The sequence below is a fragment of the Nonomuraea bangladeshensis genome (assembly GCF_039529455.1).
Taxonomy (GTDB): domain Bacteria; phylum Actinomycetota; class Actinomycetes; order Streptosporangiales; family Streptosporangiaceae; genus Nonomuraea; species Nonomuraea bangladeshensis.
This window is the reverse complement of record NZ_BAAAMV010000001.1, coordinates 460,265-516,925: the sequence shown is the minus strand read 5'-3', so window position 1 is coordinate 516,925 and position 56,661 is coordinate 460,265. Positions and strand designations below refer to the sequence as shown.

51 protein-coding genes (2 of these 51 only partly in view) are annotated in these 56,661 nt (G+C 72.3%); 24 read left to right on the top strand and 27 right to left on the bottom strand.

Annotated elements, in window-relative coordinates:
• The 3 genes from ABD292_RS02175 to ABD292_RS02165 form a co-directional block, all read right to left on the bottom strand.
• Window positions 1–1,085: the 5' portion of a glycoside hydrolase family 16 protein gene (locus ABD292_RS02175; RefSeq protein WP_344204792.1), read on the bottom strand. 328 nt of this gene lie to the left of the window's left edge; the window shows 1,085 of its 1,413 coding nt (coding positions 1–1,085); the start codon lies at window positions 1,083–1,085; the stop codon falls past the left edge of the window.
• 182 nt (window positions 1,086–1,267) lie between these two features.
• Window positions 1,268–1,987: a DUF5941 domain-containing protein gene (locus ABD292_RS02170; RefSeq protein WP_329582716.1), complete on the bottom strand. Its 720-nt coding sequence runs from the start codon at window positions 1,985–1,987 to the stop codon at window positions 1,268–1,270.
• Window positions 1,984–3,516, bottom strand: a complete 1,533-nt coding sequence (locus ABD292_RS02165) for a CDP-alcohol phosphatidyltransferase family protein (protein ID WP_344204790.1) — start codon at window positions 3,514–3,516, stop codon at window positions 1,984–1,986. Before ABD292_RS02165 ends, ABD292_RS02170 begins: the two co-directional genes overlap by 4 nt.
• A 151-nt stretch (window positions 3,517–3,667) precedes the next feature.
• Here ABD292_RS02165 and recO point away from each other — a divergent pair, with 151 nt between their 5' ends.
• Window positions 3,668–4,402: a DNA repair protein RecO gene (recO, locus tag ABD292_RS02160; protein WP_344204789.1), complete on the top strand. Its 735-nt coding sequence runs from the start codon at window positions 3,668–3,670 to the stop codon at window positions 4,400–4,402.
• A complete protein-coding gene (locus ABD292_RS02155) occupies window positions 4,399–5,172 on the top strand; it encodes an isoprenyl transferase (protein ID WP_371251097.1) in 774 nt (257 codons plus the stop codon). The genes recO and ABD292_RS02155 overlap by 4 nt, the downstream gene beginning before the upstream one ends.
• 44 nt (window positions 5,173–5,216) lie before the next feature.
• Here ABD292_RS02155 and ABD292_RS02150 read toward each other — a convergent pair whose 3' ends face one another.
• The 3 genes from ABD292_RS02150 to ABD292_RS48865 form a co-directional block, all read right to left on the bottom strand.
• Window positions 5,217–5,456, bottom strand: a complete 240-nt coding sequence (locus tag ABD292_RS02150; RefSeq protein ID WP_344204786.1) for a helix-turn-helix domain-containing protein — start codon at window positions 5,454–5,456, stop codon at window positions 5,217–5,219.
• Window positions 5,456–6,157 (bottom strand): DUF2975 domain-containing protein, encoded by a 702-nt coding sequence (locus ABD292_RS02145; RefSeq protein WP_344204785.1) that lies wholly within the window; start codon window positions 6,155–6,157, stop codon window positions 5,456–5,458. The genes ABD292_RS02150 and ABD292_RS02145 overlap by 1 nt, the downstream gene beginning before the upstream one ends.
• Window positions 6,158–6,270: 113 nt before the next feature.
• On the bottom strand, window positions 6,271–6,465 hold the full coding sequence (locus ABD292_RS48865; RefSeq protein WP_425564964.1) for a response regulator: 195 nt from the start codon (window positions 6,463–6,465) through the stop codon (window positions 6,271–6,273).
• A 71-nt stretch (window positions 6,466–6,536) separates the two neighbouring features.
• Here ABD292_RS48865 and ABD292_RS02135 point away from each other — a divergent pair, with 71 nt between their 5' ends.
• Window positions 6,537–7,049 carry a hypothetical protein gene (locus tag ABD292_RS02135; RefSeq protein ID WP_344204784.1) on the top strand — a complete coding sequence of 171 codons (513 nt, stop codon included), beginning with the start codon at window positions 6,537–6,539 and terminating at the stop codon, window positions 7,047–7,049.
• A 20-nt stretch (window positions 7,050–7,069) separates the two neighbouring features.
• Here ABD292_RS02135 and ABD292_RS02130 read toward each other — a convergent pair whose 3' ends face one another.
• Window positions 7,070–7,618, bottom strand: a complete 549-nt coding sequence (locus tag ABD292_RS02130) for a CGNR zinc finger domain-containing protein (RefSeq protein ID WP_344204782.1) — start codon at window positions 7,616–7,618, stop codon at window positions 7,070–7,072.
• A gap of 91 nt (window positions 7,619–7,709) precedes the next feature.
• Between ABD292_RS02130 and ABD292_RS02125 the strand changes: the two genes are divergently transcribed.
• Window positions 7,710–8,612 (top strand): DMT family transporter, encoded by a 903-nt coding sequence (locus tag ABD292_RS02125; protein ID WP_344204781.1) that lies wholly within the window; start codon window positions 7,710–7,712, stop codon window positions 8,610–8,612.
• Here the strand turns inward: ABD292_RS02125 and ABD292_RS02120 are convergent.
• The 9 genes from ABD292_RS02120 to ABD292_RS02080 form a co-directional block, all read right to left on the bottom strand.
• Window positions 8,549–8,941 (bottom strand): Fur family transcriptional regulator, encoded by a 393-nt coding sequence (locus ABD292_RS02120; RefSeq protein ID WP_344204779.1) that lies wholly within the window; start codon window positions 8,939–8,941, stop codon window positions 8,549–8,551. The genes ABD292_RS02125 and ABD292_RS02120 overlap by 64 nt on opposite strands.
• Window positions 8,938–9,807 (bottom strand): metal ABC transporter permease, encoded by an 870-nt coding sequence (locus tag ABD292_RS02115; protein WP_344205292.1) that lies wholly within the window; start codon window positions 9,805–9,807, stop codon window positions 8,938–8,940. Before ABD292_RS02115 ends, ABD292_RS02120 begins: the two co-directional genes overlap by 4 nt.
• Window positions 9,807–10,586 carry a metal ABC transporter ATP-binding protein gene (locus ABD292_RS02110; RefSeq protein WP_344204778.1) on the bottom strand — a complete coding sequence of 260 codons (780 nt, stop codon included), beginning with the start codon at window positions 10,584–10,586 and terminating at the stop codon, window positions 9,807–9,809. The genes ABD292_RS02115 and ABD292_RS02110 overlap by 1 nt, the downstream gene beginning before the upstream one ends.
• Entirely contained in the window at window positions 10,583–11,524 is a 942-nt protein-coding gene (locus ABD292_RS02105) for a metal ABC transporter substrate-binding protein (protein ID WP_344204777.1), read from the bottom strand. Before ABD292_RS02105 ends, ABD292_RS02110 begins: the two co-directional genes overlap by 4 nt.
• A 379-nt stretch (window positions 11,525–11,903) precedes the next feature.
• Window positions 11,904–12,713 carry a formate dehydrogenase accessory sulfurtransferase FdhD gene (gene fdhD, locus ABD292_RS02100; RefSeq protein ID WP_344204776.1) on the bottom strand — a complete coding sequence of 270 codons (810 nt, stop codon included), beginning with the start codon at window positions 12,711–12,713 and terminating at the stop codon, window positions 11,904–11,906.
• 11 nt (window positions 12,714–12,724) lie between these two features.
• The gene (locus tag ABD292_RS02095) at window positions 12,725–13,567 is read right to left on the bottom strand and encodes a 2Fe-2S iron-sulfur cluster-binding protein (RefSeq protein WP_344204775.1); all 843 of its coding nucleotides are present in this window, start codon (window positions 13,565–13,567) and stop codon (window positions 12,725–12,727) included.
• Complete coding sequence (locus ABD292_RS02090; RefSeq protein ID WP_344204774.1) at window positions 13,564–15,381, bottom strand: NAD(P)H-dependent oxidoreductase subunit E; 1,818 nt, start codon at window positions 15,379–15,381, stop codon at window positions 13,564–13,566. Before ABD292_RS02090 ends, ABD292_RS02095 begins: the two co-directional genes overlap by 4 nt.
• 3 nt (window positions 15,382–15,384) lie before the next feature.
• Window positions 15,385–17,286, bottom strand: a complete 1,902-nt coding sequence (locus tag ABD292_RS02085; protein WP_344204772.1) for a molybdopterin oxidoreductase family protein — start codon at window positions 17,284–17,286, stop codon at window positions 15,385–15,387.
• A gap of 38 nt (window positions 17,287–17,324) precedes the next feature.
• The gene (locus tag ABD292_RS02080) at window positions 17,325–18,302 is read right to left on the bottom strand and encodes a 2-dehydropantoate 2-reductase (RefSeq protein ID WP_344205290.1); all 978 of its coding nucleotides are present in this window, start codon (window positions 18,300–18,302) and stop codon (window positions 17,325–17,327) included.
• A gap of 75 nt (window positions 18,303–18,377) precedes the next feature.
• Here ABD292_RS02080 and ABD292_RS02075 point away from each other — a divergent pair, with 75 nt between their 5' ends.
• From ABD292_RS02075 to ABD292_RS02045, 7 genes are all read left to right on the top strand, one after another.
• On the top strand, window positions 18,378–19,559 hold the full coding sequence (locus tag ABD292_RS02075) for a molybdopterin molybdotransferase MoeA (RefSeq protein ID WP_344204770.1): 1,182 nt from the start codon (window positions 18,378–18,380) through the stop codon (window positions 19,557–19,559).
• A gap of 92 nt (window positions 19,560–19,651) precedes the next feature.
• Window positions 19,652–21,322 (top strand): thiamine pyrophosphate-binding protein, encoded by a 1,671-nt coding sequence (locus ABD292_RS02070; protein WP_344204768.1) that lies wholly within the window; start codon window positions 19,652–19,654, stop codon window positions 21,320–21,322.
• 42 nt (window positions 21,323–21,364) lie between these two features.
• A complete protein-coding gene (gene frc / locus ABD292_RS02065) occupies window positions 21,365–22,588 on the top strand; it encodes a formyl-CoA transferase (RefSeq protein ID WP_344204767.1) in 1,224 nt (407 codons plus the stop codon).
• Window positions 22,589–24,703 carry an acetate--CoA ligase family protein gene (locus ABD292_RS02060; RefSeq protein ID WP_344204766.1) on the top strand — a complete coding sequence of 705 codons (2,115 nt, stop codon included), beginning with the start codon at window positions 22,589–22,591 and terminating at the stop codon, window positions 24,701–24,703.
• Between the two features lie 80 nt (window positions 24,704–24,783).
• On the top strand, window positions 24,784–26,274 hold the full coding sequence (locus ABD292_RS02055) for an Nramp family divalent metal transporter (RefSeq protein WP_245774958.1): 1,491 nt from the start codon (window positions 24,784–24,786) through the stop codon (window positions 26,272–26,274).
• Window positions 26,274–26,765, top strand: a complete 492-nt coding sequence (locus ABD292_RS02050) for a hypothetical protein (protein ID WP_344204763.1) — start codon at window positions 26,274–26,276, stop codon at window positions 26,763–26,765. Before ABD292_RS02055 ends, ABD292_RS02050 begins: the two co-directional genes overlap by 1 nt.
• Window positions 26,762–27,757, top strand: coding sequence for a TerC family protein (locus tag ABD292_RS02045; RefSeq protein WP_344204762.1), 996 nt, complete (start codon window positions 26,762–26,764; stop codon window positions 27,755–27,757). The genes ABD292_RS02050 and ABD292_RS02045 overlap by 4 nt, the downstream gene beginning before the upstream one ends.
• A 42-nt stretch (window positions 27,758–27,799) precedes the next feature.
• Here the strand turns inward: ABD292_RS02045 and ABD292_RS02040 are convergent, their stop codons facing one another.
• The 3 genes from ABD292_RS02040 to ABD292_RS02030 all read right to left on the bottom strand — a co-directional run bounded on the left by ABD292_RS02040 (window position 27,800) and on the right by ABD292_RS02030 (window position 30,201).
• Window positions 27,800–27,991 carry a hypothetical protein gene (locus tag ABD292_RS02040; RefSeq protein WP_344204760.1) on the bottom strand — a complete coding sequence of 64 codons (192 nt, stop codon included), beginning with the start codon at window positions 27,989–27,991 and terminating at the stop codon, window positions 27,800–27,802.
• A gap of 90 nt (window positions 27,992–28,081) precedes the next feature.
• Window positions 28,082–28,816, bottom strand: a complete 735-nt coding sequence (locus tag ABD292_RS02035) for a GntR family transcriptional regulator (RefSeq protein WP_344205289.1) — start codon at window positions 28,814–28,816, stop codon at window positions 28,082–28,084.
• A 140-nt stretch (window positions 28,817–28,956) separates the two neighbouring features.
• A complete protein-coding gene (locus tag ABD292_RS02030; protein ID WP_344204759.1) occupies window positions 28,957–30,201 on the bottom strand; it encodes an MFS transporter in 1,245 nt (414 codons plus the stop codon).
• 89 nt (window positions 30,202–30,290) lie between these two features.
• On the opposite strand from ABD292_RS02030, the gene sucC reads away from it, so the two are divergent.
• The 6 genes from sucC to ABD292_RS02000 are packed head-to-tail and all read left to right on the top strand — an operon-like array spanning window position 30,291 to window position 37,191.
• Window positions 30,291–31,421, top strand: a complete 1,131-nt coding sequence (gene sucC / locus ABD292_RS02025; protein ID WP_344204758.1) for an ADP-forming succinate--CoA ligase subunit beta — start codon at window positions 30,291–30,293, stop codon at window positions 31,419–31,421.
• 3 nt (window positions 31,422–31,424) lie between these two features.
• On the top strand, window positions 31,425–32,306 hold the full coding sequence (sucD, locus tag ABD292_RS02020; protein WP_344204757.1) for a succinate--CoA ligase subunit alpha: 882 nt from the start codon (window positions 31,425–31,427) through the stop codon (window positions 32,304–32,306).
• Complete coding sequence (locus ABD292_RS02015) at window positions 32,303–33,067, top strand: hydroxypyruvate isomerase family protein (RefSeq protein ID WP_344204755.1); 765 nt, start codon at window positions 32,303–32,305, stop codon at window positions 33,065–33,067. Before sucD ends, ABD292_RS02015 begins: the two co-directional genes overlap by 4 nt.
• Window positions 33,064–33,924 (top strand): 2-hydroxy-3-oxopropionate reductase, encoded by an 861-nt coding sequence (locus tag ABD292_RS02010; protein WP_344204754.1) that lies wholly within the window; start codon window positions 33,064–33,066, stop codon window positions 33,922–33,924. The genes ABD292_RS02015 and ABD292_RS02010 overlap by 4 nt, the downstream gene beginning before the upstream one ends.
• Entirely contained in the window at window positions 33,921–35,642 is a 1,722-nt protein-coding gene (gene gcl, locus ABD292_RS02005) for a glyoxylate carboligase (protein WP_344204753.1), read from the top strand. The genes ABD292_RS02010 and gcl overlap by 4 nt, the downstream gene beginning before the upstream one ends.
• Window positions 35,643–35,655: 13 nt before the next feature.
• A complete protein-coding gene (locus ABD292_RS02000; RefSeq protein WP_344204751.1) occupies window positions 35,656–37,191 on the top strand; it encodes an aldehyde dehydrogenase family protein in 1,536 nt (511 codons plus the stop codon).
• Here the strand turns inward: ABD292_RS02000 and ABD292_RS01995 are convergent.
• A complete protein-coding gene (locus tag ABD292_RS01995; protein ID WP_344204749.1) occupies window positions 37,188–37,538 on the bottom strand; it encodes a DUF6703 family protein in 351 nt (116 codons plus the stop codon). The two genes, ABD292_RS02000 and ABD292_RS01995, sit on opposite strands and share 4 nt — an antisense overlap.
• A gap of 54 nt (window positions 37,539–37,592) precedes the next feature.
• On the opposite strand from ABD292_RS01995, the gene ABD292_RS01990 reads away from it, so the two are divergent.
• The 3 genes from ABD292_RS01990 to ppdK all read left to right on the top strand — a co-directional run bounded on the left by ABD292_RS01990 (window position 37,593) and on the right by ppdK (window position 43,569).
• Window positions 37,593–37,871, top strand: coding sequence for an antibiotic biosynthesis monooxygenase family protein (locus ABD292_RS01990; RefSeq protein ID WP_344204747.1), 279 nt, complete (start codon window positions 37,593–37,595; stop codon window positions 37,869–37,871).
• Window positions 37,872–37,965: 94 nt separating this feature from the next.
• Window positions 37,966–39,351, top strand: a complete 1,386-nt coding sequence (locus ABD292_RS01985; RefSeq protein WP_344204745.1) for a glycine--tRNA ligase — start codon at window positions 37,966–37,968, stop codon at window positions 39,349–39,351.
• Window positions 39,352–40,932: 1,581 nt separating this feature from the next.
• Window positions 40,933–43,569, top strand: a complete 2,637-nt coding sequence (gene ppdK, locus ABD292_RS01980; RefSeq protein WP_344204743.1) for a pyruvate, phosphate dikinase — start codon at window positions 40,933–40,935, stop codon at window positions 43,567–43,569.
• Window positions 43,570–43,612: 43 nt separating this feature from the next.
• Here the strand turns inward: ppdK and ABD292_RS01975 are convergent, their stop codons facing one another.
• Window positions 43,613–45,169, bottom strand: a complete 1,557-nt coding sequence (locus ABD292_RS01975; RefSeq protein WP_344204742.1) for a M48 family metallopeptidase — start codon at window positions 45,167–45,169, stop codon at window positions 43,613–43,615.
• Between the two features lie 80 nt (window positions 45,170–45,249).
• On the opposite strand from ABD292_RS01975, the gene ABD292_RS01970 reads away from it, so the two are divergent.
• Window positions 45,250–46,470 carry a deoxyguanosinetriphosphate triphosphohydrolase gene (locus tag ABD292_RS01970; protein ID WP_344204741.1) on the top strand — a complete coding sequence of 407 codons (1,221 nt, stop codon included), beginning with the start codon at window positions 45,250–45,252 and terminating at the stop codon, window positions 46,468–46,470.
• Window positions 46,471–46,515: 45 nt separating this feature from the next.
• Window positions 46,516–47,673 (top strand): NAD(P)/FAD-dependent oxidoreductase, encoded by a 1,158-nt coding sequence (locus ABD292_RS01965; protein ID WP_344204740.1) that lies wholly within the window; start codon window positions 46,516–46,518, stop codon window positions 47,671–47,673.
• On the opposite strand, the gene ABD292_RS01960 is transcribed toward ABD292_RS01965, so the two are convergent.
• Complete coding sequence (locus tag ABD292_RS01960) at window positions 47,651–48,571, bottom strand: M23 family metallopeptidase (RefSeq protein WP_344204739.1); 921 nt, start codon at window positions 48,569–48,571, stop codon at window positions 47,651–47,653. The genes ABD292_RS01965 and ABD292_RS01960 overlap by 23 nt on opposite strands.
• A gap of 124 nt (window positions 48,572–48,695) precedes the next feature.
• Between ABD292_RS01960 and dnaG the strand changes: the two genes are divergently transcribed.
• Both dnaG and rpoD read left to right on the top strand, forming a co-directional pair.
• Window positions 48,696–50,537, top strand: a complete 1,842-nt coding sequence (gene dnaG, locus ABD292_RS01955) for a DNA primase (protein WP_344204738.1) — start codon at window positions 48,696–48,698, stop codon at window positions 50,535–50,537.
• A gap of 389 nt (window positions 50,538–50,926) precedes the next feature.
• Window positions 50,927–52,030, top strand: coding sequence for an RNA polymerase sigma factor RpoD (gene rpoD, locus ABD292_RS01950; RefSeq protein WP_245774956.1), 1,104 nt, complete (start codon window positions 50,927–50,929; stop codon window positions 52,028–52,030).
• Between the two features lie 70 nt (window positions 52,031–52,100).
• Here the strand turns inward: rpoD and ABD292_RS01945 are convergent, their stop codons facing one another.
• The 5 genes in view from ABD292_RS01945 to ABD292_RS01925 are tightly spaced (at most 2 nt apart) and all read right to left on the bottom strand, a layout consistent with a single transcriptional unit that may run on beyond the window.
• The gene (locus tag ABD292_RS01945; protein ID WP_344204737.1) at window positions 52,101–52,910 is read right to left on the bottom strand and encodes a transporter substrate-binding domain-containing protein; all 810 of its coding nucleotides are present in this window, start codon (window positions 52,908–52,910) and stop codon (window positions 52,101–52,103) included.
• On the bottom strand, window positions 52,907–54,289 hold the full coding sequence (locus ABD292_RS01940; protein ID WP_344205287.1) for a hypothetical protein: 1,383 nt from the start codon (window positions 54,287–54,289) through the stop codon (window positions 52,907–52,909). The genes ABD292_RS01945 and ABD292_RS01940 overlap by 4 nt, the downstream gene beginning before the upstream one ends.
• A gap of 2 nt (window positions 54,290–54,291) precedes the next feature.
• Window positions 54,292–54,924 carry an FHA domain-containing protein gene (locus ABD292_RS01935; protein WP_344205285.1) on the bottom strand — a complete coding sequence of 211 codons (633 nt, stop codon included), beginning with the start codon at window positions 54,922–54,924 and terminating at the stop codon, window positions 54,292–54,294.
• Window positions 54,924–56,213, bottom strand: coding sequence for a vWA domain-containing protein (locus ABD292_RS01930; protein ID WP_344204735.1), 1,290 nt, complete (start codon window positions 56,211–56,213; stop codon window positions 54,924–54,926). Before ABD292_RS01930 ends, ABD292_RS01935 begins: the two co-directional genes overlap by 1 nt.
• Window positions 56,210–56,661, bottom strand: partial view of a PP2C family protein-serine/threonine phosphatase gene (locus ABD292_RS01925; protein ID WP_344204734.1) — the final stretch only. Its footprint extends 529 nt past the window's final position; only the last 452 of its 981 coding nucleotides appear in the window; its start codon lies beyond the right edge, outside the window; it ends in the stop codon at window positions 56,210–56,212. Before ABD292_RS01925 ends, ABD292_RS01930 begins: the two co-directional genes overlap by 4 nt.

Below are 56,661 nucleotides of genomic sequence, written 5' to 3'. Positions count from 1 at the left end.
CCGCCGCCGCTGTCGGTGGTGGTCTCGACGATCGTGCCCGACTGGGCCTGGTAGCGCTCGGCCTGGATGGTGGAGCGGGCGTCCACGCCGCCCGGTGAGGTCGGGGTGATGGTCGGGTCCGGTGTGCTGCCGGTGCCGCTCTGCCACACGGCCACGTAGTCCACGACCATGGGACGGCCGGGCACGGTCGCCGCGGTCGGGGTCTGGCCGCCGAGTGCGTTCGGGAACGCGCCGCCCATGGCCACGTTCAGCAGCAGGAAGTAGCCGGCGTGGCCGGTCATGTTGGCCCAGGTCGTGGCGTCGAACTGGGACTGGTTGACGCCGTGGAACTGCTGGCCGTCCACGTACCAGCGCAGCTGGTTGGGGCTCACGCTGCGGTCCCACTCGAAGCGGAAGGTGTGGAAGGCCGACTGGCAGGTGGAGCCGGGGCAGGCGCGGCTGGCGCCGAGGCCGGTGGTCTCGTTGCACGGCCCGCCCGGGTTGACGCCGCAGTGCAGGACGCCCCAGACGGAGTTGATGCCGTTGACGTTCTCCATGATGTCGAACTCGCCGATGGCCGGCCAGTTCCAGTAGTTGCCCCGGTAGGGCGCGCCGAGCGCCCAGAACGCCGGCCAGTAGCCGAGGGCGGCGTCGCCGGTGACGTTCGGCATCTGGAGGCGGGACTCGATGCGCAGGATGCGGCCGTCGGCGGGCTTGAAGTCGGCGCGCCGGGTCTCGATGCGGGCCGAGGTCCACTCGCCCGAGCTGCTGCGAAGGGGCGTGATGCGCAGGTTGCCCGAGCCGTCGAGGCTGAGGTTGGAGGTGCTGGAGGTGTAGTTCTGGATCTCGCCGGTGCCCCAGTTGGCCGGGCCGCCGGGGTAGGCGTGGCCGGTGTCGATGATCCAGTTGCTGGAGGACGGGAGGGTGCCCGCGGAGCCGTTGAAGTCGTCGGACCAGACGAGCGACCAGCCGGAGGGGGTGGCCGGGACGGCGGCGGAGGCGCTGACCGCGGCGTTGACCAGGAGACCGGTGAGCGCGACCAGCGCGGTGAGCACCGTGGCCAGGGGCGCCAGGCGGCGGCGTGGCCTGCTTGCTGTGGTTGTCATGGCGCGTCTCTCCTAGGGGGTGCGGGGAGGCGGGAAAGCCAGAGAGCGCTCTCTGGGATGATCTGAGCACACGGCTCACTTCCCGTCAAGCAGTCGGTGAGAGCGCTCTCCGCTTCGGGGTCCGCACAAAGACGGACGGCGCCGCCCCCAGGGGGCGGCGCCGTCCGGACCGACGACAGGAGTCAGGCCTTCTCGGCCTCGCCGGTGGCCTGCTCCATGGCCTCCTCGGGGGACGCCTCCAGGTCCTGCTCGGCGTCGGCCCCCGCCTGCGCGCTCGCCTTGTCGAGACGCACCCAGCTCGTCACGCTCTCCACCGCGAACAGCACGAACAGGTAGGCCGTCAGCACCGCCAGCACGGGCGTCAGGAAACCGGCCGCCGCGCCCACGCCGATGATGAGCAGCCGCAGCTCCCAGCCGAGCCCCGCCCGGAACACCCAGGCGGGCGGCCAGATGCTCTGCCGCGTCCGGTAGACGGTGTCGTAGGTGTGGTAGCCCACCACGTACACCAGCACGAACAGCAGCCACTTCGGCGCGTCGGCGGCCAGGCCGATCGCGATCGTGGCCAGGAACTCGGTGCCGCGCAGCAGCGGCGGCGTCAGCCAGTCGAGCCGGCCCAGGTGGTCGCGCGGCGCCGTCGGCAGGATGAGCAGCAGGGCGATGGCGACGGGCACGAGCAGCATGGGGCCGGACTCCGGCAGCCCGGCGACCGTGACCCCGGCCACGGCGAGCAGCGCGACGAGCGCGGCCGGCACGGGCGGCAGGCCCCGCCCCAGCCGGGGCGCCAGCGCCTGGACGAGCGGGCCGTCGTCGCGGTAGGCGAGCAGGCGGGCGGTCTGGATGCGCCGGCGCTCCTCGTCGGGGTCCGGCGTGGGGGTGGCCATGGCCTGCGGTTGGGTGATCATACGAGCGACCTCATGAGGCGTCCGGTGAGGGAGTAGGCGGCGGCGACGGAGCCCCAGATCACCAGCGTCAGGAAGGTGATCCGGGCGTCGAAGAGGGCGGCGGTGATCGCGATGGCCGCGAACCGCTCACCGATGGGGAAAACGATCATCTTGCGCGCCCAGTGGACGGCCCGGAACCTGCCGGCCCTGGTCCACATCTTGAGCACGCCCCGCAGGCCCTGGCTGCGCTCTTCCCGGCGGCGCGACAGCGCGGCCCGCAGCTCGCGGTCGTCGGGGGCGTCGAGCGCCAGCGTGGGCAGCTTCGCGGGCGGCTTGCGGCGGTTGGCCGCGCCGAAGGAGAAGTCGAGCAGGTGGCGAATGGACTGCAGGCCCAGCGCGGCCAGCGCGAGGATCCAGATGTCCTCGCCGTTGCCCGCGATCACGTAGCCGAGGGCGAGGCCGGCGAAGACCACGTATTCCTTGAACCGGTCGAACGTGGCGTCCAGCCAGGCGCCGAGGACGCCGAACTTGCGGGCGTACCGGGCTACCTGGCCGTCGACGCAGTCGAAGACGAACGCGAAGTAGATCAGCACCCCGCCCAGCACCATCCACGGCCGGTCGCCCGTCGCGAAGCAGGCGGCCGCGGCCACGCCCAGCGCGATCGAGATCAGCGTGACCTGGTTGGGCGTCAGCCCCCGCCGGGCCGCCCAGCGGGCGATGAAGCGGGAGTAGGTGGAGACGAAGTAGGTGGTGAAGAAGCCGTCGGCGCCCTTGACCGCGTTGTTGAGCCGGGCGCGGTCCTCGTCCATGGCGGCCATCTCGGGGCCGGCCTCGTTGACCTCCTCCTGGGTGGTGACCCGGCGGTAGAAGAGGTCGCGGCGGCCCCTGATGCCGACCGACACGCCGTTGCGCACCAGGCCGAACACGACGAGCTGCACCAGGTCGTCGTCGGGGCCGAAGGTGTGGGCCATGGCGGCGAGCTCGCGGCAGGTCTCCGCGAGCACCGGCGCGTTGCGCGCGCTGACGTGCAGCGGGCCGAGCAGCGCGCCGTTGGGGCGGGTCACGGCGTGGGTCGCGGTGCCGACCGAGACCACCCGTGACTTGCCGATGCGGGCGCGCACCGGCAGCCCTTCCAGCCGGTTGAGGCCGATCTCGGGATCGGCCTCGTCGATGGGGACGAGCTCGGACTCGGCCTCGGCGGGGTCCTCCGGAGCCTCCTCGTCCGTGCTGCCCGCTCGCGGCTCCTTGGCGACGAGCGCCAGCGCACCGCGCTTGGTCTTGGTGATCTGGTAGATCAGCTCGTCGTGGGTGACCGAGTTCTCGGGGATGATGAGCAGGCTCTCCGTCGCCGACTCGGCGACCTCCGCCAGCGCGCGCAGGGCGGCGGCCACGTCGCCGGCGGCGATGGTGGCGGGCCTCGGGTCGTAAGAAGCCAACTGGCCGCGCAGCCGCTCGGCCACGGTGGGATTGCCGGGCAGCGCGGCCAGCCTCAGGCCGGTCGGAGAGGTGTCGGGGCCGGGCGAGGCGCCCAGCAGGACCACGCGGGTCATGACTCCCTTTCGAGGCGGTAGCGGGGGGTTGAACAACGGGTAATGCGGGGACAGGCGTCAAAGTCTAGTGAGAGTCACGCAAAGTCGCGTCATCCGAGCATGCCCGTAACGCCGGACTCCTCGGCACACAAGGCGGCCGTAAGATGTCGGAGTGAGTCTCTATCGTGACGAAGGCGTGGTTCTGCGTACGCAGAAGCTCGGCGAGGCCGACCGCATCGTCACGGTCCTGGCCAAGCGCACCGGCAAGATCCGCGCCGTCGCCAAGGGCGTGCGCAGGACCACCTCGCGCTTCGGGGCCAGGCTGGAGCCGTTCACCCACGTCGACCTGCAGCTCCACACCGGCCGCACGCTCGACGTCGTCACCCAGGCCGAGACGCTCCGGCCCTACGGCGAGGCGCTGGCCGCCGACTATCCGCGCTACACCGCGGGCAGCGCCATGCTGGAGACCGCCGACCGGCTGACGCACGGGGAGAAGGAGCCGGCGCTGCGGCAGTTCCTGCTGCTCGTGGGCGGGCTCCGCACGCTCGCCGAGCGCACCCACGAGCCCCGGCTGGTGCTCGACGCCTACTTCCTGCGCTCGCTGGCGGTCGCCGGCTACGCGCCCGCCCTGGAGGCGTGCGCCCGCTGTCAGACCCCGGCGATCAGGGCGTTCGCCATCGTCGCGGGTGGCGTGGTGTGCGGGTCGTGCCGCCCGCCCGGGGCGGCGGTCCCCGCCGGGGAGACGATCGGGCTCATGGCGGCGCTGCTGCGCGGCGACTGGGTCACCGCCGACGCCTCCGACTCGCGCCACCGCAACGAATGCAGCGGGCTGGTCGCCGCATACCTGCAATGGCACCTCGAACACGGAATACGCTCTCTCCGACACGTCGAAAGGGAGCCAGTGTGAACGTCCGTCCTCCGACCCCTCATCCGTCCGGCGCCACGCCGCCGCCGATCCCGCGAGAGCTGGTGCCCCGGCACGTGGCCATCGTCATGGACGGCAACGGCCGCTGGGCCAAGGCACGCGGCCTGCCGCGCACCGAGGGGCACAAGGCGGGCGAGTCCTCCCTGTTCGACGTCATCGAGGGCGCGCTTGAGCTGGGCATCCCCTACCTCAGCGCCTACGCCTTCTCCACGGAGAACTGGAAGCGCTCGCCCGACGAGGTCCGCTTCCTCATGGGCTTCAACCGCGACGTGATCAGGCGGCGGCGCGACGAGCTCAACGCCATGGGCGTGCGCGTGCGCTGGGCGGGCCGGCCCGGCCGGCTCTGGAAGAGCGTGATCTCCGAGCTGCAGACCGCCGAGGAGATGACGGTCGGCAACCGCAAGCTCACATTGCAGTTCTGCGTCAATTACGGCGGGCAGGCCGAGATCGTCGAGGCGGCGCTCAAACTCGCCCAGGACATCGCGGCCGGCCGCGTCAAGCCCGGCAAGGTGGACGAGAAGGTCTTCGCCCGTTACCTCGACGAGCCGGAGATCCCCGAGGTCGACCTGTTCGTGCGCTCGTCGGGGGAGCAGCGCTTCTCGAACTTCCTGCTGTGGCAGTCGGCCTACGCCGAGATGGTCTTCCTCGACCGGCTCTGGCCCGACTTCGACCGGCGCGACCTGTGGGAGGCGTGCGAGATCTACGCCAAGCGCGACCGCCGCTACGGCGGCGCCCTCCCCAACAAGGTCTGACCGCCGCGTACGGCCCCGGCGTGGTGGCGCGGGGCCGTCCGCGATCAGTCCGAGGAGCGGGGCCTGAAGGACAGCAGGTCGCCGGGCTGACAGCCGAGCACCTCGCAGATCTTGCTCAGCGTCGAGAACCGGATCGCCTTGGCGCGGTTGTTCTTGAGAATCGACAGGTTCACGTTGGTGATGCCGACCTTGTCGGCCAGCTCGACCACCGTCATGCCGCGCTCTTCGAGCAGCCGGTCCAGATGCACCTCGATGGCGTGCTCGGGGTTCTCCGCGGGTGACATCAAACGGTTCCTTCGAGTTCCTCGCGCAGGTGCGCGCCGACGCGGACGACCTTGGACATCACGACGAGCCCGAGCCCGGCGATCAGGTACGCCCAGGGGAAGCTCCAGCCGCGCAGAGCCATCGACCCCACCTCCCTGACGGTCCCGGCCACCATCGACACGGCCAGGCCGGTCTCCACAATTGTGGTGTAAAGCGACGCCGCGAGCGTGCCGGCGATGAGGAACACGCCGAGGAAGCGCAGCTTGCGGACGATCGTCTCATCGAAACCGCTGTCCCGCCGGGCGTCCGCGATCAGCCGGTCGAGGAGGAAGAGGGCGACGAGCACGACGAGCGGGGTGGCGAACCGCGAGGTCTGGTAGAGCGACTGCGTGCCGAGGCCGGCGTCGTCCTTGCAGAGCTGGGGCAGTCCGTGGGCGAAGTCGACTCCCTTCTCCACGGGATAGGGGTTGTCGTCGGCGCCGCTGCTCTCCGCCACTGCCTTGCTGCGTCGGGGGTCTTCGGTGACATTTCCCTCCACGTCGAGGATGCTCGGTGACGCCACGCACACCGAGCTCCGGTCGCCGAGGGATCCGGTGGCGTTCTCTCCGCCGGTCAGGGCGGCACGCCCGATCTCGTAGACCAGGGTGGCGGCGAACAGCGCCAGGAGGAGGCGGACGACGATCGCCGTCCACTTCAGGGAGGCGGATGTGTCGAGGGACACGGCACAGCTCCATATCGTTGCTCGATATTATTGTTTCTCGATAGTATCGAAGAACGATAAGGAGTCAAGCGCGGTCGCCCGGGTTCCTGAGATGAAGGGCGAGGCGGGTGCGGTCAGGGGTGCCGTGACTCGGCCATCAGGCGTCCGGCGACGGGCGGGGCGAGCACCGTCTCGCCGCGGCCCGCCCGGTGCATGAGCTCGACGCCATCCATCCTGGGCATTCTCGCGTCCACCAGCGCCACGTCCGGACGGCACTCCCCGGCCACGCGCAGCGCCTCCTCCCCGTCGGCGGCGACCGCCGGCACCATCCGCCCGCCGCCCCAACGGCGGCGAGCCGACGTGACTTGTGTCCCGGATCGTCGTGCCCGACCGTTGAGGCATGAGAATCTTGACCGTCTTTGTCGCCATCCTGCTGTCGGCCGTCCTGGGCGGTTGCGGTGAGGAGCGGATGCGAGGAGCGGGGCCGTCGGCGTCGCCATCGGCGTTACGTCCTTGTCCGGAGATCGCTGAGCCGCCGATGCCGAGCCCTTGTGTGACGATGCCCTCCTGGGAGCAGAAGCACGCCGGCAACAGGGCGTACCGCCAGCGCGCCGCGCTTCCTCCGGAGGTGGCTGCGGAGGCCGAGCCGGTGGCCGAGGCTCTGCGGGACAGATTCGCCGGCCTGCGCGAGCGGAAACTGCACGGCGAGGCCCACGTCGCGAAGGCGGTCCGGGCGGTCGCTCCACCGGGGACGAACGTCATCATCAGGGCGGGAGGCGCTCGCTCCGCCGTGGTGTTCGCCATCGAACTGCGGGGAGGATGCCTGACCGGCTTCTACGACGAGCGTGAGTCGGAGGTGGAGGTGGGCGGCTACATCAACGACGGCGGCTGCCTGACGGCTCCCGGTCACTGACCCTGCGCTTCAGAAGTGGGTCAGGCGCGGCGGCGGGCGCGGTAGGCGGCGACGTGCATGCGGTTGCCGCACGTACGGCTGTCGCAGTAGACACGCGACCGGTTGCGTGACTCGTCCACGAAGACGTGGTCGCAGTCGGGGGCCGAGCAGGTGCGCAGGCGTTCGCCCTCGCCCTCCACCAGCAGCAGCGCCAGCGCCACCCCGCAGTCGGCGGCCAGGTGCTCGGCCAGGCTGGAGTCGGCGGCGAAGTAGTGGACGTGCAGGGGGTGGCCGTCGTGCTCGGTCAGGCGCGGCGTGATGCGGGTCGAGGAGAGCAGGGAGTTGAGCGTGTGGACCGCGGTCGGCTGGTCGGGCGCGGTGAAGACGCGGTGGAAGGCCTCCCGGACCGCGCGGACCTGGGCGAGGTCGCGGGCCGTCAGCTTGCCGATGCCGCTCACCTCGCGGGACTCCACGAACGCCTGGAGCTCGGCCAGGCCGGGCAGCCCCTCGTCGCCGCCCGTGGCCGGTGAGGTGTTGACCAGTTCGACGACAGTGGCCAGAGAATGCACCATGTCATGGCCAAACGGCATGTTGACTCCTGTCCGCGCCGGATCCTAGCGTGGTCGAACTGTATCTCTTACTGCGGCCACGGGGGTTTTCATGGGGGCACACCGTCGTATCGTGATCATCGCGATCGTCGGCGCGCTCGTCATCTCCACCTCCGCGCCGCTGGTCCGGCTGGCCGAGGTGTCGCCGGCGACGTCGGCGTTGTTCCGCTGCGCGTACGCGATCCCGCCCATGCTGGCGCTGGCCTGGCTGGAGCGGCGCAGACACGGCCCGCTGCCGCGCCGGGCGGTGCTGCTCGCCTGGGCGGCGGGCCTGACGTTCGCGTTCGACCTGCTGTTCTGGCACCACGCCATCGCGTACGTCGGCGCGGGACTCGCGACCGTGCTGGGCAACCTGCAGGTGTTCCTGGTGGCGTTCGCGGCCTGGGCGGTGTTCGGGGAGCGGCCGTCGAGGCGGCTCATGGTGGCGACGCCGGTGGTGTTCGGCGGCGTGGTGCTGATCTCCGGGGTGTTCGACAGCGCGGCGTACGGCGACGACCCCGTCATGGGGGTGCTCGCCGGGGTGGCCACATCGGTGTCGTACGCGGCGTTCCTGCTGCTCATGAAGGGCGGCTCGGACCGCGCGGCCGGGCCGCTCGCGCACGCCACCGTCGTGGCCACGGTGGCGATCGCCGCGCTCAGCCCCGCCTTCGGCGGCGCGGACCTCGCCCCGAGCTGGCCCGCGCACGGCTGGCTGCTGCTGCTCGCGCTCGGGCCGCAGGTGCTGGGGTGGTCGCTCATCACGTTCACGCTGCCACGGCAACCGGCCGCGCTCACCGCGCTGCTCCTGCTCGTGCAGCCCCTGACGACCGTGGCGCTGTCGGCGGTGGCGCTCGGCGAGCGGCCCTCGCCCTGGCAGCTCGCCGGATGCGCGGTGATCGTGCTCGGCGTGCTGTGGGGCTCGCGCCGCGGCGCTCAGCCGGCGGGCGGCGCTGACGGCGAACAGGACGCGCAGGTGCCGAACACCTCCACCGTGTGAGTGATCTCGGTGAAGCCGTGCTCGCTGCCCACGGCCTCGGCCCAGCGCTCGACCGCGGGACCGGCCACCTCGACCGTGCGCCCGCACTTGCGGCAGACGAGGTGGTGGTGATGGACCTCGCTGGCGCAGGCCCGGTAGACGGACTCGCCGTCGTCGGTGCGCAGCACGTCGACCTGACCGTTGTCGGCCAGCGCCTGCAGCGCACGGTAGACGGTGGTCAGGCCGATCTTGGCGCCGTGCAGGCGCATCTCCGCGTAGACGTCCTGCGCGCTGCGGAACCCCTCGCTCTGACGAAGGGTGTCGTGCACGGCGTCGCGTCTCGTCGTCATGCGACCTCCTCGACGCGCATTGTTGGACCCACTCTGGACTCCTCGTCGCTCCGGCCTCGGCGTACGAATTTACCGACAGCGAGGGCCAGGACGAAGCCGGCGAGAGCGATGAGCACGATCGAGGCGCCCGGCGGCACCTTCGGGGACACGGTGGAGGCGAGCAGTCCGCCCACCGAGGCCAGCACCCCGAACACCATCGCCGTCGCCATCGTGGCGCGGAAACCGCGCGTGAGCTGCTGACTCGTCGCCACCGGGATCACCATCAGCGCGCTGACCAGCAGCAGCCCGACCACCCGCATGGCGATGACGACGGTCAGCGCGGCCGTGACCGCGATCAGCAGGCTGAGGAAGCGCACCGGCAGGCCGCTCGCGCGGGCCATCTCCTCGTCCTGGCAGAGCACGAACAGCTCCCTGCCGAAGATCACGACCACGCCGATCACGGCCACGGCCAGCGCGGCGATGACCCAGATGTCGGCCGGGGTGACGCTCGCGATGGCGCCGAACAGGTAGGAGTTGAGCTTGGCGTTGCTGCCGCCGGGCGCGACGGCCATGAGCATGACGCCGCCCGCGATGCCGCCGTAGAACAGCAGCGCCAGCGCCACGTCGCCGCTGGTGCGTCCGCGCGCGCGTACGAGCTCGATGGCCACCGCACCGACGACGGAGACGAGCACGGCGGTCAGCACCGGCGCCGTGCCGGTCAGGAAGCCGAGCGCCACGCCGGTCAGCGCCACGTGCCCGATGCCGTCGCCGAGCAGCGCGAGCCGCCGCTGCACGATGAACGTGCCGACGGCGGGCGCGCACAGCCCCACCAGCAGCGCCGCGACGAGCGCGAGCTGGAAGAGCTGCTCGCCCAGCAGTTCGAAGATCACCTTGGTTCCCCCTGCCACCCGGTCAGCGGCCCGGCCACCGGCTCGGCGGCGTGCGGATGCTGGTGCTCGTGCCCCGGCCGCGCGCACTCGCCCTCGGGACGCGGCGGCGGCCCGTCGTGCGCGATGCGGCCGCCGCCGATGACGACGCCGCGCGTGATGACCGGCTCCAGCGGGCCCAGCTCGTGCGCGACCAGCACCACGGTCTTGCCGCCGAGCACCAGCCCGGCCAGCGTGTCGGCGAGCAGGTGCTGGGTCCCGGCGTCGACGCCCGCGGTGGGCTCGTCCATCACGTACGTGTCCGGCTCGCCCGCCAGCGCGCGGGCGATGAGCACCCGCTGCTGCTGGCCGCCCGACAGCGACTGGACGGGGTCGCCCGCGCGGTCGGTCAGGCGGACGGCCTCCAGCGCCGCGGCCACCGCCGCCCGGTCGGCCGCGCTGGTGCGGCGCAGGCGGCGCTGGCGGGCGATGCGGCCCGAGGCGACGACCTCGCGCACGGTGGCGGGCACGCCGCCGCCGACCTGGAGGCGCTGCGGGACGTAGCCGATGCGCCACCAGTCGCGGAAGCGCGAAGGTGGCCGGCCGTAGATCAGCGTGCTGCCGCCCGAGAGCGGCGTGAGCCCGAGCAGGGCGCGTACCAGCGTCGACTTGCCCGAGCCGTTGGCCCCCAGGAGTGCGACGACCTCGCCTGTGTGAACGGTCAGGTCGATCCCCCGGAGGATCGGCTTGCCGTCGTAGGCGACCCGGCCGCCGGTCATCGCGAAGGCCGTCTCGCTCATGCCGTACACCCCAGTGCTGTTTGAAGAGTCTTGAGGTTATCGCGCATGGCGGAGACGTAGTCACCGGAGGGCTTGCTCTCCAGCGGGTCGAGCACGGCGGTCTTCGCGCCGACCTCGTTCGCGAGCACCTCGGCCACCTTCGGGCTCACCAGGGCCTCGGTGAAGATCGTGGTCACGCCCTCGGCCCTGGCGAGCTTGGCCACCTCCGACAGGCGCGCGGGGGACGGCTCGGTCTCGGGGTCGAGGGTGATGCCCACCTGCTTCAGCTTGTAGCGGTCGGCCAGATAGCCGAACGCCTCGTGCGCCGTCACCATCGTCCTGGACCGGCAGGTGGTCAGGCCCTTGGTGAACTCCTGGTCGAGCGTGGTCAGGGTGGCGGCCGTCTTCGCGGCGCGATCCCGGTACGCCTGGGCGTGCGCGGCGTCGGCGGCGGCCAGGCGCTCGCCGAGCTTGCCGGCGACGGTGGCCATGCGGGACGGGTCGAGCCAGAGGTGCGGGTCGTAGCCCACCTCGTCGTGGCCGTGCTCCTCCTCGCCCTCGTGCTCGTGCTCGTGGCCCTCGCCGGCGGGGATCGTGGTGACGGCGGTGGCGGCGTCGAAGCTCTTCTCCTGGTCGACCGCGTCGTCCACGGCCGGCTGGACGCCCTTGACGTAGACGGTGAGCGCGGCGTTCTGGAGGTCGGTGACCTGCTGGATGCCCAGCTCCAGGTCGTGCGGCTCGACGCCGGGGGCGGTGAGGCCGGTCACCTGGACGTCGGATCCCCCGACCTGCTCGGTCAGCCATTGCAACGGATAGAAGGCGGCGACCACCTCGGGCTTGCCGTCGGAGGTCGCGCCGACCTCGGACACACCGGAACCGCCGCCGCAGGCCGTGGCGCTGAGCAGGGCGCCGGCGGTCAACAGACCGAGCGCACCCAGCCGGGAAAATCCTGACATCATGGGAGTCAGTATGCGCCAAAATGAAAACGGTTGTCAAAATCTGTCCCCCGGACGCAGCTACGAAGGCGCGTAGAGGATTGGGGAGCGCCGCGCGCACGGGATCGGTGGCGCTGCGCGCAGGGGATTGAGGGGCGCTGCGCGTATGGGATTGGGGCGCTGCGCGTAGGGGGATTGGGGGCGCCGCGCGCACGGGATTGGTGGCGCTGCGCGCAGAGGATTGAGGGGCGCTGCGCGTACGGGATTGGTGGCGCTGCGCGCCAGGGGTTTGCGAGGGAGCGCCGTCGCCTGGACTGAGGAGCGCAGGGAGCGAAGCGACCGTAGCGACGAGGGAAGGCGACGGATCTGAGCGACCGAGCCCGCCTGCGCGAAGCGCAGGCAATCAGACGCGCCCTTCACCCGTGTAGACGTTCATCGAGTTCCCGCGCAGGAACCCGATCAGCGTCAGCCCCTCCTCGGCGGCGAGTTCGACGGCCAGCGACGACGGCGCCGAGACGGCGGCGAGCACCGGCACCCCGCCCATCACCGCCTTCTGCACCAGCTCGAACGACGCCCGCCCGGACACCATGAGCACGCAGCCGCGCAGCGGCAGCCGTCCTTCGCGCAGCGCCCAGCCGAGGAGCTTGTCGACCGCGTTGTGCCGGCCGACGTCCTCGCGCACGCACAGGGGCTCGCCGTCGGCGGTGAACAGGCCGGCGGCGTGCAGGCCGCCGGTCCGGTCGAAGACGCGCTGGGCGGCCCGCAGCCGGTCGGGCAGGCTCGTCACCGTGGCGGGCCGCAGCGTGACGGGGTCGTCGGCGGCGCTCCAGCGGGCGACGGTGCGCACCGCCTCCAGTGACGCCTTGCCGCACACGCCGCAGGAGGAGGTGGTGTAGAAGTTGCGCGGCTCGGGCGCGGGCACGCCGGGGGCGAGCCGTACGTCGAGCACGTTGTAGGTGTTGCCGCCGTCCACGGTGGCGCCCGCGCAGTAGCGGATGGTGGCGATCTCGCCGGGCGCGCCGACGGCCCCCTCGCTGACGAGGAAGCCGGCGGCGAGGTCGAAGTCGTCGCCGGGCGTGCGCATGGTGACGGTCAGCGGGGTGCCGTCGAGCCGGATCTCCAGCGGCTCCTCGGCGGCGAGCGAGTCGACGGCCGGCAGCCGGGCCCGGTCCTTGACGCGGACGATCCGCCGCTTGACGGTGACCCTAGACATGAGCGGGGACCCTAGACATAGCCGTACCCGAAGCGGCCCTTCACGCAGAGGTTGCCCTTCGTGACGGGGTTGTCGTGCGGCGACGTCACCTTGACGATCTTGTTGTCCTGGACGTGCAGGGTGAGGTTGCAGCCGACGCCGCAGTAGCTGCAGACGGTGGTGGTCTCGCTCTGCCGCGTCTCGTCCCAGGTGCCCTCGGCCCGCATGTCGAACTCGGTCTTGAACGACAGCGCGCCCGTCGGGCAGACCTCGACGCAGTTGCCGCAGTAGACGCAGGCCGAGTCGGTGAGCGGGGCGTCGAACTCGGTGGCGATCGTCGCGTCGAAGCCCCGGCCGGCGACGCCGATGGCGAAGGTGTTCTGCCACTGCTCGCCGCAGGCGTCCACGCACTTGTAGCAGAGGATGCACTTGCTGTAGTCGCGGACGTAGAGGTCGTTGTCCACCTTGGCGGGCTGCTCGACGGTGGCCGCGTCCGCGCCGAACCTGGCGGGGTCGGCGCCGTACTCGGCGTTCCACTCGGCGGCGCGCGGCGTCGTGGACATGTCCACGGAGGAGCCGAGCAGCTCCAGCACCACCTTGCGGCTGTGCCGGGCGCGCTCGGTCCCGGTGCCGACCTTCATGCCCGGCTCGGCCTTGCGCGAGCAGGCGGGGGCGAGGGTACGGGCGCCCTCGACCTCCACCACGCACACCCGGCAGGCGTTCTTCGGGGTGAGGGTGTCGCCGTGGCAGAGGGTGGGCACGTCCTTGCCCGCCGCCCGGCAGGCGTCGAGGATGGTGGCGCCCTCCGGCACGCGTACGGTCTCGTCGTCGATCTGTACGTCGATGAGCCGCCGGGGCGGCTGCAGCGGGATCATTCGAAAACTCCCAGGCGGTCGATGGCCGATTCGACGGCGTTCCACGCGGTCTGCCCGAGGCCGCAGATCGAGGCGTCGCGCATGGTCCGCCCCACGTCGCGCAGCAGCACCAGGTCGTCGTGCGAGACCCGCCGCGACAGCCGGTGCAGGGCCTCCTCCTGGCGTACGGTGCCCACCCGGCAGGGCACGCACTGGCCGCAGGACTCGTCGCGGAAGAACTCGGCGATCCGGAGGAGCAGCTGTTTGAGGTCCACGGTGTCGTCGATGACGAGGACCACGCCGGAGCCGAGCGTGGCGCCCGCGTTCCTGGTGCCCTCGAAGGTGAGCGGGATGTCCAGGTCCGTGACGAACGCCCCGGCGGCCCCGCCGAGCAGCACCGCGCGGGTGGTGCCGGTGGTCCCGGCCAGCTCCAGCAGCTCGCGCAGGGTCGCGCCGAACGTCAGCTCGTACACGCCGGGCCGTTCCACCGCGCCGGAGACGCAGAACAGCTTGGGCTCGGCCGCCGCGTACGCCCGCGCCCCGCGCTCCAGGATCGGCAGCACGTTGACCAGCGTCTCGACGTTGTTGACCACGGTCGGCTTGCCGAACAGGCCCTTCTCCACGGGGAACGGCGGCTTGCTGCGCGGCTCGCCGCGGTGCCCCTCGATGGAGTTGAAGATCGCGGTCTCCTCGCCGCAGATGTACGCGCCGGCGCCCCGGCGCAGCTCGATGTCGAAGGAGAAGCCCTTGCCGAGGATGTCGGGGCCGAGCAGGCCGCGGGCGCGGGCGGTGGCGATGGCGTGCGCCAGGCGGGCGGCCGCCCTCGGGTACTCGCCCCTGACGTAGAGGTAGCCCCGGGCGCAGCCGGTCGCCCACGCCGCCACGGTCATGGCCTCGACCAGCGCGTACGGGTCGTTCTCCATGACCACCCGGTCCTTGAACGTGCCCGGCTCGCTCTCGTCGGCGTTGCAGACCAGGTAGTGGGGGTGGTCGGGCTGGCGGGCGGCGGCGTCCCACTTGCGGCCGGTCGGGAAGGCCGCGCCGCCCCTGCCGACCAGGCCCGACTCCAGCACCTCGCGGATCACCCCGGCGGGGCCGAGCTCGAAGGCGCGGCGGAGCGCGGTGTAGCCGCCGGTGGCGCGGTAGTCGTCGAGGCTCGCGGGGTCGGCCAGGCCGGCCCGCCGCAGCAGGATGAGGCCGTCCTGGCCGGCCTGCGGCACGGCGGCCACGGCGGGGGTGTCGCCGGCCACGTCGAGGCGCGGCCCGCTGCCGTTGGGGCTGGGGGAGCCCGGAACCGCGTCGGCGGGGGTCCTCGCCATGGCGTCGGCGTCGGCCGGGGCGTACACCTCGGCGCGCGGCGTGGTCCCCGCCTCCAGGGCGAGCGCGGCCGGGGCCCGTTCGCACAGGCCGAGGCAGGGGCTCTCCTGCCAGGTCTCGCCGGGCGGGCCGAGCCGCTCCTCGACCTGCTCGCGCAGCCGCCGGCCGCCCTTCGCCTGGCAGGCCAGGTCGGTGCACACGTGCAGCACCCGCGCCGGGCGCGGCCGCAGCGAGAACAGCGAGTAGAACGTCGCCACCCCGTACGCCTCCGCGGGCGGCACGGTGAGCCGCCGGCAGACGTAGTCGAGCGCGCCCTCGCTGATCCAGCCCACCCGGTCGTTGACCGCGTGCAGGGCGGGCAGCAGCAGGTCGCGCCGAGGCTCGGCGCGGGCGGCGAAGCGCAGGTCGGCCGCGGACCTGGCGCCGCCCTCCCAGCCGGTGGCGGGCGGGCCGAGCACGGCGTCGACGGCCGCGCGCTCCTCGTCGGACGGTTCTGCGTCGCGGAATCGGATGTCCATGCCTCACCCGGCCTTGACGAGCTTCTCGACGCGGACCGCGGCCGCCTTGAACTCGGCCGTGCCCGCGATCGGGCAGGTGGCCTCGATGGTCAGCGAGTTGACGTCCACGTCGTCGGGGAAGTGGAAGGTCATGAACACCAGGCCGGGCCGCAGCGCCGGGTCGATGAAGACGGGCGCGACGACCGAGCCGCGCCGCGAGGTGATCCGTACGTCCTCGCCGGCCGCGACGCCGAGCCGTTCGGCGTCCTCGGGGCACAGCTCGACGGTCTCGCCCCGGCGCAGCGGCGAGGCGAACCCGGACGACTGCACGCCGGTGTTGTAGGAGTCGAGGCGGCGGCCGGTGGTCAGCCGCAGCGGATACTCCTCGTCCAGCAGGTCCACCGGCGGCGAGTGCTCCAGCACCGCGAACGGCGCCGGCGCGCCGCGCCGCTCCGGGTCGCTCTCCCAGAGCCGCCCGTGCAGGTACGGCGGCTCCAGCGCGTCCTCCGACGGGCACGGCCACTGGATGCCCTGCAGCTCGGTCAGCCGCTGGTAGCTCATGCCGCGGTGCTGCGGCGACAGGGAGCGCAGCTCGTCCCAGACCTCCTCGGCGCCGTCGTAGGCCCAGTCGTGGCCGAGCCGGCGGGCCAGCTCGCAGAGGATCCAGATGTCGTCGCGGGCCTCGCCCGGCGGTTCGAGCGCCTTGCGGACCCGTTGCACCCGCCGCTCGCTGTTGGTGAACGTCCCCTCGGCCTCGCACCAGGCGGCGCTGGCCGGCAGCACGACGTCGGCCATCTGGGCGGTCTTGGTGAGGAAGATGTCCTGGACCACCAGGTGGTCGAGCATGGCCAGGCGCTTGGCGCAGGCGAGGGAGTCGGCCTCGGACTGCACGGGGTTCTCCCCGATGAGGTAGCAGGTGGTGACCTCGCCCTCGGCCATGGCCTCCAGCATCTGGGTGAGGTTGAGCCCGTAGCGGGGCTGGATGGGAGCGCCCCACGCGCTCTCGAAGCGGGCCCGCAGGTCCGGGTCGAGGATGTCCTGGAAGCCGGGCAGCCGGTTGGGGATCGCGCCCATGTCGCCGCCGCCCTGCACGTTGTTCTGGCCGCGCAGCGGCGACAGGCCGGAGCCGTAGCGGCCGACGTGGCCGGTCAGCAGGGCCAGGTTGATGAGGGCCCGGACGTTGTCGGTGGCGTTGTGGTGCTCGGTGATGCCGAGCGTCCAGCAGAGCTGGGCGCGGTCGGCGCGGGCGTACGCGTGCGCCAGCTCCCTGATCGCCGCGGCCGGCACGCCGGTGACCTGCTCGGCGGTCGTGAGCGTCCAGGGCTCGACGCACTCCTTGAACTCGGCGAAGCCCACGGTGGCCCGCTCGATGAACGCCTCGTTGTGCAGCCCGGCGTGGATGATCTCGCGGGCGACGGCGTGGGCGAGCGGGATGTCGGTGCCCACGTTGAGCCCGAGCCACAGGTCGGCCCACTGGGCCGTGCCGGTGCGGCGCGGGTCCACGGCGAACATCCTGGCGCCGTTCCTGATGCCCTTCAGCACGTGCTGGAAGAAGATCGGATGGGCGTTGCGGGCCGCCGACCCCCACATGACGATCACGTCGGTGTCCTCGACCTCCTGGTAGGAGGAGGTGCCGCCGCCGCTGCCGAACACGGCGGAGAGCCCCGCCACGCTGGGGGCGTGGCAGGTGCGGTTGCAGGAGTCCACGTTGTTGGTGCCGATGACCACGCGGCTGAACTTCTGCCCGACGTAGTTCATCTCGTTGGTGGAGCGGGCGCACGACAACATCGCGAAGCAGTCGGGGCCGTGCTCGGCGACGTTGCGGCGGAAGCCCTCGGCCGCGCGGTCCAGCGCTTCCTCCCAGGTCGCCTCGCGCAGCACGCCGTTCTCGCGCACCAGTGGACGGGTCAGGCGGTCATAGCTCATGATCCCTCCATTCTGTATACAGGCTACGGTATTCGGAGCTACACCGCGCGGACAAGGTTCGCGTTCAGCAGGTCGCTCACGGCGTGGATCGCCCGCAGCGTCGGGACGTCCGCGCCGGTCAGGTCGGCCAGCTCGACCACGGCCGCGAGGAGCACGTCCAGCTCCAGCGGCTTGCCCTTCTCCAGGTCCTGGAGCGTGGAGGTCTTGTGCTCGCCGGCCTTCTCCGCGCCCCGCAGCCGGCGCTCGATGGAGACGCCGGGGTCGCAGCCGACCCGCCCCGCCACCTCCACCGTCTCCCGCATCATGGCCACGACCAGCTCGCGCGCCCCGTCGTGGCGGCAGATGCCGGCCATCGTGGCGCGGGCGAGCGCGCTGATCGGGTTGAAGGCGATGTTGCCCATGAGCTTGATCCACACGTCGCGGCGCAGGTCGCGCTCGACGGGGCACTTCAGCCCGCCCTCGACGGCGGCCTCGCTGAAGGTCCGGCACCGGTCGGTGAGCAGCCCGCTCGGCTCGCCGATGGAGAACCGGGTGCCCTCCAGGTGGCGGATGACGCCGGGGCTCTCGATCTCGGTGGCCGCGTACACGACGCAGCCGACGGCCCGGTGCAGGGGCAGCGCGGCCGTGACCGCGCCGCCGGGGTCGACGCTCTCGATGCGGTAGCCCTCGTAGGGGCCCTTGAGCCGGTGGAAGTACCACCACGGGATGCCGTTCTGCGCGGCGATGATGCTCGTGGACGCGTGCAGGAGCGGCGCGATCATGGGGCCCGCCGCGGCGTAGCTGTTCGCCTTGAGGCCCAGGAAGACGTGGTCCACCGGCCCGACCTCCGTGGGGTCGTCGGTGGCGTGGGGGTGGGCGGTGAAGTCGCCCCTGGGGGACAGCACCCGCACACCGGCGCGGCGGATGGCCTGGAGGTGCTCGCCGCGGGCGATCAGGTGCACCTCGGCTCCCGCCCGGTGGAGGGCGGCTCCCACGTACGCGCCGATGGCGCCGGCGCCAAGAACAGCGACCTTCATGCTGCGCGCTCCGTTCTCGCGTCCGATTTGCATTCGGTATACAGTATGGAAAAACGCGGGTCAAGGAGCTTGCGGATGACGGTTGTGCGGCATGATCCAGTGGTGGACGCGATGTCATGGGAGGCCGCGCGACGTGTCGCGGCCGGGAGCGTGAAGCCGCTCGGAGCCGTGCCGGTGCCGGCGGCCGAGGCGCTCGGATGCCGGCTGGCCGGGCCGCTGCGGGCCCTGGTGGCGGTGCCCGGCGTGGACGTCTCCGCGATGGACGGCTACGCCGTGGCCGGTGACGGGCCCTGGCGGCTCGTCGGGCGGGTGCTCGCGGGGGGCCGGGCCCATGCCGGCCCGCTGGCGGCGGGGGAGGCCGTGGAGATCGCCACCGGGGCGCCGGTGCCGGCGGGGGCGGTGGCGGTGGTGCCGTACGAGCGCGCCGTGGCGGGCGCCGGGACCGTGGACGGGATCGTGGACGGAGCCGTGGAGCCCGGCCGGCACATCCGGCGGCGCGGCGAGGACATCCCCGAGGGGGCCGTGGTGCTGGAGGCGGGCGCGCCGGTGACGCCGGTCGCGCTCGGGCTGGCCGCCGCGCTCGGGCACGACGACCTCCTCGTACGGCCCCGCCCCGGCGTCCTGGTGCTGATCACCGGGGACGAGGTGGTGCACAAGGGGCGGCCCGGCGCGGGCCGCGTCCGCGACGCCATCGGACCGTTCCTGCCCGGCCTGGTCGAGTGGGCGGGCGGCCGGGTCACCGACACCGTCCACCTCCCGGACGGCCCGTCCGCCCTCCACGCCGCCCTGTCCGGAAGGGGCGCGGACGTCGTGGTGGTGTGCGGCGCCTCGTCGAAGGGACCCGCCGACCATCTGCGCGGCGTGCTCAATGCCCTCGGCGCCGACGTGCTCGTGGACGGGGTCGCGGTCCGGCCGGGCCATCCGCAGGCGCTGGCGCGGCTGCCGCACGGCCCGCTCGTGGCCGGGCTGCCCGGCAACCCGTTCGCCGCCCTCGGCGCGGCGCTCACGCTGCTCGTCCCCGCCCTGCGCGGGCTGACCGGGACGCCCGTGACCCGCGAGACCGGCACGCTGGGCGGCGACGTGCGCGCGCACCCCCGCGACACCCGCCTCGTGCCGGTCCGCCGCACGCCGGAAGGCGTGGCTCCGGTGGGCCATGACCGGCCGGGATCCCTCTGGGGTGCCGCCCTGGCGGACGCCCTGGCGGTGGTCTCTCCGGGCTGGGACGGCGAACCGGTGGAGCTGATCGAGTTGCCCTGAGGGGCTGGACAGGCCGATCGGGAGAGAGTAACCATTGCCTTCATACGGTATGCAGTATGCGGAAGACAGCGCTCTCCGAAGGGTGGCAGGGAATGTCGGAAACGATCTCTGGCGGTCATCTCGTGGCCAAGGCGCTCAAGGCCGAGGGCGTGGACGTGATCTACACGCTCTGCGGCGGCCACATCATCGACATCTACGACGGCTGCGTCGATGAGGGCATCGAGGTCATCGACGTACGCCACGAGCAGGTCGCCGCACACGCCGCCGACGGGCACTCCCGCATCACCGGCCGGCCCGGCTGCGCGGTCGTCACCGCCGGCCCCGGCACGACCGACGCGGTGACCGGTGTGGCCAACGCCTTCAGGGCGGAGAGCCCGATGCTGCTCATCGGCGGCCAGGGCGCGCTGAGCCAGCACAAGATGGGCTCACTGCAGGACCTGCCGCACGTGGACATGATGGCCCCGATCACGAAGTTCGCCGCCACGGTGCCGAGCACCGAACGGGTGGCCGACCTCGTGTCGATGGCCTTCCGCGAGTGCTACCACGGCGCTCCGGGGCCGTCGTTCCTGGAGATCCCGCGTGACGTGCTGGACGCGAAGGTGCCCCTGGACAGGGCCCGCATCCCGAAGGCGGGCCACTACCGGGCCTCCACCCGCCAGCAGGGCGACCCGGAGGCCGTCGAGCGGCTGGCCGACCTGCTGGCCCACGCCGAGAAGCCGTGCATCCTGCTCGGCAGCCAGGTCTGGACCTGCCGGGCCACCGACGCGGCCATCGACTTCGTCCGGGCGCTCAACGTGCCGGCCTACATGAACGGCTCCGGCCGCGGCACCCTGCCGCCGGGCGACCCCCACCACTTCCAGCTCAGCCGCCGCTACGCCTTCACCGAGGCCGACCTCATCATCATCGTCGGCACCCCGTTCGACTTCCGGATGGGCTACGGCAAGCGGCTGTCCCCGTCGGCGACCGTCGTCCAGATCGACCTCGACTACCGCACGGTGGGCAAGAACCGCGACATCGACCTCGGCATCGTCGGCGACGCCGGTCTCGTGCTGTCGGCGGCGGCGCAGGCCGCGAGCGGGCGGATCGGCGACGCCGCGGCCAAGCGCAAGGCGTGGATGGACGAGCTGCGCGCGGTCGAGACCGCGGCCTACGAGAAGCGACTGCCCCGCCAGCACTCCGACGCCCGGCCGATCGACCCCTACCGGCTGGTCCACGAGATCAACGAGTTCCTCACCGAGGACACCATCTACATCGGCGACGGCGGCGACATCGTGACCTTCTCCGGCCAGGTCGTGCAGCCCAAGTCGCCCGGCCACTGGATGGACCCGGGCCCGCTCGGCACGCTCGGCGTCGGCATGGCCTTCGCGATGGCGGCCAAGAAGGCCCGGCCGGACAAGGAGGTGCTGTGCCTGTTCGGCGACGGCGCCTTCAGCCTCACCGGCTGGGACTTCGAGACGATGGTCCGCTTCGACCTGCCGTTCATCGGGATCGTCGGCAACAACTCCTCGATGAACCAGATCAGGTACGGCCAGGCCGCGAAGTACGGCGAGGACCGCGCCCGCGTCGGCAACACCCTCGGCGACATCCGTTACGGCGACTTCGCCAAGCTCCTCGGCGGCCACGGCGAGGAGGTACGCGACCCGGCCGAGATCCGCCCCGCGCTGGAGCGGGCGCGCGAGTCCGGCAAGCCCGCGCTCATCAACGTCTGGGTCGATCCGGAGGTCTACGCCCCCGGAACCATGAACCAGACCATGTACAAGTGACGGCGCACAAGTGACGGCGCACCCGCGAAGGGCGGTCAGACGATGAAGGCTCTCGAAGGCGTCCGCATCCTCGACATGACGCACGTCCAGTCCGGCCCGTCGTGCACCCAGCTGCTCGCCTGGCTCGGCGCGGACGTGGTCAAGCTGGAGGCCCCCACCGGCGACATCACCCGGCAGCAGCTGCGCGACGTGCCCGGCGTCGACAGCCTCTACTTCACGATGCTCAACTGCAACAAGCGCAGCATCACGCTCAACATGAAGAGCGAGCGCGGCAAGCAGCTCTTCACCGAGCTGGTGAAGGACGCCGACGTCCTGGTGGAGAACTTCGGGCCGGGCGCGGTGGACCGCATGGGCTTCCCGTGGGAGCGGCTCCAGGAGCTCAACCCGCGCCTGATCTACGCCTCGATCAAGGGCTTCGGCGCCGGCCGGTACGCGAAGTTCAAGGCGTACGAGGTGATCGCCCAGGCGATGGGCGGCTCGATGAGCACCACCGGCTTCGAGGACGGCCCGCCACTCGCGACCGGCGCCCAGATCGGCGACTCGGGCACCGGCATCCACGCGGTGTCCGGCATCCTGGCCGCCCTCTACCAGCGCGAGCGGACCGGGCGCGGGCAGCGCGTGCAGGTGGCCATGCAGCACGCCGTGCTGAACCTGTGCCGCGTCAAGCTCCGCGACCAGCAGCGCCTCGCGCACGGCCCGCTGCGTGAGTACCCCAACAGGACGTTCGGCGACGAGGTGCCGCGCTCGGGCAACGCGAGCGGCGGCGGCCAGCCGGGCTGGGCGGTGCGCTGCGCGCCCGGCGGCCCGAACGACTACATCTACGTCATCGTCCAGCCGGTGGGCTGGCAGCCGCTCTCGGGCATCATCGGCCGGCCCGAGCTGGCCGACGACCCCGAGTGGGCGACGCCGGAGGCCCGCCTGTCCAAGCTGGACAAGATGTTCCAGCTCATCGAGGAGTGGACGATCCGCCACGACAAGTGGACGGTCCTGGACCGGCTCAACGCCGCGAACATCCCGTGCGGGCCGATCCTGTCCACCCGGGAGCTGGTGGAGGACGAGAGCCTGCGCGAGGAGGGCATCGTCGTCACGGTCCCGCACCCCGAGCGCGGCGACTTCGTCACCGTCGCCAGCCCGTTGCAGCTGTCCGACTCGCCGGTGGAGGTCCGCACCCCGCCTCTGCTCGGCGAGCACAACGAGGAGATCTACGGCCGGCTCGGCGTCGGCACCGAGGAGCTGGCCGAGCTCAAGGCGAACGGAGTCATCTGAATGGATCCCAGGCACGTCATCGAGCGGGCCCGCGCCGAGGGGCGCGCCGCGCTGACCGCTCCCGAGGGCCGGCTGCTGTGCGAGGCGTACGGCATCGCCACCCCCGGCGAGGGGCTGGCCGGCTCGGCGGAGGAGGCGGCGGAGCTCGCGGGGAAGATCGGGCTCCCGGTCGTCCTGAAGATCGTCTCACCGGACATCCTGCACAAGACGGACGCGGGCGGCGTGCTGGTCGGCCTGCGGACCCCCGAGGAGGTACGCCAGGGCTACGACACCATCCTCGCCAACGCCCGCGCGCACGCCCCCGACGCCAGGATCGACGGCGTCCAGGTGCAGCAGCTCGTCGGCGGCGGCCTGGAGGTGATCGTGGGCGCGGTCACCGACCCGACGTTCGGCAAGGTCGTCGCGTTCGGCCTCGGCGGCGTCCTCGTCGAGGTGCTGAAGGACGTGACCTTCCGGCTCGCCCCGGTCTCGGGCGACGACGCGCTCGCGATGCTCGACGACATCCGGGCGGCCGAGGTGCTGCGCGGCGCGCGCGGGGCCGAGCCCGTGGACCGGGCGGCGCTGGCCGCGCTGATCGAGGCCGTCGGCCGGCTGGTCACCGACCATCCCGAGATCGTCGAGGTGGATCTCAACCCGGTCTTCGCCGACGCCAGGGGAGCCGTGGCCGCCGACGTGCGGATCATCGTCGGCGACCGGCCGGAGGAGGTCACCCGGCTGCCCAGGGAGGAGATCCTGCGGCAGATGACGCGGATCTTCCGGCCGCGTTCCGTCGCTGTCATCGGCGCCTCCGCCGAGACCGGCAAGATCGGCAACTCGGTCATGCGCAACCTCATCGACGGCGGCTACCGGGGCCGGATCCTGCCGATCAACCCGAAGGCCGACGAGATCATGGGGCTGCCGGCGTACAAGAGCGTCGCCGACGTGCCCGGCGAGGTGGACGTGGCGGTCTTCGCCATCCCCGCCAAGTTCGTCGCCGCCGCGCTGGAGGAGGTGGGGGAGAAGGGCGCGGCCGGGGCGGTGATGATCCCGTCCGGGTTCGCCGAGACCGGCAACGTCGAGGGGCAGAAGGAGATCGTCGAGATCGCCAGGCGGCACGGCGTGCGCATGCTCGGCCCCAACATCTACGGCTACTACTACACGCCCGAGAACCTCTGCGCGACCTTCTGCACCCCCTACGACGTGCGCGGCAGCGTCGCGCTGACCTCGCAGAGCGGCGGCATCGGAATGGCCATCCTGGGCTTCAGCCGCACCACCAGGATGGGCGTGTCCGCCATCGTCGGCGTCGGCAACAAGGCCGACGTGGACGAGGACGACCTGCTGACCTTCTTCGAGCAGGACGACAACACCAAGGCCGTGGCCATGCACCTGGAGGACCTCAAGGACGGGCGCGGCTTCGTCGACGCGGCCCGCCGCGTGGTCCGGCAGAAGCCGGTCATCGTGCTCAAGGCCGGGCGCACCGCGATGGGCGCGCGGGCCGCGGGCTCGCACACCGGCGCGCTGGCCGGCGACGACAAGGTCTACGACGACATCCTCCGCCAGGCCGGCGTGGTCCGCGCCCCCGGGCTCAACGACATGCTGGAGTACGCCCGCGCGCTGCCCCTCATGCCCGCGCCCCAGGGCGAGAACGTCGTCATCATCACCGGGGCGGGCGGCTCCGGCGTGCTGCTCTCCGACGCCTGCGTGGACGCCGGGCTGACGCTCATGGAGATCCCGCCCGACCTCGACGCCGCCTTCCGCGCCTACATCCCGCCGTTCGGCGCGGCCGGCAACCCCATCGACATCACCGGCGGCGAACCGCCCGCGACCTACGAGAACACGATCCGCCTCGGCCTCGGCGACGACCGCGTCCACGCGCTCGTCCTCGGCTACTGGCACACGATCGTGACGCCGCCGATGGTCTTCGCCGAGCTCGTCGCGCGGGTGGTGGCGGAGGAGAGGGAGAAGGGCAACGTCAAGCCCGTCGTGGCGTCCCTGGCCGGGGACACCGAGGTTGAGGAGGCCAGCGAGTACCTGTTCGAGCACGGCGTGGTCGCGTACCCGTACACGACGGAGAAGCCCGTCGCGGTCCTCGGCGCCAAGTACCGCTGGGCGAGGGCCGCCGGACTGCTGCGCTAGAGCCAGGCGGAGCAGGACGAGGCGAGGGGGCTAGATCGGGGCGCACGAGGAAGGCAACACACCCCCCAGGAGGTCCGTAGGTGGACACATCGAACACACCACCGGCGACGGCCACGCCGCCGGTGGAGGATCAACGAGTATGGAAGGCGGGCCGGCTGGAGCCGATGCCCATCAGGAAGCTCCCCGACGCGCCGCCCTCGGTGCACCTGCTCGGGCCGACGGTCTTCCTGGTCGCGCTCGGCGTCGGCATGGGCGAGTCGTACATGTGGCCCCGGCTGGTGCTGCTGTTCGGGCCGGAGATCAGGTGGCTGTTCCTGATCGGCGTGACCCTGCAGGCCGTGGTCATGCTGGAGATGGCGCGCTACGCCATGGCCACCGGGGAGAGCATCTTCTCCGGCGCGGCCCGGGTGTTCAAGCCGCTGATGTGGTTCTTCTTCGTCGTCGCCGTCGCGGTCTACATCTGGCCGGGGCACCTGTCGGCGGGGGCGGCGGCGTTCGAGGAGATCACCGGCATACCGTGGATGGTGACCGCGATCGCGGGGCTGATCCTCGTCGGCGTGGTCTTCACCCTCGCCAAGGTGATCTACAACCTCCTGGAGAACGTGCTGTCGCTGCTCATCGGCGCGCTCGTGCTCGGCACGGCCGTGGTCGCGGCCATGGTCGGCTCCTGGAGCGACGTGGTCACCACGATCACCGGCATGTTCTCCTTCGGCTACCTGCCGCCGCAGGCGATGTCGGCGGCCTGGTTCCCGGTCATCGTCGGGGCGTGCGCGTTCGCCGGGCCCTCCGGCATGCAGCAGATGTGGTACACGCTGCACCTGCGTGACTCCGGGGCCGGCATGGGCGCGCACCAGCCGCAGATCCGCGGGCTGCGGCACGCCGGCGAGGAGGAGGAGCGGCCCGCCCGCGGGTTCATGTTCGACACCTCCGACCCGGCCGAGATGGCGAAGTGGAAGGGCTGGCGGCGCTGGGTCACCTTCGACGCGCTGCTGTTGTTCTGGGGCATCACCATGCTGGTCACGATCTCCTTCACGGTGATCGCGCAGGCGGCGGTGCGGATCGACCCGGGCGTGCGGCAGGTCATTCAGGGCGACGACCGGGAGGTGGCGCTGACCGCGATGTCGAACGCCGTCTCCTCGGCGGGCAGCTCGGTTCTCGGGGTCGTGTTCCTCGGGTTCATCGCGCTGATCGGCCTGAACGCGACGCTCGGCCTGTTCGACTCGTTCTCGCGCGGCCAGGCGGACATGACCTTCCACTTCATCCCCGGCGCGAAGAAGCTCGGCATGTCCAAGCTGTACGCGATCTTCCTGTGGGGAGTGATCCTCTTCGGGATCCTGATCCTGCTCTTCGGCCCCGCCGACGGGCCGAGCGGGATCCTGGACACGCTGGCGTTCCTGTCGACGTTCGCGATGGGGGCGTACTGCGTGACGCTGCTGCTGGTCAACAACCGCATGCTGCCCAAGCCGATCAGGCCCCGGTGGTGGTCGAACGTGATCATCGGCTTCGGCGCGGTGTTCTACCTCGGCATGCTGTTCTACAGCCTCTTCGCCTACGGCGTGGTCGTGGGCTGATGGAGCGACGGCACAGTTTCGAGCTCGCCCTGCCAGGGGCGTCCATCGGAGCCGTCGCCGGCGCCATGGCCGGTGGGCTGACCCTGTTCGCGGGGGCGCCCACCGGACTGGCCGCCCAGGCGGCCCTGGCGCTGGCCACGCCGCTCGCCCTCTTCGGCGGGCTGTTCGGCGTGCTCGTCGGCCACGGCGTGCTCCGGCCCGGCACCTTCGGGCCGGCCGGCCTGTACTGGATGGCGGCCTTCCCGCTGTCCCGGCTGCTCCAGGAGAGCGTGGCGGGGGTGGGCATGCACGACGGCGTGCTTCCCTTCCTCGCCTACCAGGCCATGGTGGGGCTCGGCTTCGCCATCGGCTTCGTCTGGCTGCACGAGCGGTTCATGCCGTACTGGCTGTCCCACCGCGCGGCCGTCAACCCGCTGGCGGCCGAGTTGCTCGCCGTCTACGTCAGGTACGCCACGACGCTGCGTGCAGGAAAGAAGGGAAGCAGGCGGTGAACCTGCCCTTCTGGATCTGGGCGGCCACCCTCGGGGGCTTCGCCGCGGTCCTCGCGTTCGACTTCTGGATGGTGGCCCGCAACCCGCACGAGCCGTCGATGCGCGAGTGCGTCGGCTGGGTGTCGTTCTACGTCGGACTGGCCGCGGCCTTCGGCGCCGGACTGCTCCTGCTGTCCGGCCCCGCGCACGGCGGCGAGTTCTTCGCGGGATGGATCACCGAGTACTCGCTCAGCGTGGACAACCTCTTCGTGTTCCTGCTGATCATGAGCAGGTTCCGGGTGCCGCGGGAGTACCGGCAGAAGGTGCTGCTCATCGGCATCGTGCTGGCGCTGGTCATGCGCGGGGCGTTCATCGCGGCCGGCGCGGGCGCCGTCCAGCGCTTCGACTGGCTCTTCTACGTGTTCGGCGCCTTCCTCGTCTATACAGCGTGGAAGCTCATCGGGCACGAGGAGGAGGCGGAGTTCTCCGAGAACCTCGCGCTGCGGACCGTGCGGCGGGTGCTGCCGACCACGGACACCTACCACGGCGCCCGCCTCACCGTGCACCACGGGCGCAGGCTGGTGACCCCGATGCTGATCGTGATGGTCGCCATCGGGACCACCGACCTGCTGTTCGCGCTCGACTCGATCCCGGCCATCTTCGGGCTCACCAAGGAGCCCTACCTGGTGTTCACCGCGAACGCGTTCGCCCTCATGGGGCTGCGGCAGCTCTTCTTCCTCATCGGCGGGCTGCTCGACCGGCTCGTCTACCTGAGCAAGGGGCTGTCGGTGGTGCTCGCCTTCATCGGGCTGAAGCTCATCATGGAGGCGCTGCACCACGACGGCGTGTCCTGGGCGCCGGAGGTGCCGATCATGGTCTCCCTCGGCGTCATCGTCGGCACCCTCGCGGTGACGACGGTGCTGAGCCTGGTCAAGTCGGCCCGCGACGCCAGGAGAGCTCGCGAGCCGGAGTCGGCGGGCCAGTCCTCGGGCCGGTCATCGGGGCAGTCGTAGCGGCGCCGGGCCGCGGCGGGGGCGTGCCGCTTCCGCCGCGGCTCAGTGCCGCGGGCTCTCGTGGACGTCGTGCCCGGACGTCGTGCCCGGCGTGGCCCACAGCCGCAGGTAGCGCTCGGCGTCGTCGGCCGAGCCCTGCCTGCGCAGGGCCGTGCTCAGCCCGAGGCCGATCGCGCGGCCGTCCGACGGCGAGCCCGCGGGTTCCGCGAGGAGAAAGCGGAGGAACGCTCTCATGGTCATGCACCTCCCATCCGTGCCGCCCCATCCTCCGGCGGAGGTGTTTCCGGGCGGGTGTCACGATGTGAACGTCAGGTCAAACGGCATTCAGCCGGCCGTACGGCGGCGCCGGCGCACGGGCTTGGGAGCGGGCTCGACCGGCTCCTTCTCCCGCTGCTCCATGTAGGACACGCGGGTGTGCTCGGTGTGCTCGCGCATGACCTTCGCCGCGCGGCGCTCGTCGCCGGCCTCGATGGCGTCGATCAGGCTCGTGTGCTCCTCCCAGGAGGCCATGCCGCGCTGGCGGGCCACCGGCGTGTGGTACCATCGCACCCGCCTGGCCACCTGGCTGGTCAGCTCGGCCAGCACCTTGTTGCCGGACAGCGCGGTCACCAGGGCGTGCAGCTCGGAGTTGGTGGCCACGGCGGCGTCCACGTCGTCGGCCCGCACGGCCGCGATGCCGCGCGCGCAGAGCTCGCGCAGCCGCTTCACGCCGTCCTCGCCGGCGTGCTGGGCGGCCAGGCGCGCCGCCTCGGTCTCCAGCAGCGCGCGGACCGCGAGCAGCTGGTCGGCCTCCTCCACGGTGGGCACGTGCACGAACGCGCCCTGGCCGGGGTGCAGGTCCACCCAGCCCTCGCCGCTGAGCTGCTGGAGCGCCTCGCGCACCGGCTGCCTGGAGACGCCGAGGAGGTCGGCCAGCTCGCTCTCGACCAGGTGCTGGCCGGGCTTGAGCTGGCCGGAGACGATGAGCTCCTGGATGGCCTCGATGACGCTCTCCCGCAGCGTGGCGGGGCGCTGGATCTTGGTGGCCGCCGGCTGACCGGCCTGCTCCGACAGCAACATGGTCACCTCTCCAGGGAACTGCGTATCGTACGGGTTCGGGCGTTTCGCTGTTTTTGGTCGACTGCCTACAGCATACCGTTCGCCGCATGAACGCGGCCCGTGAGCCTCGTCACAGAATGCCTGCACAGGGGCCCTGTGACTCACGCGGGGAGCGTGGCGGGCAGGCCGGGCAGGCGCAGGCGGGGCGCGGCCAGCGCGGGCAGGGCCGCCAGCGCGGCCGCGGCCAGCAGGGCGGTCGCGGGCGCGCTCAGCGCGGCGGCGGCCAGCGCGACCGCGCCGACCCCCGCCAGGGCCTTGGCGCTGTAGACGACGGCGTGGATCTCGCCGTGCCGCTCGACCCCGAAGAACTCGCGGACGAGGCTGGCCAGCAGCGGATAGAAGGCCCCGCCCCCGAGCCCGGCCGCCACCACCCCCAGCCAGAGCAGCACCCCGTGCCCGGCCCCTGCTGCCAGGCCGGCGGCGAGGAGGAGCTGGCCGAGGGCGAGCGAGCCGAGGACGCCGGCCAGGGTGCGACGCCGCCCGAACCGCTCGGAGCAGCGCATCGCCAGCGCCCGCCCCGCGCCGTTGAGCGCGACCAGCAGCGCCGCCGCCGCCCACGCCCCGGTCGCCGCCACCACGATCACGTCGAACACCGACACCGCCCCGGCACAGGTCAGGATGAGCGCCAGCGCCGGGAGCGCGCGCGTGCGCAGCGCCTGCGGCAGGAGGAACTGGCGGGCGGCGTCGGGGGTGACCCGCAGCCGGGCCGCGTCGAGCGCGTGCGTACGCGGATCCAGGCTCTCCGGCCACCACAGCGCCGGGGCCGGGCGCAGCCCCCGCGCCGCCGCCCCGACGACGACGGCGGCCACGATGGCGGCGGTCACGAAGGCGGCCGGCGTCGCGCCCGGGGCGAGCCCGGCCCACACCAGCAGCGGCACGGCGCCGTACCCGAAGGCCCCGGTGATCAGCCCGACCCGGGCGGCGGCCCGCTCCGGGTACCAGGAGGCGACGACCTCGCAGCACACCCCGTAGACCAGGCCCGCGCCCAGCCCGCCGAGCAGCGCGTACCCGGCGAGGGCGAGCGGCCAGGACGCCCCGGCGAGCCCGGCGGCGGCGAGCCCGGCGGCGCTCAGCGCGGCCCCGGCGGCCAGCGCGGGCCGGACGCCGAGGCGGCCACGCCGTACCAGGTGGAGGGCCGGGAGCGCACCCGCGGCCTGGGCGGCGATCCAGGCGGCGAGCAGGGTCAGGCCGGCGCCCTCGCGGGCGAGGAGCGCGGCGAAGCCGTACTGGAGGGGGCTGATCGCCGCCATGGCGGCCAGGGCGAGCCGGAACATGCGGGTGCGGTCTGCGGGGACGGGTCCGGGAAGGTAGGCACGGCCCCGCCAGTCACGGATTGCATTCTCCATACTGTATGGAATATCCCGCTGATCAGCCCACTGTCGAGCCCTAGACGGAGAATATTCCATACGGTATACCGTACACAAAGGAGGCTCGCATGGACCTGTACGAGTACCAGGCGAAGGAGCTCTTCAGGCGGCACGGCATCCCGGTCCCGCGTGGCGCGGTCGCGGAGACCCCGGCCGAGGCCCGCGCGATCGCGGCCGACCTGAACGCGCCCGTCGTCATCAAGGCCCAGGTCAAGACCGGTGGACGAGGCAAGGCGGGCGGCATCAGGCCGGCGGCGGGGCCGGTCGCGGCCGAGCACGAGGCCGCCCGCGTGCTCGGGATGGACATCAAGGGGCACCGCGCCCGCCGCGTCCTGGTGGAGGCCGCGACCGTGCCGTTCGAGGAGTACTACGCGGCCTTCCTGGTGGACCGCGCCGAGGGCGGTTTCCTGGCGATGGTGTCCGGCCAGGGCGGCGTGGAGATCGAGGAGCTGGCGGCGCGCGACCCCGGCGCGATCGTCCGGCTCCCCGTGGACCCGGTCGAGGGCGTGGACGCCGAGGCCGCCCGGCTGCTCGCGGCCAAGGCGGGCCTGCCCGAGCAGGCCGCCGAGGTGCTGGAACGGCTGTGGCGGGTGCTGGTGGCAGAGGACGCGCTGCTGGTCGAGGTCAACCCGCTCATCTGCACCACCGACCAGCGCGTCGTGGCGCTCGACGGCAAGGTCACCCTGGACGACAACGCCGCCTTCCGGCACCGGCGCGAGGCCGAGGAGCCGACCGGCGGCCTGGAGGACCGCGCCCGCGCCAAGGGGCTCAACTACGTGAAGCTGGACGGCACGGTCGGCGTGATCGGCAACGGCGCGGGCCTGGTGATGAGCACGCTGGACGTGGTGGCCGGCGCCGGCGCGGCCCCGGCGAACTTCCTGGACATCGGCGGCGGCGCCTCCGCGCAGGTGATGGCCGACGGGCTGGAGATCATCCTGGCCGACCCCGACGTGCGCTCGGTGCTGGTCAACGTCTTCGGGGGCATCACCGCCTGCGACGCCGTGGCCAACGGCATCGTCACCGCACTGCAACTCCTGGGCGAGCGGGGCCACGGCCGGCCCATCGTCGTACGGCTCGACGGCAACAACGCCGAGCTGGGCCGGCGCATCCTCGACGAGGCCAGGCACCCGGCCGTCCGCCAGGTCTCCACCATGGACGCCGCCGCAGCCACGGCGGCCGGACTCGCGGCAGGGGCGTGAAAGATGGCGATCTTCCTCACCAAGGACAGCCGGGTGCTCGTGCAGGGCATGACCGGCGCGGAGGGCACTCGGCACACGGCCCGCATGCTGGCCGCCGGCACCGACGTCGTGGCCGGGGTGACCCCGGGCAAGGGCGGCCGGTCGGTGGACTTCGGCGAGCGCACGGTGCCGGTGTTCGGCTCGGTGGCCGAGGCGGTGGAGGAGACCGGCGCGGACGTGTCGGTGGTGTTCGTGCCGCCGCGCTTCACCGGCGGGGCCGTCGAGGAGGCCGTGGCCGCCGGGGTGCCGCTGTGCGTGGTGATCACCGAGGGCGTACCGGTGCACGACACCGTGCGCTTCCGGGCGCTCGCGCGGGGACGTACCCGGATCATCGGCCCCAACTGCCCCGGACTGATCAGCCCCGGGCAGTCGTCGGCCGGCATCATCCCCGCCGACATCACCACCGCCGGCCGCATCGGCCTGGTCTCCAAGTCCGGCACCCTCACCTACCAGCTCATGTACGAGCTGCGCGACCTCGGCTTCTCCACCTGCGTCGGCATCGGCGGCGACCCGGTCGTCGGCACCACGCACATCGACTGCCTGCGGGCGTTCCAGGACGACCCGGGCACCGACGCGATCGTGATGATCGGCGAGATCGGCGGCGACGCCGAGGAGCGGGCCGCCGCCCACATCGCCGGGCACGTCACGAAGCCGGTGGTGGCGTACGTGGCCGGGTTCACCGCCCCCGAGGGCAGGACGATGGGCCACGCCGGGGCCATCGTGTCCGGCTCGTCCGGCACCGCCCGCGCCAAGAAGGAGGCGCTGGAGGCCGCCGGCGTCCGCGTCGGCGAGACCCCGTCCGAGACCGCCCGCCTGCTGCGCTCGGTCCTGGCGGGTGCCCGGTGAGGTTCGCCGTCAACCTGTCCATCCTGTTCACCGAGCTGCCGCTGCTGGAGCGGCCCGCCGCGGCGGCCAAGCACGGGTTCGACGCCGTCGAGCTGTGGTGGCCGTTCGGCGGGCCGGAGCCGGCGGCAGCGGAGACGGCCGCCCTGCGCCGGGCGATCGAGGCGGCCGGGGTCCGCCTCACCGGGCTGAACTTCGACGCCGGCGACATGGCGGCGGGCGAGCGCGGCCTGCTGGCCCGCCCCGACGGCGCGCAGCGGTTCCTCGCCGGCATCGGGCCGGCCGTCCGGCTGGCCGGGGAGCTGGGCTGCCCGGTGCTGAACGCCCTCTACGGCAACGGCCCCGGCACCGACAGGGAGCTGGCCGTGGCCAACCTGCGCCGGGCGGCGGACGCGGCGGCCGGCGTGGGCGCGACCGTGGTCGTCGAGGCGCTCAACGCCCACGACAACCCGCGCTATCCGATCACGTCGTCGGAGGCGGCGTTCGCGCTGATCGACGAGGTGGACAGGGAGAACGTCGCGTTCCTGGCCGACCTCTACCACCTGCACCGGATGGGCGAGGACGTGCTCGCGCTCATCGACCGCCACGCCGCCCGCTTCGGCCACGTGCAGATCGCCGACGACCCCGGCAGGGGACGGCCGGGCAGCGGGGGGATGCCGTACCCGGAGATCCTCGCGCGGCTGGCGGCGGCGGGCTACGAGGGGCACGTCGGCCTGGAGTACCGGCACGAGGGGCCGGGCGCGTTCGACTGGAGGCACGCGTGAACATCGGCTTCATCGGTCTGGGGATCATGGGCGGCCCCATGGCCGCCAACCTCGTCAAGGCGGGGCACACCGTACGCGGCCACGACGTGAGCGCCGCGCCCGTCGAACGGCTGGCCGCGCTCGGCGGCGAGGCCGCCGCCGACGTGCCCGGCGCGGTCGAGGGCGCGGACGTCGTGATCACCATGCTGCCCGACTCGCCGCAGGTCGAGGAGGTCGCGCCGCTCGTCGTCAGGCACGGCCGCCCCGGCCTGCTCTACCTCGACATGAGCACGATCAGGCCGGAGACCTCCCGCAAGGTGGCGCGCGAGGCCGCCGCCGCCGGCGTACGGGCGCTGGACGCCCCGGTGAGCGGCGGCGAGCGCGGCGCGGTCGACGCCACCCTGTCGATCATGGTGGGCGGCGAGCGGGAGGCGTATGAGGCGGCCCGGCCGGTCCTCGGGGCGCTCGGCACGACGATCGTGCACGTGGGCCCCGCCGGGGCCGGGCAGACCGTGAAGGCGGCCAACCAGCTCGTCGTCGGCGGCATCTACGGCCTGGTGGCCGAGGCGATCGTGCTGCTGGAGGCGAGCGGCGTGGACCCCGTCGCCGGGCTGGACGTGCTGGCGGGCGGCCTGGCCGGCTCCCGGATCCTGGAGCTCAAGCGCCACACCATGATCAGGCGCGAGTTCACCCCGGGCTTCCGCATCGACCTGCACCACAAGGACATGGGCATCGCCGTCGCCGCCGCCCGCGAGGCCGGCGTCGCGCTGCCGCTCACCGGCCAGGTCGCCCAGCTCGTGGCCGCGGCGCGGGCACAGGGACACGGCTCGCTCGACCACTCCGCCCTGCTCAAGGTCGTCGAAAGGCTGAACACGTGAAGCGCATCCCGTGCATGGAGGCCGTGGTCGCGGTGCTGGAGTCGGAGGGGGTGGACACCGTCTTCGGCATCCCCGGGGCGGCCATCCTGCCGTTCTACGCCGCGCTGCGGGGCAGCTCGATCCGGCACGTGACGGTCCGCCACGAGGAGGGCGGCACGCACGCGGCCGACGGCTGGGCCAGGGTCACCGGCAACGTCGGCGTCTGCGTCGGCACCTCCGGCCCGGCCGGCACCAACATGATCACCGGCCTCTACACCGCGCTCGCCGACTCGATCCCCATCGTCTGCGTCACCGGCCAGGCCGAGAGCGCCAAGCTGCACCAGGAGGCGTTCCAGGCGGTCGACATCGTGGAGATCGCCCGGCCGGTCACCAAATGGGCGGTGCAGCTCAAGGAGCCCGCCCAGGCGCCGTGGGTGTTCCGCGAGGCGTTCAGGATCGCCCGCTCCGGGCGGCCGGGGCCCGTGCTCATCGACCTGCCGCTCGACGTGCAGCGCGGCACCTGCCGCTACGACCGCGACCTCGACGCCCCGCTGCCGGTCGAGGTGCCGCGCCCGCTGCCGAAGCCGGTGCGCAGGGCGGTGGACCTGCTGGAGGGCGCCCGGCGGCCGATCATCCTCGCGGGCGGCGGCGTCATCATCGGCGAGGCGGCGGAGGAGCTGCGGGCGCTGGCCGAGTACCTCCAGGTGCCGGTGCAGGTGACGCTCATGGGCAAGGGGGCCTTCCCCGAGGACCACCCGCTGTTCGCCGGAATGGCCGGCATCCAGACGCAGACCCGCTGGGGGAACGCCGCGTTCCTGGAGAGCGACCTCGTGCTCGCCGTCGGGGCCCGCTTCGGCGACCGGCACACCGGCGACCTGGACGTCTACCGGCGCGGCCGCTCCTTCATCCACGTGGACATCGAGCCGACCCAGCTCGGCCGGGTCTTCGAGCCCGACCTCGGGATCGTCGGGCACGCCCGGCCGGCGCTCGCCGCGCTCCTCGACGAGGCCCGCGCCCGCGGCGGCCCCCGCGCGCCGGGCACGTGGGCGCGCAAGGTGGCCGGCCTGCGCCGCACGCTGAACCGGCGCGACGACTTCGACGACGTGCCGATCAAGCCGCCCCGGGTGTTCCGCGAGATCAACGACTTCTTCGGCAGGGACACCACGTTCGTCACCGCGATCGGGCTCTACCAGATCTGGTCCGGGCAGTTCCAGGCGACGTACCTGCCGCGCCGCTACCTGGTGTGCGGGCAGGCCGGGCCACTGGGGTGGGAGGTGCCGGCCGCGATGGGCGTCAAGTGCGCGCATCCGGAGCGGCAGGTGGTGGCCGTCGTCGGCGACTACTCCTTCCAGTTCCTCATGGAGGAGGTCGCGGTGGCCGCGCAGCACCGGATCCCGTTCGTCATCATCATGATCAACAACGAGTACCTGGGGCTCATCCGGCAGGCCGAGCTCCCGTACGGGATGAACTACGCCGTGGATCTGCACTACGGCGAGGGCGGCATCGACCACGTCAAGGCCATGGAGGCGTTCGGCTGCCCGGCGCGCCGGGTCGAGCTGCCCGGCGACCTCCGTGACGCGCTGGCCTGGGCGAGCGCCGAGTCCGCCCGCGAGCGGCTGCCGGTCCTGGTGGAGGTGATGGTCGAGCGCGAGGCCAACGCCGCCATGGGGCCGGCGCTGGACGCGATCAAGGAGTACGAGCCGCTGCCCGAGCTCATCTCCGCCGACTGGTCCGACTGAGGAAGGATCCGACATGCGGCTCAAACCGGGCACGGCCTGGCACGACGCGTACGACCGCTGCCGGACGGCGGCCCCCGAAGCCTTCCACGACGACCGGGTGCTCAACCACTGGGGCGGCATCTGGCACCGCGACGGCCGCCCCGTGCCCGGCTTCTCGCCCCTCGACGGCACCGCCATCGCCGGCCCGCCGCGCCTCGACCGGGCCGGCGCGGGCCGGGCCGTCGCCGGGGCGGTCGAGGAGCACCGGCGCTGGCGGCACGTCCCGCTCGCCGCCCGCAAGGCCATGGTCACCGCCGCCGTCGAGTCGATGGCCGCCCACCGCGACCTGCTGGCCCTGCTGCTGGTCTGGGAGATCGGCAAGCCGTGGCGGACCGCCCGCGCCGACGTGGACCGCTGCCTGGACGGCGTGCGCTGGTACCTCGACGAGATCGACCGGATGACCGCCGGCCGCACCCCGCTGCCCGGCCCGGTCAGCAACATCGCGAGCTGGAACTACCCGATGAGCGTGCTCATGCACGCCATGCTCGTGCAGGCGCTGGCCGGCAACGCGGTCATCGCCAAGACCCCCACCGACGGCGGGCTGAGCTGCCTCACCCTGGCCTGCGCGCTCGCCGTACGCGAAGGGCTGCCGTTCACCCTCGTCAGCGGGGGAGGAGCGGAGCTGTCGCCGGTGCTGGCCGGCGGGCGGGCACTCGGCTGCGTGTCGTTCGTCGGCGGCAGGGACGCCGGCGCGAAGGTCGCCACCTCACTCGCCGACCTCGGCCGGCGGCACGTGCTGGAGCAGGAGGGGCTCAACTGCTGGGGCGTCTGGCGCTACGGCGACTGGGACACCCTCACCCGCCAGATCCGCGCCTCCTTCGACTACGGCAAGCAGCGCTGCACCGCCTACCCGCGCTTCGTCGTGCAGCGCGCGCTGTTCCACGACTTCCTGCGGGCCTACCTCGGAGCGGTGGACGCGCTGCGCTTCGGCCACCCCCTCGCCGTCGCCCGCCCGGACGACCCGCTGCCCGAGCTGGACTTCGGCCCGCTCATCAACGCCTCCAAAGCCAAGGAGCTCGCCGACCAGGTGGACGAGGCGGTGGCGCGCGGCGCCGTGCCGCTGCACCGGGCCTCGCCCGCCTCCGGGCACTTCCTGCCGGGCCAGGACACCTCCGCCTATCTCGCCCCGACCGCGCTGCTCGACCCGCCCCGCTCCTCGCCGCTCCACCACGCCGAGCCGTTCGGCCCGGTCGACACGATCGTCCTGGTGGACACCGAAGCCGAGCTGCTGGCCGCCATGAACGCCAGCAACGGCGCGCTCGTCGCCACCCTCTCCTGCGACGAGGAGGAGACCTTCCGCCGCCTCGCCCCCGAGGTGCGGGCCTTCAAGGTCGGGCACAACCGGCCGCGCTCGCGCGGCGACCGCGAGGAGCTGTTCGGCGGGCTCGGCGCGTCCTGGCGCGGCGCGTTCGTCGGCGGCGAACTGCTGGTCAAGGCCGTGACCGAGGGCCCGGACGGCGAACGCCTGCCGGGCAACTTCCCGCACTACACGCTGCTGCCCCCGGCCTAACCGGGGATCAGGCCGAAGCGGGTCGCCGCCACCGCCGCCACGAACAGCACCATGGCGACCCGCAGCACCTTCGCGCCCGGCCCCAGCGACGGCCAGGACAGGAACGCCAGCCAGCCGATGAACGCGAGCACCGCCAGCGCCGCCACCCCGCCGAGCGGGTTCGCCACCGCGAGCGCGGTCAGCAGCAGCATCACCAGCACCACGGGCGGCACCCAGCGGGGCACCTGCGTGAAGAGGTACGCCATCGGCACCGCGCTCCGCCGCTCCACGGCCTTGCGCAGCCCGCTCGCGCCTTCGGTGAAGAACCGCTCGCCCTGCGGGAGCGGGCGCTTGTCGTGAGAGGCCACGCCCAGAGCCTACGGGAGTGGCCGATGCGCCTCTAGGCTGTTCAGGTGCTCGCCGTGATCCGATACACCGTCCCAGAGTCCCAGTCCCAAGACTTCGCCAAGCAAGGGCAGACCATCCTCGACACGTTCGCCGGCCAGCCGGGCTTCCTGCGCGGGCGAGTGGCCCGCTCGGTCGACGAGCCCAACCTGTGGGCCCTGGTCTCGGAGTGGGAGGGCGCCGGGTTCTACCGCCGGGCGCTGTCCGCCGCCCGCATGGTGATGTATCCGCTGATGATCCTCATGGTCAACGAACCCAGCGCGTACGAGGACGTCCACACGCAGGACGGGACGTAGAGCCACTCGCGCCCGGGACCTCCGCCCGTCCCCTAAGCTGGGAGCTCACACTTTCACACTCGCCGACCTCCAGCCGGAAAGAGAACCAACCAAAATGGCACGACGCACCGACGTCATGGACACCATCGTCAGCCTCGCCAAGCGCCGCGGGCTCGTCTACCCGTCGAGCGAGATCTACGGCGGACTTCGCGCGTCGTGGGACTACGGTCCGCTGGGTGTCGAGCTGAAGAACAACGTCAAGCGGCAGTGGTGGCTGTCGATGGTCCAGGCCCGCGAGGACGTCGTGGGCCTCGACTCCTCGGTCGTCCTGGCTCCCGAGGTGTGGCGGGCCAGCGGCCACGTCGAGACCTTCACCGACCCGCTCACCGAGTGCATGTCCTGCCACAAGCGCTTCCGCGCCGACCACCTGGTCGAGGCGTACGAGGAGAAGCACGGCGCCGAGCCCGAGGGCGGCCTGGCCGGCATCACCTGCCCCAACTGCGGCAACAAGGGCACCTTCACCGAGCCCCGCCAGTTCAGCGGCCTGCTCAAGACCTTCCTCGGCCCGGTCGAGGACGAGTCCGGCCTCGCCTGGCTGCGGCCCGAGACGGCCCAGGGCATCTTCATCAACTACCTCAACGTGCAGCAGTCCGCGCGCAGGAAGATCCCGTTCGGCATCGGCCAGATCGGCAAGTCGTTCCGCAACGAGATCACGCCGGGCAACTTCATCTTCCGCACCCGCGAGTTCGAGCAGATGGAGATGGAGTTCTTCGTCAAGCCGGGCACCGACGAGGAGTGGCACCAGTACTGGATCGACGAGCGCTACCGCTGGTACTCCGACCTGGGCATCAACAAGGACAACCTGCGCCTGTACGAGCACCCCAAGGACAAGCTGTCCCACTACTCCAAGCGCACCGTCGACATCGAATACCGCTTCAACTTCACCGGCTCGGAGTGGGGTGAGCTGGAGGGCATCGCCAACCGCACCGACTTCGACCTGACCGCCCACTCCAAGGCGTCGGGCGTCGACCTCAGCTTCTTCGAGCAGGACACCGGGGAGCGCTACGTCCCCTTCGTCATCGAGCCGGCGGCGGGCGTCGACCGGGCCACGCTGACGTTCCTGCTCGACGCCTACAGCGAGGACGAGGCTCCCAACGCCAAGGGCCAGCTGGAGAAGCGCACGGTCATGCGGCTCGACCACCGGCTCGCGCCGGTCAAGGCCGCGGTGCTGCCGCTCTCGCGCAACGCCGACCTGTCGCCGAAGGCCCGCGACCTGGCCGCGCAGCTCCGCCGCCGGTGGAACGTCGAGTTCGACGACGCCGGCGCGATCGGCCGCCGCTACCGCCGCCAGGACGAGATCGGCACGCCGTTCTGCATCACCGTCGACTTCGACACGCTTGAGGACCACGCGGTGACGATCCGCGAGCGCGACAGCATGACGCAGGAGCGCATCGCGATCGACGGCGTCGAGTCCTACCTGCGCCAGCACCTCAACGACTGACCCCGCCTCCGTTTCCTCCTCGCCCGCGACATGGCGCCCGGGCGAGGAGGAAGCCCGCCACCGGCGCCACGACAACCACCTGACAGCCCTTCGCCGATCCGTCCGGCATTGCGACGGGCCGCAGCGCAGCGAGCCGGCGTCCGCTGCAGCCCTGCAGCCGCCACGCGCCGACCGCTGAAACGGTCGGCCGCGCCGCGCGCCGTCCGCCGACACGCCCGTCCGGACACAGCCGCGCCTCGTACCGTCCGGACACAGCCGTCCCGACCCGGCCGGCAGCGTTGCGGGCCGGCAGCCGCCGTCGGCCGGCCAGACAGGCCGATCGGGAGCATGCCCTCCCCGACGGACCCCCGTGCGCCTTCCAGCACCCGCAGCACCAGAAGAGCGGCCCCCGGGCTGCGCCCCCGCGCAGAGGCCCCGAACTGCGCCCCGCATGGGCCCGCGGTGCGCCTGCCTGCGCCCCGCATGGGCCCGTGGTGCGCCTGCCTGCGCCCCGCATGGGCCCGTGGTGCGCCTGCCTGCGCCCCGCATGGGCCCGTGGTGCGCCTGCCTGCGCCCCGCATGGGCCCGTGGTGCTCCTGCCTGCGCCCCGCATGGGCCCGTGGTGCGCCTGCCTGCGCCCCGCATGGGCCCGCGGTGCGCCTGCCTGTGCCGCGCCTGCCCGTGCCGCGCTCGCCCGTGCTGCCACCCGCCGGTCGTCGGAGACGGAGGGCCGCTGCTGGCGGCCCCAGCGGTGCGCCCGCCGCGCTGGGCGCCCGCGCGGGGGCCTTCGCGACGCACCCGCCCGGCGACCCCGCGCAGCGAGTACGCGCCGTGCTCCCACGCTGTCCCGGCGAGCAGCGTGACGCACTCTGCGCTTCAGGGTGCTTGGCATGCCTCTGCCGCCAGGCGAAGGCCGGCATGTGCGGCGTCTTCGCCTGGCGCGTCCGCCTGGCGGCGTTGTGCGGCGCCTTCGCCTGGGGACCTTGCGCGGCGGCCCGGCCCAGCGGCCCCGCTTGCCCATGTTCCCAGTGGCCCCTGCCGGGCGGCCTCGCGCGGCGTGTACGCGCCGTGCTTCTTCGGGCACTCGGTATGCCTCCGCCGTCAGGCGAGGACCGGCGCGTGTGGTGCCGCCGCCGGCAGGGCGTGACGAAAAGCCTGAACATCCCATGTCAGGGAAGGCGCCCCCGAACCAGATGCCGGCAGGCACGTCCAGGTTCAGCGGCACCGGCAGCAGCAGTTCCTGCCCTTTCCCGCTGCCTGACGTAGGCCGGCGGCGGATCGCCCGCGCCCGCGGACAGCGTGACGCCGAGCACCCGGCCCGTCTCGCGCGCGGCTCCGCGAAAGCGCCGGTGAAGAAGACCCGGCACGAACACCATCGCTCCCACAGGGTGATCCGATTCCGCGTCCGCCCCCTCTTTCCGGCGCAAGAATTGGTTTATACCAATTGGTATAAACCAATTTTCGGCAAACCAGCCTTATAATTGGATTAGACCTCTCATAAGCCGTTTACCTGCATAAACAGTGACTTGAGGAAGGAGTGCAGTTTCACCATCAATTTCGCCGGTAGAGTCCGGATCAGACGCGTGTTGGATTGGAGCTGTGGTGGCCAAGTACGTTTACGACTTCACCGAGGGCAACAGGAATCTCAAGGATCTTCTCGGCGGTAAAGGTGCGAACCTGGCTGAGATGACCAATCTCGGGCTGCCCGTTCCCCCCGGATTCACGATCACCACGGAGGCGTGCCGCCACTACCTGGCGGAGGGCGCCGTCCACGACGGTCTCGACCGGGAGGTCGCCGAGCACCTCAAGGCGCTCGAAGAGCGCATGGGCAGGAAGCTCGGCCAGGCCGACGACCCCCTCCTCGTCAGCGTGCGCTCCGGCGCCAAGTTCTCCATGCCGGGGATGATGGAGACCGTGCTCAACATCGGGCTCAACGACGAGTCCGTGCACGGCCTCGCCAAGCAGGCCGGCGGCAACGAGCGCTTCGCCTGGGACTCCTACCGCCGCCTCATCCAGATGTTCGGCAAGACCGTCCTCGGCATCGACGGCGACCTGTTCGAGGACGCGCTCGACGCCGTCAAGGGCCGCCGCCAGGACACCGACCTCGACGCGGGCGAGCTGCAGCGGCTCGTGGAGACGTACAAGGGCATCGTCCGCGAGCAGACCGGCAAGGACTTCCCCACCGACCCCCGCGAGCAGATGCGCCTCGCCATCAACGCCGTCTTCGACTCCTGGAACGCCCCGCGCGCCATCCTCTACCGCCGCCAGGAGCGCATCCCCGCCGACCTCGGCACCGCCGTCAACGTCATGGCGATGGTCTTCGGCAACTACGGCGACGACTCCGGCACCGGCGTCGCCTTCACCCGCGACCCCGGCACCGGCCGCCAGGGCATCTACGGCGACTACCTCCAGAACGCCCAGGGCGAGGACGTCGTCGCGGGCATCCGCAACACGATCCCCCTCGAAGAGCTCGAACGCCTCGACAAGACCTCCTACGACGAGCTCGTCCGCATCATGGAGGTCCTGGAGACGCACTACAAGGACCTCTGCGACATCGAGTTCACCATCGAGCGCGGCAAGCTGTGGATGTTGCAGACCCGGGTCGGCAAGCGCACCGCCGCGGCCGCGTTCTGCATCGCCACCCAGCTCGTCGACCAGGGCCTCATCACCCTCGACGAGGCGGTCACCCGCGTCACCGGCGACCAGCTCGCCAAGCTCATGTTCCCGCGCTTCGACCACGGCGCCGAGAAGAAGCGGATCGCCAAGGGCATGAACGCCTCCCCGGGCGCGGCCGTCGGCAAGGCCGTCTTCTCCTCGGAGCGGGCCGTCGAGCTGGCCGGGCAGGGCGAGGACGTCATCCTCGTACGCCGCGAGACCAACCCCGACGACCTGGCCGGCATGATCGCAGCCAGGGGCATCCTCACCAGCCGCGGCGGCAAGACCTCCCACGCCGCCGTGGTCGCCCGCGGCATGGGCAAGACGTGCGTGTGCGGCGCCGAGGAGCTGGAGGTCTCGACGGCCGAGCGCAGGTTCACCGCGCCCGGCGGCATCGTCGTCGCCGAGGGCGAGGTGATCTCCATCGACGGCACCACCGGCGAGGTGTTCCTCGGCGAGGTGCCGGTCGTGGCCTCGGCCGTGGTCGAGTACTTCGAGGGCGCCGAGCCCGCCGACGAGCTGGTCAAGGCGGTGGACCGGATCATGCGCCACGCCGACGCGAGCCGCCGGCTCGGCGTGCGGGCCAACGCCGACACCCCCGAGGACGCCGCCCGCGCCCGCCGCTTCGGCGCGCAGGGCATCGGCCTGTGCCGCACCGAGCACATGTTCCTCGGGGAGCGCCGGCAGCTCGTGGAGGACCTGGTGCTGGCCTCGACCGACGAGCAGCGCCAGGCGGCGCTGGACGCCCTGGAGCCGCTGCAGAAGTCCGACTTCGTGGGCATCTTCCAGGCGATGGAGGGCGCGCCGGTCACGATCCGCCTGATCGACCCGCCCCTGCACGAGTTCCTGCCCGACATCACCGAGCTGTCGGTCAAGATCGCGACCTCGGAGAACCCCACCGACAAGGACCGCGCGCTGCTCGCCGCCGTCAAGCGCCTGGACGAGCAGAACCCGATGCTGGGCCTGCGCGGCGTCCGGCTCGGGCTGGTGATCCCGGGGCTGTTCGCGATGCAGGTGCGGGCCATCGCCCAGGCCGCCAAGGAGGTGCCCGGCGCGCGCCCGGAGATCATGATCCCGCTGGTGGCGACCGTGCAGGAGCTGGAGTCCGTACGCGAGGAGGCGGTCAGGATCCTCGCGGAGGTCGGCGTCGAGGCGCTCGTCGGCACCATGATCGAGACCCCGAGGGCGGCGCTGACCGCCGGCCAGATCGCCGAGGCGGCCGAGTTCTTCTCCTTCGGCACCAACGACCTCACCCAGATGACCTGGGGCTTCTCCCGGGACGACGTCGAGGCCGCGTTCTTCTCCCGCTACCTGGAGCTCGGCATCTTCGGCGTGTCGCCGTTCGAGACCCTGGACAGGGAGGGCGTCGGGCGGCTGGTCGAGCTCGCCGTCCAGGAGGGCCGGGCCACCCGTCCCGACCTGCACCTCGGCATCTGCGGCGAGCACGGCGGCGACCCCGACTCGGTGCACTTCTGCCACGAGGCAGGGCTGGACTACGTCTCCTGCTCGCCGTTCCGCATCCCGGTGGCGCGGCTGGAGGCGGGCCGGGCCGCGCTGAGCGAGACCGACTCCGACACCCGCTGAGCGGGCGGCGGAGGGGGCCGCACGGTCCCCTCCGTCAGGCCGGTCAGCCCTGTGGGGTGAGAGCGGGCGGCTGCGGCGCGGCGGGCGACTGCTGGACGGCGGGCGGCTGCGGGGCGGCTGGGGGCTGCTCGACCGGGACGTAGTCATGCCGCATGCCGTGGTCGCCGAGCCACCGCCGCAGCCCCGCCACCGCCTCCGGGTTCGCCGCGACCTGGGCCGCGTACTCCGACAGCGCCACCTCCTCGCCGTCGTCGTAGAGCAGCCGGGCGGGCCCCGACCACGACAGCGTCCACCGGGCCTGGCCGAGCTGGATCAGCACCGCCTCCAGCGCCTGCCCCAGCACCCCGGCCAGCAGCGTCTCCGACGGGTTCCAGCCCAGCTCCAGCAGCCGCGCCTCCAGCTCGGCCTGCCGGCCCCGCGCGATGGCCTCGAAGGCCGCGTCCAGGTACGGCTGCGGCGACCCCATCACCCGCTGCCCGGCCACCGCGAGGTCGTGCAGCGCCTCGGCGTTGCGGCCCGCGTACATGCCCTGGGCCACCAGCTCCTCCCACCCCACCGGGCGGAGCGCGGACAGCGCCTCGGGCGTCCACATGGAGTTCTCGACCGCCTGCGCGGCCACGTTGGCGTCCATGAGCAGGGCCAGGGCCGGGCGCGGGTCGGGGACGTGCTCGGGCTCGGGCAGGCGCTCGATGGCGGCCAGCCGCTCGGCCAGGGCGGGGTGCGAGTCGTACGGCGAGACCTCCTCGGGCTCGGCCCCCAGCTTCGCGATCTGGGCCTGCCGCTCCGGGTCGCCCATCATCCGCTGGAAGCCGCCGAACACGGCGGTCGGCCGCCCGCCGCCGGCGCCGGCCAGCGACAGGTAGCCGTTGACGTAGATGTCCCAGCCCAGCGCCGTCGCGTGCACCTTGGTCAGCGCCCCCGCCATGGCCTGCCGGCCGCCGATCGCCACCGCGAGCCGGTCGGCCTCCAGCTCCTGCCGGCGCGAGACGGCCTGGGAGATCCGGAGGTAGAGCTTGGCGTACCAGGTGAACAGCTTCTGGATGAACGGGTGTCCGCCCAGCCCCTGCACGGTCGCGATGAGCGCGACCCGGCCCCGGTAGACCGGCGCGCCGAGCCGGGTGTGGGCGCCGCTGTAGTGGCCGAGCTCGTGCCCGAGCACCGCGCGCATCTCGTCCACGGTGAGCTGCTGGAGCAGCGGCAGTCCGATGAACATGCGCCGCCGCGTCGCCCGCAGCCCCAGCCAGCGGGTGTCCTCCGACACCGCCGCGTTGACCTCCGCGACCAGCCTGATCTCGTCCGGCGGGGCGGTGCGCACCCGCCGGGCCAGGTCCTCGACCAGCTGCCAGAGCACCGGCTCGTGCTCGCGGCCCACGGCCACGCCCGGCTGCTCGCCGTCCTTGCGGCGGCTCACCATGACCAGGGCCCGTACGAGCGCGCCCGCGGCCAGGGTGAGCACCACCGCCAGTTTGAGGGTGTTGGCACCGAAGTCGACGATGAGCAGGACGTCGAAGAACACCGCGGCCGCCAGGACGAGGCCGACCAGGAGGTAGAAGCCGGCGAGCAAGGTGAAGGCCAGCACCGCTCGGAACGCTGTGGTCATGGGGAAGGACTCCCGGGGAAGGGGTTCTCGCGAGGCTTGACACTAGCGGAGACATGAAACTGGATAAAATCGTCGAACCAATGCCGCACTACGATGAGCACGACCAGGAGCGCTGGGTTCCGGAACCTCCCGGCAATCCTGAACGCTCCGCGTTCGAACGCGACCGCGCCCGCGTCCTGCACAGCGCCGCCCTGCGCAGGCTCGCCGCCAAGACCCAGGTGGTCGGCCCCGGCGAGGCGCTCGGCGGCGGCCAGCACATCCCCCGCACCCGGCTGACGCACTCGCTGGAGTGCGCCCAGGTCGGCCGCGAGATGGGCGCCACCCTCGGCGTCGACCCCGACCTGGTGGAGACCGCCTGCCTGGCCCACGACCTCGGCCATCCGCCGTTCGGGCACAACGGCGAGGTGGCGCTCAACCGGCTGGCCGCCACCTGCGGCGGCTTCGAGGGCAACGCCCAGAGCCTGCGCCTGCTCACCCGGCTGGAGGCCAAGGTCCTCACCGAGGACGGCCGCAGCGCCGGGCTCAACCTCACCAGGGCCGCGCTCGACGCCTCCGTCAAGTACCCGTGGACCTGCGACAAGGGCGCCAAGTTCGGCGTGTACGACGACGACCTGCCGGTCTTCAAGTGGATCAGGGAGGGCGCCCCCGAGGGCCGGGTCAGCTTCGAGGCGCAGATCATGGACTGGGCCGACGACGTGGCGTACTCGGTGCACGACCTGGAGGACGCCCTGCACTCGGGCCACGTCGTCCCCGAGGCCCTGCACTCGCCCGCCGAGCGGAGGCTCGTCTGCGAGACCACCCGCACCTGGTACACCCCCGGCGCGGACCTGGGCGAGCTGGAGGAGGTCTTCGGCAAGCTCGTCGCCGACCCGCTCTGGCCGCGCCGCTTCACCGGCACCCTGCCCGAGCTGGCCGGGCTGAAGGCGCTCACGAGCGGTCTCATCGGCCGCTTCTGCCGCTCCGCCCAGGCCGCCACCAAGGAGATGCGCAGCGCCCGCCACCGGGCCGACCTGGTCGTCCCGCACGCCACCCGGCTGGAGTGCGCGCTGCTCAAGGGCGTCACCGCCCACTACGTCATGACCACAGAGGACCACAACGCCAACCAGGCCCGCCAGCGCGACCTCATCACCGAGCTCGCCTCCCTGATCACGCTCGGCGCGCCCGGCACGCTGGAGCCCGCCTTCCGGCCGGCGTTCCTGGAGGCGGCCGACGACGCCGCCCGCGTCCGGGTCGTCATCGACCAGATCGCCTCGCTCACCGACACCTCGGCGGTCGCCTGGCACCGGCGGCTCACCCGGTGACCCGATCCGCTTCCCCGAATCCCGCCCGGGGCGGATACTGCGCCCATGGCCACATATGTGATCGTCGGCGGCGGGCTTGCCGGGGCCAAGGCCGCGCAGACGTTGCGGGAAGAGGGCTTCGACGGTGAGATCGTGCTGTTCGCCGCGGAGAGCGAACGGCCCTACGAGCGGCCGCCCCTGTCCAAGGACCATCTCCTGGGCAGGAGCGAGCGCGAGGCCGTCTTCGTCCACGCCCCCGAGTGGTACGCCGACAACGCCGTGGATCTCCGTCTCGGCACGCGGGTCACCCGCATCGAGCCCGAGCACCATGTGGTCCGGCTCGGCAACGGCTCGCGCCAGCCGTACGACAAGCTCCTGATCGCCACCGGGGCCACCCCGCGCCGCCTGCCCGGCCCGGCCGCCTACCTCCGCACCCTGGCCGACAGCGAGGCCATCAGGGAGGGCCTGGCGCGGGCCGAGCGCGTCGTCGTCATCGGCGCCTCCTGGATCGGCCTGGAGACGGCCGCGGCGGCCCGCGCGGCCGGCTGCGAGGTCACCGTCGTCGAGCCCGAGCCCACCGCGCTCCACCGGGTGCTCGGCCCCGAGGTGGGCGGCGTGTTCGCCCGCCTGCACGCACGCAACGGCGTCGACCTGCGCTTCGGCATCTCCGCCGCCGAGGTCACCGCGACCGGCGTGCGGCTCAGCTCGGGCGAGCGGCTCACCGCCGACCTCGTCGTCGTGGGCATCGGCGCCACGCCCGAGGTCGAGCTGGCCCGCGAGGCGGGCCTGGAGGTCGGCCAGGGCGTCCGCACCGACGCCGCCCTGCGCACCTCGCACCCCCACGTGTACGCCGCCGGCGACGTCGCCGAGTCCTTCCACCCGCTGTACGGCCGCCACCTGCGCGTCGAGCACTGGGCCAACGCCCTGCACGGCGGCCCCGCCGCCGCCCGCTCCATGCTCGGCCAGGAGGTCGTGCACGACCTGGTCCCGTACTTCTACACCGACCAGTACGACCTCGGCATGGAGTTCTCCGGCCACATCGACGGCTACGACGAGGTCGTCTGGCGGGGCGACGTGGACGGCCTGGAGTTCGTCGCGTACTGGCTGCGCGACGGCCGGGTGGTCGCCGGCATGAACGTCAACGTCTGGGACGTCGCGGACGGCATCCAGGAGCTCATCCGCTCCGGAACGGTCGTCGACCCTAAGGAATTGTCGTCGGGTTGAGCGTCTCCTTGTCCGGGATCTCGTCCTTCTTCTCGGCGGTCTTGCGCGGGGTGGGCCGGGGCGTCTTGCTGGGCGTCGGCGGCTGCGCCCGCCCGGCGCACTGGACCGTGCAGGGCGGCGTCTCGCCCAGCTTGGCGCGCAGCTTCAGCGTCTCCTCGCGCGGCGACAGGGTGCGGTTGCCCTTGGCCCAGGCGTCGAGGTAGTCCCACGGCTCGACCATGCCCCGGCGCACCCACCAGTAGGCGGGGCCGGTCTTCCACGAGATCGCGAAGTAGAGGTTGGCGCCGGTGTCGCGGGCGTTGCCCGAGCGGCCCACCTTCCCCAGCACCTGGCCGGCCTTCACCCGCAGGCCCGGCTTGACGCCGGCGTCCACCGAGTCGAGGTGGCCGCCGAGGTAGCGCACGCCGTCGTCGCCGATGACCGTGACGAACCTGCCCTCCCGCGTCCAGCCGTCGTCCCTGGCCGGCGTCCATCCGTTCTGGACGTTGACCTCGTCCACGACGCCGTCCACCGGCGCCACGAACTCGCAGCCCTGCTTGGCCCAGATCGTCGTCTTGGGCAGCACCAGCAGCTTGCGCTGGTAGCTCGTCTTGCAACCCTTGACGGGGAAGGTGTAGGCGTACTTCGACAGCTTGGGAGGCGGCACCCTGACCGGGTCGTCGCCCTGCGGCGGCTGCTCGGCGGCGGCCTGGTGCTGCGCCGACGGCGTGGGGCCGGGGACGGTCGCGGTGGCCGCCGGCGTGCCCGCGGACGGGGCCGTGGTGGGCGACTTGGCGCTCACGCCCGCCAGCCCGGTCGCCTGCGAGCAGGCGCCCGTCAGCAGCACGGCGCCCGCGACGGCCGCCCATCGTCCGAGATGCCCCGATCGCATGATCTCCACCCGTGTCACCGCTTCCACGAACTTTACCTTTGTAGCCGACCGGGGACCCCCGCCGAGCCGCTTTGCCGCGATCCCCCGAGGGATGAGCCCATTCTGGCGGCAGGTGCGGGGAACGTCAGCGGGGCGGCATAGACTCACCGGCGTGGCTGGCCGGATCCGTGACGTCGACATCGCGCTCGTGCGCGAACGCTCTCCCATCGCCGAGGTCATCGGCGAGCACATCCAGTTGCGCAACGCCGGAGGCGGCAACCTCAAGGGGTTGTGCCCGTTCCACGACGAGAAGACGCCGTCGTTCAACGTCACGCCCGAGCGCGGCATGTACTTCTGCTTCGGCTGCTCCGAGGGCGGCGACGTCATCACGTTCGTCGAGAAGATCGAGCACCTGTCGTTCGGCGAGGCGGTCGAGCGGCTGGCGCAGCGGGCCGGCATCCACCTCCAGTACGAACAGGGCGGCTACGTCCCCAAGCGCGACCACGGCGAGCGGGCCCGGCTGATCGAGGCGCACAAGGCGGCGGCCGAGTTCTACGCCGGCAAGCTGTTCGCCCCCGAGGCGGCGGCCGGGCGGCGGTTCCTGTCGGAGCGGGGCTTCGAGCGGGCCGACGCCGAGACCTTCGGGGTGGGCTACGCGCCCAACGAGTGGGAGGCGCTGACCCGGCACCTGCTGGGCCGCGGCTTCTCGGCGGACGAGCTGGTCAAGGGCGGGCTGGCCAAGGAGGGGCGGCGCGGCCCGATCGACCGCTTCCGCGGCCGGCTGATCTGGCCGATCAGGGACGCCACGGGCGACGTGATCGGTTTCGGGGCGCGGAAGTTGCTCGATTCCGACGACGGGCCCAAATACCTGAATACGCCTGACACCCCGCTTTACAAGAAGAGCCAGGTGCTTTATGGGATCGACCTCGCTAAACGGGAGATCTCCAAGCGCAGCCAGGCGGTGATCGTCGAGGGCTACACCGACGTGATGGCCTGCCATCTGGCTGGGGTGCCGACGGCGGTGGCCACCTGCGGCACGTCGTTCGGCGAGGAGCACATCAAGATCCTGCGCCGGTTCCTGCTCGACCAGGCCGAGTTCCGGGGGGAGGTCATCTTCACCTTCGACGGCGACGCGGCCGGGCAGAAGGCGGCGCTGCGCGCGTTCGCCGACGAGCAGAAGTTCGTCACGCAGACCTACGTCGCGGTGCAGCCCGACGGGCTCGACCCGTGCGACCTGCGGGTCAAGCAGGGCGACGCGGCCGTGCGCGACCTCGTCGCGAGCCGCGAGCCGCTGTTCCAGTTCGCGATCAGGAGCACGATCTCCCGCTACGACCTGCGCAGCAACGAAGGCAAGATCGCCGCTCTCGACGCCGCCGCGCCCATCGTGGCCGGCATCAAGGACGCCGGGCTGCGCAAGCGCTACGCGATCGACCTCGACCGCTGGCTCGGCTTCATGGACGAGCGGTTCGTCATGCAGCGCATCGCGGCGGTCGCCGGGGCGCAGCAGGGCCGTCCGCAGCGCGCCCCGCAGGCGGCGCCGGTCGACCCCGGCGTCCGGGTGGAGGCCGAGCTGCTCAAGCTGGCCGTGCAGCGTCCCGCGCTGCTGGGGCCGCGTTTCGACGCCCTCGACCCCCAGGCGTTCACCGCGCCCGACCACGTCGCCCTGCACCGGGTGGTGGCCGCCGCGGGCGGCCTCGCGGCGGCCGGTCACGGCGGCAGGGAGTGGGTCGACCTGCTGCTGGAGCACGCGCACGAGGAGGGCTCGCGGGCGCTGGTGACCCGGTTCGCGGTCGAGCCGATCCAGGCCGACGCGCACGCCGAGGAGCGCTACGCGGGGGCGATGCTGGCGGCCATCGAGGCCATCGCGGTCGACCGGGCCATCGCCCAGGTCAAGTCGCGCATCCAGCGGCTCAACCCGGTGGAGGAGCAGCAGGAGTACAACAAGCTGTTCGGCGAGCTGGTGGCGCTGGAGCAGCAGCGCCGGGTGCTGCGCGAGCGCGCGGCAGGAAGCTGACCGCCGGAAGCCGACCCCGGAAGCTGATCGTCCGCGCCGGGTGAAGGTAACGGTTCGGTCGCGGATCCAAGCGGCAAACCCGGCTGGTTGGCCCGGGAACCTGGCGCGGTCCAGCATGCGACAAAGCGGGTGGACAACGTGGTCCGGGCAGCGAAAGAGTCGCGTCCGGCCGGAGGGGCCCGCCGGGCGCGAGAATGCTGATCGCGTAATTGGCTTTACTTTCCTGATCAAACTCCGGCCAAACCTAATTCCGATCTCAATTCGGTAAGGACGGAGGTCTTACCTTCGGTGACAAAAATGGGTCTGCCATTTGACGGAACCAATACTGCAGACTGTCTCCCGTGGGTGCATCGGTGCTGCCAAGCGGACCGCCATCGGTAGATCTTCAGGTGGCGGACCTCGTCGCGAAGGGAAGGGAGCGCGGGAGCGTAACCGTCGATGACGTCGCCGCCGCGCTTGACCGATCCGAGCTGCCGTCCGACGCGCTGGAGCGCGTCGTGCGCATGCTCGCCGAGAACGGCGTGGAGGTCCTCGAGCCCCAGGGCGACGAGGAGTCCACCCGCGCCGATGAGGAAGACGTAGGCAAGCGGGCGCCGACCAGCGATCTGGTCCGCATCTATCTGCGGGAGATCGGCCGGGTGCCGCTGCTGACCGCCGAGGAGGAGGTGGAGCTCGCCAAGTCGATCGAAGCCGGCCTGTTCGCCGAGGACAAGCTGGCCGGTGGGGTCTCGCGCCTGGCCTTCCCCGAGTTCAGGGAGCTCGTCTGGCAGGGCACGCGGGCCAAACAACGCCTCATCGAGGCCAACCTCAGGCTCGTGGTGTCGATCGCCAAGCGGTACGTCGGCCGCGGCATGCTGTTCCTGGACCTGATCCAGGAGGGCAACCTCGGCCTCATCAGGGCCGTCGAGAAGTTCGACTACACCAAGGGCTACAAGTTCTCCACGTACGCGACCTGGTGGATCAGGCAGGCGATCACCCGGGCCATCGCCGACCAGGCGCGGACGATCCGCATCCCGGTCCACATGGTGGAGACCATCAACAAGCTCGTCAGGGTCCAGCGCCAGCTCCACCAGGACCTCGGCCGCGAGCCCATCCCCGAGGAGATCGCCAAGGAGATGGACCTCCCGGTCGACCGGGTCGTGGAGATCCAGCGCATCGCCCAGGAGCCCGTGTCGCTGCAGTCGCCGATCGGCGAGGAGGACTCCGACCTCGGTGACTTCATCGAGGACGCCGACGCCGTCGTGCCCATGGAGGCCGCGGCCTTCATCATGCTGCAGGACCAGCTCGACGACATCCTGGCGACGCTGTCCGACCGGGAGCAGCGCATCATCCAGCTCCGCTTCGGGCTGGCCGACGGGCATCCGCGCACGCTGGAGGAGGTGGGCAGGGAGTTCGGGGTCACGCGGGAGCGCATCAGGCAGATCGAGTCGAAGACCCTGGCCAAGCTCCGCCACCCCACGCGGGCGCAGATGCTGCGCGACTACCTCGACTGAGCGGACGACCGGAGGGCGGGAGAGCGGGCCGGGGCTTGACGCCCCGGCCCGCTCGGCTTCCCGCGCGACGTCAGGAGCAGCCCTCGAACTGCGGCACGGCGATCGTGCCGAGGTGCAGCCCCGACTTGCCGAACCACTTGTGCAGCAGCTTCGACGCCGTCCCGTCCTGGTACATGTCGATGATCGCCCGGTTGACCTCCTCGCAGCCGGGGACGTCGCCCTTGCGCAGCCCGACGCCCGTACGCTGCTCGTTGAACTGGGCGTTGGCCAGCCGCAGCCCCGAGCCGTCCCGCATGGCGAGGCCCGCCAGGATGACGTCGTTGGTGGTGACGGCGTCCACCTGCCGGCTCTTCAGCGCCTCCAGGCACTGCGCGTAGTCGTCGAACGGCACGAGCTGCGCCGCGACCTTGCGCTCCTCGGTGACCCGTTCGGCCGCGTTCGACCCCTTGACCTGGCAGATCCGCCGCCCCTTGAGGTCGCGCACGTTCTTGAACGTCTCGTCGGGCCGCATCAGGATGTCCTGGTAGGAGATGTGGTACGGCCCCGCGAACAGCACGTTGGCCTTGCGGTCCTGGTCGATCGTGTACGTCGCCACCACCATGTCGGCCCGCCCGTCGAGCAGCACCTTGTCCCGGTCGGCCGCCAGCGCCGGCAGGAACGTGACGCCCTTGCCCAGCTTGCGGGCGAGGTAGCGGGCCACGTCCACGTCGAAGCCCTCGAACGTCCCGTCGGCCTTGCGGAACCCGACCGAGGGCAGGTCAGGCCGCACCGCGATGACGAGGTCGTCCTTGTCGACGATCGACTCGACCTCGCCGCTCGCGCAGCCTCCGGCCGCCAGCGCGGCCACCAGGGCCGCCGTCACCGCCAGCACCCGCTTCACCGGTACTCCTTGAGTCGAGGCCACACCCCGGCGATCAGCAGCAGGCCGATCCCGCCGATCGCGAAGGGCAGCAGCCGCCACAGGTTGTCGAGGGCGTTCTCGCCGCGGCCGATGGCCCGCTCGAAGTCGGCCTCGTGCTGACCGGCCAGCGCCACCACCGCGCGGTCGTAGGCGTCGAACGCCTGCGTCGCCGTCGTGAGCCGGGCCGCCACCGCGCCGTTGTCCCGCCCGGCCAGCGCCAGCTTGCGCAGGTCGGCGTCGGCGGCCTGGAAGCCGGCGAAGGCGGTGGCGACGTCGCGGCCGCGCGGGCCGATCAGCTCGGGCCCGAGCAGGCCGAGCACCTTCGTCTCGCCCTTGGTCACCTTGGCCTGGTAGGTCTCCAGGTTGCCCGCCGGGACGTAGAAGAGCGACTGCGACTTGTCCAGGAACGTGTGCTCGTAGGTGTCGGCCCGCTCCTTGTCCAGCAGATAGCGGCTCTGGTCGCCCTGCATGCTGTTGCTGATCGCCCGCGTCCTCGCCAGCGTCAGCACCGAGTCGAACGACGACTTCTTGGCCTCGCGCAGCGCGTCCTGGTCCTGGCTCAGCACGTTCGAACCGAACACCAGCGCCAGCGCGGTCGTGACCGTCGCCACCAGCAGCGCGGGGCCGAACACCCGGCGGAAGCGCCGGGCCAGGAAGATCTGCAGCGCCAGCAGGCAGCCCAGCGCGAGCAGCCCGGCCACCACCACCGCGGCCCGCAGCAGCGGCAGCATGAGCTGCTTGTCGTCGTAGGTGCGGCGCACGATGGTGCCGTTCTCCAGCGTCAGGTTGTACGCCTGCGGCAGCAGCACCATCCGCATGAGGTCGGTGGCCTGCCGGTAGGTCGCCACGACCTCCGCCGGCGGCGGGCCCGGCGCGTGCCCGGCGCGCTCGTCGAGCAGCAGGGCCTGCCCGGCCAGCCGCTCGTAGCGGCCGAGCCCGTCCAGCACCGACTGCACGGTCCGCCGCTCGGCCGGGTCGTCGCCGGAGAGCTGGAACGCCTTCAGCAGCGCCTGGTTGGCCTCCGAGCGGCGGCTCTCGTAGCGGGCGAGGGCGTCGGCGCGCCGTTCGGCGTACCCGTTGCCCATCAGCAGGGCGCCCGCGACCTGCGCGTCCATGTCGCTGAGCGCCAGGTAGAGACCCGCGGTGGCGACGACCTGCGGCCCGGCGTCGCGGCCGATGACCTGGAGGCCGTCGCGGGCGCTGGAGCTGCCCACCGCCAGCGCCGTGAACAGCAGCGCGAGCGCGGCGGCGGTGACGCCGGTGAGCGTGCGGACGCGGCCGGGCACGTTGCGCCGCCTCGGCGGGGGCGGCGGCGCGGGCGCCATCATGGGCGGGGCCGGGGGAGGGGCCTGCGTCATCGTCACGGGGTGCCCTCCCTGATCGTGATGACGGTCCACGCGCCCAGGTGGATGCGGTCGCCGGGGCCGATCCTCACCGGCACGTTCACCGTGAGCGGCCTGCCGTTGACCTGGGTGCCGTTCGACGAGCCCGGGTCCACGACCGTCCACGAGCCGTCCGGCTGGGCCAGCAGCACGGCGTGCAGGTGGGACACGCCCGGGTCCTCGGGCGGGCCGGTCAGGTCGATCTCGGGGGCGACGTTCCTGGCCCGGCTGCGCCGTCCGATGCGCACCTGCTCGCCGTGCAGCCCGAAGGAGCGTTCGGGGCAGTACGGCGGGAAGGCCACCCGGTCGGCGTCCGGCCCGCCCTCGGCGATCACCTTCTCGTAGTAGGCGCGGTCGGCGGCGGTGACCGCCTCCCACCGGGCCCCGGTGACCGGGAGCGGGACGGCCGCCCCGTTCCCGCTGTAGTCGTGGCCGCACACCTCGCAGAACTGACCGGCGCGCGGCGTCTGGCAGATGGGGCAGCTCTCGGCGGTCGCGCTCCCACCGGAGGGCGCGGCGGGCTGGGGGGCGGGGGCGGCGGCCATCTGGGCGCCGCACACGTCGCAGTAGTCGTCGGCGCCCGACGCGTGCCCCTGCGGGCAGGTCGCCATCACGATCCTTCCTTGCGCAGCCGGCTGGTGCGCACCGATCCGGTGTCGAGCTCGATCTCGTCGGCCTTGTCCACGTTCCTGCGCAGCCGCGCGGTGCCGGTGGCCGGGTCCACCTCGACCACCTTCTCCAGCAGGCGGGCGGTGTCCTCGCGGCCCGACTCGACCGCGATCTCGCGGGCCTTGGCCAGCCGGGCGGTCGCGGTGTCCACGTCGCCGGCCGCGCGGGCGCTCAGCCCGTCCTGGATGAGGTCGTGCAGCTCGGCCTGGCCGGTGTAGTGGGCGACCTTGCCGTTGATGCGGGTGGACTGGGCGAGGTCGTCGGTCCACTGGGCGAGCACGTTGCCGCTGGCGAGCACGTCCCCGGTGTCGGGCCGGACGAGCTTGACCCAGCCCGCCCTGATCTCCTGGCCGATCTGGCCGGGCGGCACCTCGACGCACACGTGGTACTCGCGCTCCTCCGCGCCCCACGACCCGGTCGGGTAGTCGCCGGTGAGCGGGTTGACGTCGGTCCGCTTGCCGGTGAGGTCCAGCAGCACGGGGGAGACCTGCTTGACGAACTTCAGCCGCGCGGTCTGCGGCACCCACACCCGCAGCGACAGCTCGGCCACGGTCTTGCTCATCGAGGTCTGCGTGAGCCGGCGGAAGTACTCCGGCAGGTCGCCCTGGTCGCGGACGAAGTCGAACGTGCCGAGCATCGCCTCGGCCACCTTGCGCAGCTCGGCCGGCGCCCAGTCGGCGCCGACGCCGAGGCAGTCCACCACGAACTTGCCGCTCCAGGCGGCGAGCACGGACGCGAAGACGTCGGCGCGCTCGTTGTTCTGGCCGTCGGTCATCAGCAGCGCGTGCCGGATCGCCGACGGGTGCGCGGTCAGCAGGTGACCGGCCAGCTTCAGCCACTCGCCGATCGCGGTGCCGCCGTGCGCGAGCAGCTTGTCGATGGCCCGGTGCGCCTCGGCCCGCGTCCCGGGGGTGGCCTTCACCAGGTGGGGGTTGCCGCGCGGGTAGACCATCGTGGCCCGGTCGGTGCCGGCGATCACCGCGAAGTACGCGCCGTCGCGCAGCGTCTGCACGGCCGTCACGGCCGCCTGCCGCGCCTCGCGGATCTTGCTGCCGCTCATCGAGCCGGAGGTGTCCACGATGATCACTTCGGCGGCCTCCGCGGGCCCGGCCGCCTGCGTGGTGATCCCGCCCGTGGCGCCGACCGTCAGGATGGCGTGCACCTCGCGGCCGTCGAGGGGGAGATATTTGTTCTGGTCGATCGTCAGCGTGAACGTCGGCTGGTCACTCACGGGAGTTCTCCTAGGGGGATCAGGGCGATCGTGATGTTGTCCTGGCCGCCGGAGTCCAGGGCGTGCCGCAGCAGCTCGCGGGCCAGCTCCTGGGGATCGCCGGGGGCGGGGAGCGGGCGGCCGTCCAGGTAGCGCCACAGGCCGTCGCTGCAGACCAGCAGCAGGCCGGGGCCCTGCGGCTCGAACACGCGCACGTGCGGCCGGACGTCGTCGGCGTCCGCGCCGAGCCAGGCGGTGATCTCGCCGGTCTCGATCGCGTCGTCGGTGGTCAGCAGGGCCCCGCCCGGGGGCTCGGCCGGCGTCCAGTCCGGCGTCCCCTCCGGCGGCCCGCTCGGGAGCTCGGTCGACGGCACGGTCGGGAGCTCGTCCGGCAGCCCGCTCGGCGGTCCGGCCGGGGGTTCGGCCGGCAGCCAGTACGCCCGCGTGTCGCCCGCCCAGGCCAGGCTGA

Coding starts and splice junctions, on each gene's coding strand:
- ABD292_RS48865 (WP_425564964.1), bottom strand. CDS start 6,465: ATGGTGCCGGCGGTCGCCGCCGACGGGGAGGAGGCGCTGCGCGTGGCC.
- ABD292_RS01970 (WP_344204741.1), top strand. CDS start 45,250: ATGCCGCACTACGATGAGCACGACCAGGAGCGCTGGGTTCCGGAACCT.
- ABD292_RS01935 (WP_344205285.1), bottom strand. CDS start 54,924: ATGGCGACCTGCCCGCAGGGGCACGCGTCGGGCGCCGACGACTACTGC.
- sucD (WP_344204757.1), top strand. CDS start 31,425: ATGGCGATCTTCCTCACCAAGGACAGCCGGGTGCTCGTGCAGGGCATG.
- ABD292_RS02070 (WP_344204768.1), top strand. CDS start 19,652: ATGTCGGAAACGATCTCTGGCGGTCATCTCGTGGCCAAGGCGCTCAAG.
- ABD292_RS02090 (WP_344204774.1), bottom strand. CDS start 15,381: ATGGACATCCGATTCCGCGACGCAGAACCGTCCGACGAGGAGCGCGCG.
- ABD292_RS01975 (WP_344204742.1), bottom strand. CDS start 45,169: ATGACCACAGCGTTCCGAGCGGTGCTGGCCTTCACCTTGCTCGCCGGC.
- fdhD (WP_344204776.1), bottom strand. CDS start 12,713: ATGTCTAGGGTCACCGTCAAGCGGCGGATCGTCCGCGTCAAGGACCGG.
- ABD292_RS02060 (WP_344204766.1), top strand. CDS start 22,589: ATGGATCCCAGGCACGTCATCGAGCGGGCCCGCGCCGAGGGGCGCGCC.
- ABD292_RS02110 (WP_344204778.1), bottom strand. CDS start 10,586: ATGAGCGAGACGGCCTTCGCGATGACCGGCGGCCGGGTCGCCTACGAC.
- ABD292_RS02105 (WP_344204777.1), bottom strand. CDS start 11,524: ATGATGTCAGGATTTTCCCGGCTGGGTGCGCTCGGTCTGTTGACCGCC.
- ABD292_RS02030 (WP_344204759.1), bottom strand. CDS start 30,201: ATGGAGAATGCAATCCGTGACTGGCGGGGCCGTGCCTACCTTCCCGGA.
- ABD292_RS02130 (WP_344204782.1), bottom strand. CDS start 7,618: ATGCCGTTTGGCCATGACATGGTGCATTCTCTGGCCACTGTCGTCGAA.
- ABD292_RS02050 (WP_344204763.1), top strand. CDS start 26,274: ATGGAGCGACGGCACAGTTTCGAGCTCGCCCTGCCAGGGGCGTCCATC.
- ABD292_RS01985 (WP_344204745.1), top strand. CDS start 37,966: ATGGCACGACGCACCGACGTCATGGACACCATCGTCAGCCTCGCCAAG.
- ABD292_RS02150 (WP_344204786.1), bottom strand. CDS start 5,456: ATGTCACCCGCGGAGAACCCCGAGCACGCCATCGAGGTGCATCTGGAC.
- ABD292_RS02000 (WP_344204751.1), top strand. CDS start 35,656: ATGCGGCTCAAACCGGGCACGGCCTGGCACGACGCGTACGACCGCTGC.
- ABD292_RS02095 (WP_344204775.1), bottom strand. CDS start 13,567: ATGATCCCGCTGCAGCCGCCCCGGCGGCTCATCGACGTACAGATCGAC.
- ABD292_RS02120 (WP_344204779.1), bottom strand. CDS start 8,941: ATGACGACGAGACGCGACGCCGTGCACGACACCCTTCGTCAGAGCGAG.
- ABD292_RS02085 (WP_344204772.1), bottom strand. CDS start 17,286: ATGAGCTATGACCGCCTGACCCGTCCACTGGTGCGCGAGAACGGCGTG.
- ABD292_RS02165 (WP_344204790.1), bottom strand. CDS start 3,516: ATGACCCGCGTGGTCCTGCTGGGCGCCTCGCCCGGCCCCGACACCTCT.
- ABD292_RS02080 (WP_344205290.1), bottom strand. CDS start 18,302: ATGAAGGTCGCTGTTCTTGGCGCCGGCGCCATCGGCGCGTACGTGGGA.
- ABD292_RS01940 (WP_344205287.1), bottom strand. CDS start 54,289: ATGACGCAGGCCCCTCCCCCGGCCCCGCCCATGATGGCGCCCGCGCCG.
- ABD292_RS02035 (WP_344205289.1), bottom strand. CDS start 28,816: ATGTTGCTGTCGGAGCAGGCCGGTCAGCCGGCGGCCACCAAGATCCAG.
- sucC (WP_344204758.1), top strand. CDS start 30,291: ATGGACCTGTACGAGTACCAGGCGAAGGAGCTCTTCAGGCGGCACGGC.
- ABD292_RS02170 (WP_329582716.1), bottom strand. CDS start 1,987: ATGATCACCCAACCGCAGGCCATGGCCACCCCCACGCCGGACCCCGAC.
- ABD292_RS02135 (WP_344204784.1), top strand. CDS start 6,537: ATGAGAATCTTGACCGTCTTTGTCGCCATCCTGCTGTCGGCCGTCCTG.
- frc (WP_344204767.1), top strand. CDS start 21,365: ATGAAGGCTCTCGAAGGCGTCCGCATCCTCGACATGACGCACGTCCAG.
- ABD292_RS02075 (WP_344204770.1), top strand. CDS start 18,378: ATGACGGTTGTGCGGCATGATCCAGTGGTGGACGCGATGTCATGGGAG.
- ABD292_RS01965 (WP_344204740.1), top strand. CDS start 46,516: ATGGCCACATATGTGATCGTCGGCGGCGGGCTTGCCGGGGCCAAGGCC.
- ABD292_RS02040 (WP_344204760.1), bottom strand. CDS start 27,991: ATGAGAGCGTTCCTCCGCTTTCTCCTCGCGGAACCCGCGGGCTCGCCG.